This is a genomic window from Actinoplanes sp. NPDC000266, assembly GCF_042899005.1.
GTDB lineage: Bacteria > Actinomycetota > Actinomycetes > Mycobacteriales > Micromonosporaceae > Actinoplanes.
On the sequence record NZ_JBIAZI010000016.1, the window covers coordinates 139,546 to 195,730 of the forward strand.

Below are 56,185 nucleotides of genomic sequence, written 5' to 3' on the forward strand. Positions count from 1 at the left end.
CCTGAGCCGGCGGCGCCGGCCCTGAATGGGCCTGAGCCGAGGAGCTGGGCCGGGGTCCGGCTAACGTTGCCCTGCTCTAGGAAACGCGGGAGGACAGGGATGGCGAGGCTGGGACCCGGCACGGCGGACGCCGCGGGGCTGATCGCGGGCTATCTGCTCGATGCCGCGTTCGGGGATCCGCGCCGGTTTCATCCGGTGGCCGGCTTCGGGACGGTGGCCGGAGCCCTCGAGCGCCGTCTCTACGCTCCCACCCGGCGGTCCGGGGCCGCCTTCACCGCGATCGCCGTCGGTGTCCCGGCTGTGGCCGGCGTCGCCGCCTCGGTGGCCACCCGTCGCCTGCCTATCGCTCGAGCCGGGCTTGTCGCCGCCGCGACCTGGACCGTTCTCGGTGGGCGGACCCTCCGCCGCGAGTCGCGGATCATGGCGAAGCACCTGGACCGCGACGACATCGACGCCGCCCGTGGGCGGCTCAACCATCTCTGCGGCCGCGACCCCTCGCGGCTCGACGCCCCCGAGCTGGCCCGCGCCACCGTCGAGTCGGTGGCCGAGAACACGTCCGACGCCGTCGTCGCCCCGCTCTTCTGGGGTGGCGTCCTCGGCCTGCCCGGCCTGCTGGCCTACCGCGCCGCCAACACCCTCGACGCCATGGTCGGGCACCGCTCCGAGCGGTATGCCCGGTTCGGCACCCCCTCGGCCCGGCTCGACGACGCCCTCAACCTGGTTCCTTCGCGCCTGACCGGCCTGCTCACGATCGCCTCCGCGCCCATCGCCGGTGGTTCGCCCCGGGAGACCCTGCGGGTCTGGCGCCGTGATCGGAACGACCATCCCTCACCCAACGCCGGTCAGTGCGAATCGGCGATGGCCGGTGCTCTGGGCGTACGGCTGGGGGGTCGAAATGTCTATTTCGGTCGAAGCGAGACCAGGCCCTTCCTCGGCGACGGCCCGAAGCCCAAGGCCGTGCACCTGCGCCGCGCCGCCCGCGTCTCCGCCTTGGTAGGGGTGGGGGCCGCCATGATCGCCGCCGGAATAGCCGCGGCCAGGAGCCGGCCGGCGGCCGTGACCGGGAGCCGGCTGGCCGCCTCGGTCGGGGGACGGCGATGAGCGGGCTTCTGGTCGCCGGCACGACCTCCGACGCCGGCAAGAGCATTCTCACCGCCGGCATCTGCCGCTGGCTGCATCGCCGTGGGGTCAAGGTCGCCCCGTTCAAGGCGCAGAACATGTCCAACAACTCCGTGGTCGTCGTCGGGCCGGACGGTCGCGGCGGCGAGATCGGGCGGGCCCAGGCCATGCAGGCCGCCGCCTGTGGCGTCGCGCCCGATCTGCGCTTCAACCCTGTCCTGCTCAAGCCCGGCAGTGACGTCTCGAGCCAGGTCGTCCTGCTCGGCGAGGCGGTCGACACCGTCACCGCCGGCAACTACCGGGCCCTCAAGCCGCGGCTGGCCGAGGTCGCCCACGCCGCCCTGGCCGAGCTGCGCGCCGAGTACGACGCGGTCATCTGCGAGGGCGCCGGCAGCCCCTCCGAGATCAACCTGCGCGACGGCGACTTCGTCAACATGGGCCTGGCCCGGCGGGCCGGCCTGCCCGCCATCGTCGTCGGTGACATCGATCGGGGCGGGGTCTTCGCCGCGCTTTTCGGCACGGTCGCGCTGCTCGATCCGGCCGACCAGGCGCTCGTGGCCGGTTTTGTGATCAACAAGTTCCGGGGTGACCGGGGGATCCTCGCGCCGGGGCTCAACATGATCACCTCGGCCACCGGGCGGCCCGTGCTCGGCGTGCTGCCGTTCCACCTCGACGTCTGGCTCGACGGGGAGGATTCGCTGGCCTACGGGCGGGTGCTCGGACGTCCGGCCGCGCCGCATGGCTCCGAGTGGCTCCGGGTCGCTGTCGTACGCCTGCCTCGCGTCTCCAACGCCACGGACGCCGAGGCCCTCGCGGCGGAGCCGGGTGTCCGCGTACGGCTGACGGTCGAACCGGCCGAGATCGCCGACGCCGACCTCGTGGTTCTTCCCGGATCCAAGTCCACGGTCAGCGATCTCGCCTGGCTCCGCGAGACGGGTCTGGCCGACGCGGTGCTCGCACACGCGTACGCGGGAAAGCCTTTGCTCGGCATTTGCGGCGGTTTCCAGATGCTTTCCCGGACGATTCACGATGAGGTCGAGAGCGGCCGGGGAACCGTACAAGGCCTGGAGCTTCTGCCTTTGGAAATCACCTTCGGCCCCCGCAAGATTCTCGCGCAGTCCCGCGGTCAGGGGTTCGGTGTGCCGGTCGCCGGATACGAGATCCATCACGGCTTCGTCTCGCGACAGGACCAGGTCAAACCCTTGCTTGTGTACGCCGATGAGCGCGCCGAAGGAGCCATGGCCGGCAATGTTTTCGGCACGCATTGGCACGGCGCCTTCGAGTCCGACGAGTTCCGCCGGCGCTTTCTCACCGAAGCCGCGCGCCTGGCCGGCCGGCGTGGTTTCACCGTCGCGCCCGACACCCGTTTCGCCGATCTGCGCGAACGCTCGCTCGACGTTCTCGGCGATCTCGTCGAGGAGCACCTGGACACCGATGCCCTGTGGCGGCTCGTCGAGCAGGGCCCGCCGGGTGGACTTCCGTTCATTCCGCCGGGAGCACCTGGATAAATGTTGCGCCCCGGAAGTACCTTGAGCCTGGCGTGTTCAGGCCCGGAGCTCAGGACGGGGTGTGGGATCGATGACGACCGACGAGGAGAACCGCCCGGTACGCCGGCGGGTCACACTGACCGGCATCAGCTCGCGGGCCTGGGAACATCCGGCCGACCGGGGCGCGCTGACCGCCCTGCGTGAGCTGCGCGGCTTCGACGACGTGGTCAAGGCGTTCTTCGGCATGTGGAACGAGCGCGGGTTCCGCCTGCAGTTCCTGGCCGGCGCCATCCGGGTCGACCACCGGCAGTACCCGCGTGTCTACCAGCGCTTCACCGAGGCCGCGCAGACCCTCGACGTGGTCGAGCTGCCGGAGCTGTACGTGTCGCAGGACCCGATCATCAACGGCTCCGCCATCGGGCTCGACAAGCCGTTCATCGTGATCACCACGGCCGCCGTGGAGCGGCTCGACGACGACGAGCTGCGGGCCATGCTGGGTCACGAGATCGGTCACGTGCGCAGCGGCCACGCCGTCTACAAGACGATCATGATGATCCTCACGCGCTGGGCGGCCAACCTGAGCTGGCTGCCGGTCGGCGCGATCGCGCTGCGGGCGATCATCGCCGCGATGTTCGAGTGGTGGCGTAAGGCCGAGCTGTCGGCCGACCGGGCCGGCCTGCTCGCCGGCCAGGACCCGGCGGCCTCGCTGCGCCTGCTGATGAAACTGGCCGGCGGCGGCGACCTCTCCCAGATCGACACGGCCGCCTTCCTCGAGCAGGCCGCCGAGTACGAGAGCGGCGGCGACCTGCGCGACAGCATCCACAAGATCGGCATGACCGCGTGGAGCACCCACCCGGTGCCCGTGGCCCGTGCCGCCGAGCTTCGCAAATGGGTCGACTCGGGTGCGTACGCGCAGATCCTGGGCGGCGACTACCCGCGCCGCGACTCCGACGGCGACGCCTCGGTCTCCGAGGACGTCAAGGCCGCCGCGCAGTCGTACCGCGACACTTTCAACAACTCGCAGGACCCGCTGGTCGGCCTGCTCCGCAAGCTCGGCGACGGCGCCGGCGACCTGGCCGGCTCCGCCGTCCGCGGCGCCCGCAACTGGGCGAGCGACGCTTCGCGCCGAGGTCGAGACGACACCTGACCTTTAGGGCCTTTCCGCAGCCGACGCCAGCCACCACCTGGACCTCGCCTCGCACCCACGTGGTCCATCGGATAGGCCCTAGGATCGGTTCATGAGTTTGAGTGAAACCGATCTGCGCGCCGCGGTCGCGCGGGAGCTGCCCGGGGTCCGTGCCGACCTCGAGCGGCTGATCCGCATCCCCGGCATCGCCTTCGAGGGCTTCGACCACTCCCACGTGGAGCGGTCGGCCGAGGCCGTCGCGGAGCTGCTGCGCGGCGTGGGTCTCGACGTGCAGATCGTGCGGCACGGCGGCCAGCCCGCCGTGATCGGCCGTAAGGCGGCCCCGGCGGGCGCGCCGACCGTCCTGCTCTACGCCCACCACGACGTGCAGCCGGTCGGCGACCTCGACAAGTGGACGAGCGACCCGTTCGAGCCGCAGGAGCGCGACGGCCGTCTCTACGGCCGCGGCGCCGCCGACGACAAGGCCGGCGTGATGGCCCACATCGCCGCGCTGCGCGCCTTCGGCGACCAGCTCCCGGTCGGTGTCGTGGTCTTCGTCGAGGGCGAGGAGGAGTACGGCTCGGACTCGCTCGACGCGATCATCCAGGCTCACCTCGAGGAGCTGCGCTCCGACGTGATCGTGATCGCCGACTCCGGCAACTGGGACATCGGCGAGCCGGCCCTGACCACGTCGCTGCGCGGCCTGGTCAACCTGTTCGCCGAGGTCAAGGTGCTGCGCAGCGCCGTGCACAGCGGCATGTACGGCGGCCCCGTCCCCGACGCCCTGATCACGCTGTCCCGCCTGATCACGAGCCTGCACGACGAGCACGGCGAGGTGGCCGTCGACGGCCTGGTGGGCCGCGAGGGCGCGCCGGTCGACTATCCGGAGGACCGTTTCCGCCACGAGGCGGGCACGCTCGACGGCGTCGAGCTGATCGGCAAGGGCACGATCACCGACCGGCTCTGGACCAAGCCGGCCATCTCGGTGCTCGGCATCGACGCGCCCCGCACGCTGGAGGCGGCCAACGCCCTCCAGCCCACGGCCAAGGCCAAGATCGGCGTGCGCCTGGCCCCGGGCGACGACCCGCAGGCGGCGTACGAGGCGGTCAAGGCCCACCTGGAGAAGAACGTGCCGTGGGGCGCGCAGGTCGAGGTCACCCTGGAGAGCCTGGGCTCGCCCTGCGTGATCGACGCGACCGGCCCGGCCTACGACGCGGCCCGCGCCGCCTTCACCTCGGCCTGGGACGGCACGTCGCCGGTCGACATCGGCGTGGGCGGGTCGATCCCGTTCATCGCCACCTTCCAGGAGCTCTTCCCGCAGGCCGCGGTGCTGGTCACCGGCGTCGAAGACCCGTACGCGGGCGCGCACGGCCCGAACGAGAGCCTGCACCTCGGCGAGTTCGAGCGGGTCTGCGTGGCCGAGGCTCTCCTGCTCAAGAACGTGGCGGACACATTGTCTCAGTAAGGGAGCGGCCGATGGCCGAGCTGACGTGTGACGTGCTGGTGGCGGGCGCCGGTCCGACCGGGCTGATGCTCGCCAACTGGCTGGTCAAACTCGGGGTCGACGTGATCGTCGCCGACGGCAAGGAGGGGCCCACCCGCGAGTCGCGGGCCCTCGTCGTGCAGGCGCGCAGTCTCGAGATCTACGACCAGCTCGGCCTCGGCGACCTCGTGCTCCACGCCGCGCACCGTGCGGACGCCCTCGCGCCCGGTTTCAACGACCGCGCGTTCGGGCGGATCCCGATCGGGCCTCTCGGTGGCGACCTCACCCCGTACCCCTTCATCGAGGTCCTCGAGCAGAGCCGTAACGAGGAGATCCTGCACGAGAATCTCCAGAAGATCGGCGGCCGGGTCCATTGGGAGACCCCGGTGACGGCGGTGACTCAGACCGACGAGGGCGTGGTGGCCAAGGTCGGCAACGACACCGTGCGGGCCCGGTTCTGCGTGGGCTGCGACGGGGCCAATTCGGTCGTACGGAAATCCCGCCGCATCCCGTTCGAGGGCGTGACCAACCCGTACAGGTTCTTCGTCCTCGACGCGGCCGCGACCGGCGGCCTGGTGGAGAACGCGATAAACGTGCGCCCCGGCGGCTCCGACTTCCTGCTCGGCTTCCCGATGCGGGGCCGCGGCAATTGGCGGATCATCGGCCTGGTCGGCGACGAGGAGCTGGCCGAGGAGGATGTGCGCCCCCGCATCCGCAAGTTCGCGGTGACGTACGGCGAGGCCCGCTGGTTCGCGACGTACAAGGTGCACCACCGGGTCGCGGCGGCGTTCCGGGACGGGCCGTTCTTCCTGGCCGGGGACGCGGCCCACGTCCATTCGCCGGTCGGCGGCCAGGGCATGAACACGGGCCTGCAGGACGCCCACAACCTCGCGTTCAAGCTGGCCGACGTGGTGCACGGCCGCCGCAAGGACGCCTGGCTCGACCGGTACGAGGCCGAGCGCCGCCCGGTGGCGCAGACGCTGATCGCCACCACCGACCGGATCTTCGGCGCGGTCACCTCCCAGCGCCTGGCCTTCCGCGCCCTGCGGGCGCTGGTGGTGCCGTTGCTGGCGCCGTTGGGGGTACGGATTCTGCCGCGCGCCTCGGGCGGTTCGCGCCTGTTCCAATACGTGGCCCAGATCCGCGTCCACTACTGGATGACGGCCATCGCCGAGGCGGCCTCGGGCGGGCGGCGCGACCCGGTCGTCGGCCGCCGGCTGCCCTGGACGGGCGGCAACTTCGACGTTCTGCGCGAGCTCACCTGGCAGATCCACGCCTACGGGGAGGTGGCCGACATCCCCGATCTGGGCGTGCCGGTGCACGTCTTCGCCGCGGCGCCACCTCGGACCGGCCTCGTCGCGGGACGGCTCTACCTCGTACGTCCCGACGGCTTCGTGGCCGCCGCGGCCGCTCCGGGTGACGCCGCCGACACGTTTTCGCCCCTGCTCACGGGCTGACAGAGGGACTTCGTCACAACGAGTGAACCGGTGCGCAAGTGCGATGCGTCCTGTTAGGATATCGAACATGCGTTCGAACGAAGTGTCTGCAACCCTTGTTCCGGTGGTGCGGTCGTTGCCGGTCGGACCGCGCCATGCCATCGACCGGCTTCGCTCCCGGGAGCGTCTCGAGTCCATCGCCCGGCTCCGCGCCGCGGTCCACGCGATGAGCTCGGTCGACGTCGCCGACTGGGACGACTCCGCCCTCACCGACCATCTGGAAGACCTGTCGGCCACCCTGGTCGCCCTCGACGCCCAGGTGACCCGCGTGGCCGATCAGGTCCGGGCCCGCGGCTTCCGCATCTCCGAGCCGCGCGCGGCCTGAGTTCCAGCCCGGTTCCAGCCCGGTTCCAGCCGGAAAATGTCAGGGGGTGCTGCCAGGATGGCTGAGTGCGATTCCTCGACCTGGCGGCGACCTCAGCGGCCGTCGCGGCGACCTCCGGGCGCAAGGCCAAGATCGAGCTCCTGGCCGACGCGCTGCGCCGGCTCGACCCCGATGAGATCGCGGCCGGCTCCGCGTTCCTCGCCGGCGAGCTGCGGCAGCGGCAGACCGGGGTGGGCTATGCGAGCCTGCGCGACCAGCCGCCGCCCGCGGCCGAGCCGAGCCTCACCGTCGGCGGCGTCGACGCCGCCATCGCCGAGATCTCGGTCGTCGCCGGCGCCGGCTCACAGGCCCGGCGGCGCGAGCTGCTCGGCGCCCTCTTCGCCGCCGCCACCGCCGACGAGCAGCGCCTGCTGGTCGGCCTGTTCGGCGGCGAGCTGCGCCAGGGCGCCCAGGCCGGCCTGCTGGCCGACGCGATCGCCAAGGCCTCCGAGACCCCGCTGACGGCGGTCCGCCGGGCGCTGCTGCTCTCCGGCGACCTCAAACAGGTGGCCGTCGCCGCGCTGACCGGCGGCGCGCCCGCCCTGGCCGACATCCACCTGAGGGTCGGCACCCCGCTCACCCCGATGCTGGCCCAGGCCGCCCCCGACGTCGGCGCCGCCCTGCTGGCCACCGGCGCCCCGGCCACGGTCGACGTGAAACTCGACGGCATCCGCATCCAGGTCCACCGCTCCGGCGACGACGTGGCCGTCTTCACCCGAAGCCTCGACGACATCACCGCCCGCATGCCCGAGGTGGTCGACGCGGTCCGCAAACTCCCCTTCCGCGAGGCAGTCCTCGACGGCGAGGCCATGGCCTTGGACGAGACAGGCCGCCCCCGCCCGTTCCAGGAAACCTCAAGCCGAGCCGCCACCCGCGGCGCCCGGTCATCCACCCGCTCAGCTTCCGCGCCGGCGGCCTCTGTGCCTGCCTCTGGGCGGGGGTCCTCTCGGGCGGGATCTGCTGCGGCGCCGATCGCTCTCACTCCCTATTTCTTTGATCTGCTGCATCTCGACGGTGTGGATCTGCTGGATGAGCCGGGGCGGGTGCGGTGGGCGGCGCTGGCCGGCGCGCTCCCGTCGGAGCTGATCGTCGGGCGGACGACGGTCGAGACCGAGGAGGAGGCGGCGGCCGCGTTCGCGGCGGCGATCGCGGCCGGGCAGGAGGGTGTGGTCATCAAGGCGACCGAGGCACCGTACGACGTGGGGCGCCGGGGCAATGCCTGGGTCAAGGTCAAACCCCGTCATACGCTCGACCTGGTGGTTCTCGCGGTCGAGTGGGGGCACGGGCGGCGCCGGGGCTGGCTGTCGAATCTGCACCTGGGAGCGCTCGATCCGCGGACCGGGGAGTTCGTGATGCTCGGCAAGACGTTCAAGGGGCTCACCGATGAACTGCTGCGCTGGCAGACCGAGCGTTTCCAGGAGCTGAAGGTCGACGACAACGGCTGGGTCGTCCGGGTGCGGCCGGTGCAGGTGGTCGAGATCGCCTTCGACGGCGTGCAGACGTCCCCGCGCTACCCGGGCGGGGTGGCGCTGCGCTTCGCCCGGGTCCTGCGCTACCGCGACGACAAGCCGGCGGCCGAGGCCGACACCATCGACACGGTCCGCGCCATCGGCGGCCACCCACCGCCGTAGATCGCACGGTGAGCAGCGGTGCCGGGTAACTCCGGGTAGTGGCCGCGGTGGTGCGGTAGCGGATTGCTAACGCTTGCCGTCGTCCGTGGCGGCCCGCTTGCGGTCGGCTTCCTCGACCCGATCGCCGGTGGCGGCCAGCGCGGCGGCCTTCTTGCGGTCGTACTCCTCGACCCGGTCGCCAGAAGCGGCAGCCGTGCGGCGGTCATAGTCGTCCACGCGGTCGCCGGCAGCGGCCTTGCGGCGGTCGTACTCCTCTACGCGGTCGCCGGAAGCGGACCGGCGGCGGTCGTGATCTTCGACTCGGTCGCGGGAGTGGTCGGTGGTGGCGGTCCGGGCTGTGGCCGGGACCGGCTCGCGGGCGGCGCCGGGGGAGCGGGGTTTCGACTCGCCCTTGGCCTCCTTGCGGGCGTAGTAGCCGTACGCGAAGAGGGCCATCACCGCGAACAGCCACCACTGGACCGCGTAGCCGCCGTTCTGCCAGGCGTCCTCGTGATCGATCGGGATCCGGGTGAACGCGGCGTCGTTCACCGGCGTCTGCTCGGTGAGGAGCACGTACGCTCCGTACACGGGATAGGGCATTTCGTGTGCGAGCTTGGGCACCGCGACGCGCCTGGTGTCCAGACGGCCGTTGCGCTGCTCGATCGGCGCCGGTCGACTTTCCGACAGGTGGAGCTGGCCCACGACGGTCACCGTGCCTGTCGGGGCGGCCGGCACCGTGGGCGCCGCCAGCGCCCCGCCGGCCGGGGCCGGGATCCAGCCGCGGTCGACCAGCACGGCCGTGCCGTCCTCCAGGATCAGCGGCGTGACGATCTCGTACCCGACGTCGCCGTCGACCGTGCGGCCCCGCGCCTGGATCTCGTGAGCCGGGTCATAGCGGCCGCTCACTGTGACCTTTGTCCAGGCCAGGTCCTTGCCGGGGGCCTCGCCGGAGGCGCTCGCGGCTGTCGGCCGGGTCAGCACGGAGGTCATCGGGACGGCCTGCACGGAGTCGGCGGCGTTGATGCGATTGTTGATCGCGCTGCGCTCCTCGTACCGTCGCAGCTGCCAGTTGCCGAGCATCACCATGACCGACGCGGCCGCCAGAGCGAACGCGGCGGCGGCCAGCCAGCGCGGCCTCAGCAGGAAGCGGTACACGTCCCGAGGCTACCCGTCGGCAGGTTGACACCTGCTGGGGCCAGGTACTGTCCCACTTCGGTAGTCGACAACAGGCGATATTCCGTTCGGGAGAGTCATAGATGAGCGCCCAGCCCCGTCTGGTCGTGAGCGCGCCCGCGTCCGGGCACGGCAAGACCGCGATCGCGGTCGGCCTGCTCGCGGCGACCGCGGCGCGTGGCATCCCGGCGGCCGGGTTCAAGGTCGGCCCGGATCACACCGACGCCGCGTACCTCGGTCTCGCGGCCGGCCGGCCCGGCCGCAACCTCGATCCCCGCCTGGTCGGCGCGCAGCGCATCGCGCCTTTGTTCCTGCACGGCGCCGGCAGCGCGCAACTCTCGGTGATCGAGGGGGCCATGGGCCTGTTCGACTCGCTCACCGGCCAGCCCGAGATCGACGGCACCGCCGCGGTCGCGGCCGCCCTGCACGCGCCGGTCGTGCTGGTCGTCGACGTCGCCGCGATGGGGCATTCGCTGGCCGCGCTCGTGCACGGCTTCCGCATGTTCGACGAGATGGTCCACCTGGGCGGGGTGATCCTCAACCGGGTCGCGTCGCCGCGCCACGAGCAGATGCTGCGCACCGCCCTCGACGACATCGGCATGCCGGTGCTGGGCGCGCTGCGCCGCGGTGACCTGCCGAACGTCCTTCCGGCCCGCGCGCACGGCCCGGTGCCGGTCGCCCACCGTACGGTCGAGGCCAGCCGTGCCGTCCGCCGTCTCGGCGAGGCCGTGGCGGGCGCGCTCGACATGGATCGCCTGATGGCCCTCGCGGCCTCGGCCCCCGCCCTGCCCGGGCCCATCTGGACGCCCGCCGACGTCGTCGGCGGCGAGGTCTTCGACCAGCGACCGGTGGTCGCGCTTGCGGGTGGTCCGGGTGCTCCTTTCACGTACGTCGAGACGGCCGAACTCCTGACGGCGGCGGGAGCGGACGTGGCCGTGGTCGATCCTCTGCGCGACGAGTCGCTGCCGGCCGGCACGCGCGCTCTGATCGTCGGCGCCGGCCTTCCCGAGGGGTACGCCGAGGAGCTGTCGGCCAACCGCAGGCTCTGCAACGACGTGGCGCAGTTCGCCCGCGACGGCTGGCCGGTCGTAGCCGAGGGCGTGGCCCTGCCGTGGCTCGGCCGTGAGTTCGACGGCCGCCCGATGTGCGGCGTCTTCGACGCGTCGGCCACCACCGCCGACCAGACCATCGCCGGATATCGCGAGGCCACCGCGCCCACCACCTCGACGCTGGCCCCGGCCGGAGCCCGCATCACCGGCTACAAGCAGCACCGCGCGATCGTGACCCCGCGCGCCGGCACGGTCCCGGCCTGGACGTGGTCGGGCGGCAACCCCGAGGGCTTCGTCTGGCGCCAGGTACACGCCTCCCAGCTCGGCCTGCACTGGGCGGCCGCCCCCGAGATCGCCAAACGCATCGTCTCGGCCGCCCTGGCCGGCCCGGCGCCGATGGCCCCACCGTCCCGCCCCGCGATGCCCCCGCAGCCCCAGCCGATGCCCCCGGCCCAGCCCCAGCCGATGCCCCAGTCCCAGCCTCAGCCGATGCCGTCGGCCCAGCCCCAGCCGTCCCAGCCCCAACCGCAACCGGCTCAGTCCCACGCGGCCCAGTTTCAGCCGGCGGAGTCCCACGGGGCCCAATCCCACCCGGGCCAGTTTCAGCCGGCGGAGCCCCACCCGGCCCAATCCCACCCAGGACAGTTTCAGCAGGCGGAGTCCTACCCGGCCCAGATTCAATCGGCGCAGCTACAACCAGCCCAATCCCACCCGGTCCAGTCTCAGCCGGCCCAGCCCCAGGCTCCGACCTCGCCGGCCGAGCCTCTGACACCGCAGCCGGTCCCGGGCGAGTCGCAGCCGACCCAGGCCTTCGCGGTCCAGGCGTCGCCGGCTCAGCAGCAAGCACCGTCCGCTCATCAGCCCGCCCCGGCACAGCAGTCGCCCGGCTATCCGCAGTCTGGCCCCGCGCAGCAGTCGCCCGGCTATCCGCAGTCTGGCCCCGCGCAGCAGTCGCCCGGCTATCCGCAGTCTGGCCCCGCGCAGCAGTCGCCCGGTTATCCGCACCCCGGCCGTCCCGAGCACCTGGGGTCGCCCGGGCAGCAGCCGGCCCGGCAACCCGGCGCCTCGCCCGTTGACGCTGATCAACAGGCGCCGTCACGGCCGGCCGCGTCCTCGTCCAATCTGAACGACACCGTGGACATCACCATCTCCTGAGCGAGTGGGAGCCCGCGCGGGGCCGGTCACCGATCCGGGTCGCCCGGATGACGCCGCGCAACAGCCGAACGCCGCGAGTTCGGCCGCCGAAACGCGCCCGTTCCACATAGATCAGGCCGAAAGCACGGACCACCGCGAAAACGCCCTCCGCGAGGCACAAAACTGTCGTACCCCGGCCGTAACGTGAACTTAACGAGGACGACCCGAAGGAGGACTGCCGTGGCCGATCGTGTGCCGCTGGACTTCGACCCGCCGGTTCGGGTGATGCGAGCGCTTCTGCTGGGCATCGACAATCACGAGCTCCTTGGCCCCACCCCGTGTCCCGACTGGAGCGTCGCCGCTCTTCTCGATCATCTGATGGGCCTGTCCTTCGCCTTCACGCAGACCGCCCGCAAACGCGCCGACGCCCCCGGCACCTCCGAGCCGCCGCCCGAGCCCTCCGCGCAACATCTGTCCCGGCATTGGCGCAGCCGCCTGCCCGTCCTCCTGGAAGACCTCGCCACCGCCTGGAAAGAGCAGACCGCCTGGACCGGCACGTCCGCCGCCGGCGGCGTCACCATGCCCGCCGCCGCCCTCGGCCACGTCGCCATGACCGAGCTGATCGTCCACGGCTGGGACCTGGCCCGGTCCACCGGCCAGGAATACGCGGCCGACCCCCGCACCCTCGAGATCCTCATCGAGTTCAACGCGCAATATCCGCCCGAGGGCACTCCCGGCCTGTTCGGCCCGGTCCTCCCGATCACCGACGACGAGGCCACCCTGCTCGACCAGCTCCTGGCCCTCGCCGGCCGCGACGCCAGGTGGCGCGCTCCCCGCCGCCGCCCGGCCGCCCCCGCCGCCTGAGCACCTGGGGAAACTGGGGGCCTGAGGATCTGGAGGGGAGGGCGCTAGTCGCGGTTGGTGTCCTCGCGGTTCGGGTTCCGGCGGCCGGAGTCGTTGCCGGCATCCGACAGGCGGTCGGCGTCATCCGCCGAGTCGCGATCACGGCCGGCGTCGGCGCCGCGATCACGGTCGGCGCCGCGATCACGGTCGGCGCCCGAGTCGCGGTCGGCATCGCGATCACGGTCCGCGCCGGCGTCGCGGTCGCGGTCACGGTCGGAGTCGCGATCACTGTCGCTGTTGCCGGCGGAGTCGCGGTCCGAGTCGCTGTCCCGGTCGCGGTCCGAGTCCTGGTCGCGGTCCGAGTCCCGGTCGCGGTCCGAGTCCCGGTCGGCGTCGCTGTCGCGGTCGGAGTCGGAGTCGGCGTCGCTGTCACGGTCGGAGTCGGAGTCACGATCGCGGTCGGAGTCGCGGTCACGGTCGCGCTCGCGGTCGGAGTCGCGGTCGCGGTTCCACTTCGAGGTGATCGCGTCCGAGGGCGGGGTGAACTTCAGCTTCGGCTGGCCCTTCAGGGCGTCCTTCAGCGTCTCGGCCACCGTGTACTTCGAGACCGTCCCGCGGCTCGTGCCCACGTTCATCTCGGGGTTGTCCGGGTCCGCCACGAACGCCGCGGCCGCCAACTGCGGCGTGAAGCCGCAGAACCAGGCCGTCTTGTTGCTGTCGGTGGTGCCGCTCTTGCCGGCCACCGGCCGCTTCAGCACGCCGTGGACCATCTCCGACGTACCCCAGCCTCCGCAACTGCCCCGGGCCGCGCCGTAGCCGGTCACGCAGCGGGCCGCGTCCGTCGCCGCCCGGGCCACGTCCACCGAGACCGCCCGGTGGCAGCGGGGCGCCGCGATCTGCTTGCCCTGATATGTCGCCGCCTTGCCGTTGCGGTCGAGGATCGACTTCACCGGCAGCGGCTCGCAGTAGTTGCCCTCCGCGGCCAGCGTCGCGAAGACGTTCGCCATCTCGATCGGCGTCGCGTCGCTCACCCCCAGCGTGAACGCGCCCCAGCCCGACGCGTGCTCCGGTGACGCCAGCCGGCGGTCCACGTCCGTACGCCAGCGCAGACCGAGCCGCTCGGCCATCTTCACCGCCTTCTCCGCGCCGACCTTCTGTTCGAGCTGCACGAAGTAGGTGTTCACCGACTTGCCGAAGCCGCTCCACATCGTCTGGTCGCCGGTCATCGACGACGTCGAGTTCTTCGGGCACCAGTGCGTGCCGCACGTGGCCGGACCGGGCGCCGTGATGTATTTCGAGTAGAACCTCTGCGGGCTGTAGAAGGACGTCGACAGCGGCATCCCCTCGTCCAGGGCGGCCAGCATCGTGAAGATCTTGAAGGTGGAGCCCGCCTGATAGCCGGCCATCGAGCCGCCGCCGAGCAGCGGGTTCACCGTGTTCGGGAAGTTGCCCTTCACGTTGCGGTAGCGGCTGTGCTTCTCGTTGCCGGACTGGTCGAGCGAGTACCGCCGGTTCACCGCCATGCTGAGCACCCGGCCGGTGCCCGGCTCGATGATGACCTGGCCATGTGCGATGCGGCTGCGGCGCTTCTCCTTGTCGAGGACGTGCTCCATGGCGTACCCCTGGATCCTGGGGTCGATGGAGGTGACCACGCGGTAGCCGCCGCGTCGCAGGTTCTCCTCGCGCTCGGAGGTGGTCCGGCCGAAGGCCGGCTGTTCCTTCCACCACGACTTGAAGTAGTCGCAGAAGAAACCCCAGTCGTTGTGCGGGTCGGCGATCGAGATGCAGTCGTTCGGCGCCGAGCTGAGCTTCAACGTGATCTTCGCCCGTTTGGCGCCGGCCGCCTCAGCCGCCGTGATCGTGCGCATCTTGACCATCTGGTCGATCACGTAGTTGCGGCGGTTCGTGGCCGCCTCCCGGTCCTGGGTCGCCGGGTCGTAGGCCGACGGCGCCTTGACCAGGCCGGCGAGCAGGGCGGCCTCCGTGAGGGTCAGATTCTTCGGCGACTTCGAGAAGAAGACCTGAGAGGCGGCGAAGATGCCGTACGCCCGGTGGCCGTAGTACGCCGAGTTGAGGTACCGCTCGAGGATCTCCTGCTTGGTGAGCCGCTTCTCCAGCTCGATGGCGAGCCGCATCTCCCGCAGCTTGCGCGAGGTGGTCTGCTCGGTCGCCTCGAGCGCCTCCTTGGGGGTCTGCGCGCCGTCCCGGAGCGCCATGCGGACGTACTGCATGGTCAGGGTCGACGCTCCCTGCGAGACCCCGCCGGCCTTCTGGTTGGCGACGAAGGCCCGGGCCACGCCCTTGGCGTCGACCCCGTTGTGCTCGTAGAAGCGGGTGTCCTCGGAGGCCACGATCGCCTGGGTGATGTAGGGCGACATGTCCGTGATCTTCACGGGCTTGCGGTGCTCCTCGTAGAACGTCGTGAGCAGCGTCTTCCCGTCGCTGGCGTAGACGTAGGTCGTCTGCGCGGTGGGCACCTCGATGAGTTCCTCGGGCAGGCCCTCGAGGGCTTCGGTGCCGGCCTTGACGCCGAGTCCGGCGAGGGCGGCCAGTGGATAGGCGAGGCCGGCGACCACGAGTCCCGCGATCAGGCCGGCACGGACGAGGGGAGCGACTTTTCCGGCTGCCACCCCTAGAAGGTATGACAAAACCTCTTATTTGCTCACGGAACAGCCGAAGTAACGTGCGTATCACGGTCGGGCATTCTGATCGCATGTCCCTCGACCTAGGCCACCACGGCGACACGGAGGTCGCCCCGGGTCTGATCGACCTGGCGGTGAACGTCCGGCACGAGCCGATGCCGCCGTGGCTCGCGCAGCCGCTGATGAGCTCCCTGAGCGACCTGAAGGCGTACCCCGACGGGAAAGAGGCCACCGCGGCCGTGGCCGCCAGGCACGGCCGTGACCCGGAAGAGGTCCTGCTGACCGCCGGCGCCGCGCAGGGTTTCGTCCTGCTGGCCCAGGCGCTGCGCGGCGCGAATCACCCGGTCGTGGTCCATCCCCAGTTCACCGAGCCCGAGGCCGCCCTGCTGAACGCCGGCCACGTGGTCGACCGGGTACTGCTGCGCGAGGAGGACGGGTTCCGCCTCGACGCGAGGCTGGTGCCGGACGACGCCGATCTCGTCTTCGTCGGCAACCCCACCAACCCCACCTCGGTGCTGCACCCCTCCGAGGAGATCGCCCCGCTGGCCCGTCCGGGCCGTGTGCTGGTGGTCGACGAGGCCTTCGCCGACACCACGTTCCGTGAGGGCGTGGCCGGGGAGCCGGAGTCGCTCGCCTCTCGCCGCGATCTGCCCGGCCTGGTCGTGCTGCGCAGCCTCACCAAGACGTGGGGCCTGGCCGGCCTGCGGATCGGCTATCTGCTCGGCCCGGCCGAGCTGCTGACCCGGCTGGCCGCGGCCCAGCCGCTGTGGGCCGTCTCGACGCCCGCGCTGGCCGCCGCGCTCGCCTGCGCGTCACCCACCGCGGTCGAGGCCGAACGCCAGATCGCCCGGCGGCTGGCCGCGGACCGCGCTCACCTGCTGCGCCGGCTCGGCGACGTGCCGAAGGTCACGGTCGCTGGGGCTCCGGCCAGTGCCTTCGTTAGCGTACGCCTGCAAGGGGCCGACAAAATCAGGCTGGAGCTGCGGGAACGCGGCTACGCCGTACGCCGGGGCGACACTTTCCCCGGCCTGGGCCCTGACTGGCTGCGGCTGGCGGTGCGCGACACTGCCACCACCGACGCATTCGTCGAGACCCTGACCGTCGTGATCGAGGAGCAAGCGTGAGCGCATCGCTGGAGGACACCCTCGCCGCCGTCCGCCCCGCCGACGAGCAGGCGATGGCCGCCGCCCGCGAGCACCAGGCCCGGCTGACCAAGCCGGCCGGCTCGCTGGGCGCCCTCGAGGAGCTCTCGGTGCGGCTGGCCGGGCTGGCCGGCGTCAACCCGCCGCCGCTGCCCACCCCGGCCACAGTCGCGGTCTTCGCCGGCGACCACGGCGTGCACGCCCAGGGCGTCACCCCCTGGCCGCAGGAGGTCACCGCCCAGATGGTGGCCAACTTCGTGGCCGGCGGCGCGGTCGTCAACGCGTTCGCCCGGCAGGCCGGGGCCGACGTCATGGTGGTCGACGTGGGTGTGGGCATCCCGCTGCACGGCGGCGCCACCCTGCTCGACGCGAACGTCCGCCGCGGCACCCGGGACATGACCGTCGAGCCCGCGCTGACCCGCGAGGAGGCCCTGGCCGCGGTCGAGGTGGGCATCGGAGTCGCCGCCGCGCTCGTCGACAACGGCGCGAAATGCCTGCTCACCGGCGACATGGGCATCGCCAACACGACTCCCGCGGCCGCACTCATCGCCGTCTTCACCGGCCTCGCCCCGGCCGAGGTGACCGGCCGCGGCACCGGCATCGACGACGCCACCCTCGACCGCAAGATCGAGGTGGTGGGCCGGGCCCTCGCCGCGCACCGGCCCGAGAAGAGCGACCCGCTGGGCGTGCTGGCCGCGGTCGGCGGCCTCGAGCACGCCGCGCTGGCCGGCTTCATCCTCGGCGCCGCCGCCCACCGCGTGCCGGTGATCATCGACGGGGTCATCGCCGCCTCGGCCGCGCTGGCCGCCGCCGCCTTCGCCCCCGACGCGGTCGCGGCCATGGTCGCCGGGCACCGCTCGGCCGAGCCGGGCGCCACCGTGGCCCTGGCCCACCTGGGCCTCGAGCCGCTGCTCGACCTCGGCATGCGCCTGGGCGAGGGCAGCGGCGCCGTCCTCGCGCTGCCGGTCGTCTCGGCCGCCGTGCGGGTGCTGCACGAGGTCGCCACGTTCGATTCCGCGGGAGTGTCCGAGAAATGAGCGTCTACCCTCTCGGCCTCAAGCTGACCGGCCGCCGGGTGCTGGTGGTCGGCGGCGGCGCCGTGGCGACCCGCCGCGTGCCCGCCCTGATCGCCGCCGGCGCGCTGATCGAGATCGTCTCGCCCGAGCTGAGCCCGGCCCTGCACGGCCACGTCGACGCCGGCCGGGCCACCTGGACGGCCCGCCGCTTCGAGCCCGGCGACGTCGAGGGCGCCTGGCTCGTGCACGTGGCCATCGACGACCCGGCCGCGGCCGAGCAGGTCAGCGTGGCCGCCGAGGCGCACCGCGTGTTCTGCGTCCGCGCCGACGACCGCGAGGCCGCCACCGCCTGGACGCCCGCGGTCACCCGCCACGGCCAGGTCACGGTCGCGGTCACCGACGGCGGCGACCGCCGGCGCGCGATGGCCGTCCGGGACCTCGTGGCGCACGCCCTCGAAAGCGCCCCGCCCGCGAGAGACGAGTACAAGGGCGTGGCTCTGGTCGGGGCCGGACCGGGCGACCCCGAGCTGATCACGGTGAAGGGCCGCCGGCTGCTCGCCGCGGCCGACGTGGTGGTGGCCGACCGGCTGGTGCCGGGCATGCTCCTGGGCGATCTGCGGCCGGAGGTCGAGTTCGTCGACGCGGCCAAGATCCCGTACGGGCCGCAGAAGGCCCAGGAGGAGATCAACCGGATCCTGGTCGAGCGCGCCGGAGAGGGCAAGTTCGTGGTGCGGCTCAAGGGCGGCGACCCGTTCGTCTTCGGCCGCGGCGGCGAGGAGGCCATCGCCTGTGCCGAGGCCGGGGTGCCGGTGCTCGTCGTTCCTGGTGTGACCAGCTCGATCGCCGCGCCCGCGCTGGCCGGCATCCCGGTCACCCACCGGGGCGTGGCCCATGAGTTCACCGTGGTCTCCGGGCACGTCGCGCCCGACAGCGACGCCTCACTCGTCGACTGGGCGGCTCTGGCCCGGATGCGCGGCACCATCGTCGTACTCATGGGTCTCAAGAACCTGCCCAAGATCGCCGCGCGCCTGATCGCCGAGGGCCGCGCGGCCGGGACACCGGCCGCGGTGGTGCAGGAGGGCTCGACGGCCCACCAGCGCTCGCTGCGCGGCACGCTCGGCTCGATCGCGGCCGACGCGGCCGAGGCCGGCATCCACCCGCCCGCCATCGTTGTCATCGGGGACGTCGTTCACGTAGGGGTATAGAACCGCTACACACCGGGTACGACCGTGAATATGGACGGACGGCCGCGAATGACGTTGACGAGCACGGTGCTGGACGCTCCGGACGCCCGGGAGCTGGCGGACTTCTACCACCGGCTGCTGGGCTGGAGCATCACCACGGAAGAGACGGACTGGGTGATCCTCGGCGCGCCGGGTGGCGGCGCCGGGCTCTCGTTCCAGACCGAGAAACAGTACGTGCGGCCGGTGTGGCCGGCCGGGCCGGGCGATCCGCAGATGAGCGCCCATCTCGACATCAAGGTCGACGATCTGGAAGCGGCGTGCGCGCACGCCACCCAGGCGGGTGCGACGCTCGCCGGCTTCCAGCCGCAGGAGACCGTCCGGGTGTTCCTAGACCCGGTCGGTCACCCTTTCTGCCTCTACATCGACTAGGTCACGGCCTCCGGCCGCCTCCGAGAGGGCGTCGAGGAAGGTCCGGGCCCACTGCGCCACATCGTGGGTGCGCAGGTGACGCTGCATCACGCGCATGCGCCTTTTCAGCTCGGCCTGCTCGGCGCCGACCGCCCGCATCAGCGCGTCCTTGACGCCGTCGGGGTCGTGCGGGTTGCACAGGAACGCCTGCCGCATCTCGGTGGCCGCCCCCGCGAACTCGCTGAGCACCAGCGCGCCACCGGAGTCGGCGCGGCATGCCACGTATTCCTTGGCGACCAGGTTCATGCCGTCGCGCAGCGGCGTCACCATCATGACGTCGGCCGCCACGTACATCGCGGCCAGTTCCTGCTTGCTGTACGACTGGTGGAGGTAGTGCACGGCCGGCACACCGACCCGGCCGAACTCGCCGTTGATGCGGCCGACCTCGCGCTCGACCTTGACCCGCAGCGTCTGGTAATGCTCGACGCGCTCGCGGCTCGGGGTCGCCACCTGCACCATCACCGCGTCGCCGACCTTGAGCTTGCCGTCGGCCAGCAGCTCGCGGAACGCCTTGAGCCGCAGCTCGATGCCCTTGGTGTAGTCGAGCCGGTCGACGCCCAGGATGATCGTCTTGGGGTCGCCGAGCTCGGCCCGGATCTCCTTGGCCCGGGCCTGGACCTTGGGATCGGCCGCCATCCGCTCCATCTCGCGGGTGTCGATGCTGATCGGGAAGGCGCCCGCCTTGACCTTGCGGCCGTCCACCTGGATCGACTGGCCCTCGTAGCGCAGTCCCAGAAGGTGCCGGGCCAGGCGTACGAAGTTCTGTGCCGCCAGCCGCTGCTGGAAACCGACCAGGTCGGCGCCGAGCAGGCCGCGCAGCACCTCGGCCCGGAAGGGCATCTGCATGAACAGCTCGATCGGCGGGAACGGGATGTGCAGGAAGAACCCGATCTTGAGGTCGGGCCGCAGCTCCCGCAGCATCGCCGGCACCAGCTGGAGCTGATAGTCCTGGACCCAGACGGTCGCGCCCTCGTCGGCCACCTCGGCCGCGGCCTGCGCGAAGCGCTGGTTGACCAGGCGGTAGGTCTCGCGCCAGCGCCGCTTGTAGACCGGCGTCTCGACGGCGTCGTGGTAGAGAGGCCAGATGGTCGCGTTGGACTGGCCCTCGTAGTAGCGCTCCAACTCGTCGGCGCTCAACGGCACCGGGTGGATGTGAATGCCCTCCAGTTCGAAGGGCTCCGGCGCTTCGCCGGTGCCACCGGCCCACCCGATCCACGTGCCTCCGTGCTCGGTCAGCACCGGGTGGAGCGCGGTGACCAGACCGCCCGGACTCGTGCGCCATTGGCGCTCCCCGTCCGGGGTGGTGACTTCATCGACGGGCAGACGGTTGGCGACTACGACGAAGGAACTTCGTTCGGCCACGCTGAGTGCACCTCCGGGTCGTTTCTGTTCCCACTTGTGAGCCTACTGTGCGTAGCAGCACGGGGCGTGCCCAGTCTTCGATGGCCGCCGTGGACCATGGTGGCGGCCGGGTGTCATTCTGGGCCCGTGACACCTCCGGATGATCTTTCCCCGCCACGGCGGCCGATCTTCTTTCCTGTGGTCATTGCCACCGTTTTCCTCACGATCATCGGAATGACCACCGGATTCGTGCTGGGCGAGAAGCAGCGCCGGCAGGAGGCGCGCGAGCGGGAGCAGCAACAACAACAGCAGAACCAGCAGCCGCAGGAGACCACGTCGCCGGCGGCGCCGACGATCGCGCCCGGCGACCTGTGCCCGTCGGAGACCCTGGCCAAGGCGCGCAGCCTGGGCTTCTCGGACGAGTTGCGCCGGCTCAACCGGTACGTCACCGACCGGGGCACCGTGGTCTGGATCTGCCAGGACCCGGCCGGCCGGCTGTTCTACCAGAGCAAGACCGGCGGGGAGAAGAAGGCGCTGGTCCAGGGCGTGAACGGCCTTCTCCTGACCGATGTCGTGGAGACCGGCCAGAACGCCTACGAGGCGACCGCGGCCAGCGACGGCACCCAGTTCTTCATCTCCCGCAAGCAACTCAGGATCGACTTCACCGACGACCGCAAGACCCAGGTCGACGACGTCGTCGATTTCGAGTGATCTGGGGAATCCTTGACGCCGTGACGGGGTTGAGTTAGGGGTCCGGTGGACGACCTGGAAAGATTGCCCCGGCATTCTGCGCTCGTTCGGTAGCGCAACTCAACGATCACGGAGGTAGGGCGCACCGTGGCCCAGTTCATTTACGTCCTGGAAAAGGCGCGCAAGGCGCACGGCGACAAGGTCGTGCTCGACAACGTGACGCTGAACTTCCTGCCCGGCGCCAAGATCGGCGTGGTGGGCCCGAACGGCGCCGGTAAGTCCACGCTGCTCAAGGTCATGGCGGGGATCGAGACCCTGAGCAACGGCGACGCCCGGCTGATGCCCGGCTACACCGTCGGCATGCTCGCGCAGGAGCCGCCGCTCAACGACTCCAAGACCGTCCTCGGCAACATCGAGGAGGCCGTGGCCGAGACCAAGGCCAAGCTCGACCGGTTCAACAAGATCGCCGAAGAGATGGCGACCGACTACACCGACGAGCTCATGGAGGAGATGGGCAAGCTCCAGGAGCAGCTCGACAACGTCAACGCCTGGGACCTCGACTCTCAGCTCGAGCTGGCCATGGACGCCCTGCGCTGCCCGCCGCCGGACGCCGACGTCACCCAGCTCTCCGGTGGTGAGCGCCGCCGCGTCGCGCTGTGCAAGCTGCTGCTCGAGGCGCCCGACCTGCTGCTGCTCGACGAGCCCACCAACCACCTCGACGCCGAGAGCGTGAGCTGGCTGGAGCAGCACCTCGCCAAGTACGCCGGCACGGTCATCGCCATCACCCACGACCGGTACTTCCTCGACAACGTGGCCAACTGGATCCTCGAGCTCGACCGCGGCCGCACCTACCCGTACGAGGGCAACTACTCGACGTACCTCGACAAGAAGGCCCAGCGCCTGGCGGTCGAAGGCCGCAAGGACGCGAAGCTCAAGCGGCGCCTCACCGAGGAGCTCGAGTGGGTCCGCTCGAACGCCAAGGCCCGCCAGACCAAGAGCAAGGCCCGCCTCGACCGGTACGACGAGATGGCCAGCGAGGCGGAGAAGACCCGCAAGCTGGACTTCGAGGAGATTCAGATCCCGCCGGGCCCGCGTCTGGGCAACACGGTCATCGAGAGCAAAGACCTGGTCAAGGGCTTCGACGGCCGTACGCTCATCGACCACCTGTCGTTCTCGCTGCCGCGCAACGGCATCGTCGGCATCATCGGCCCGAACGGCGTCGGCAAGACCACGCTGTTCAAGACCATCGTCGGGCTCGAGAAGCCGGACGAGGGCAGTGTCCGCGTGGGTGAGACGGTGAAGCTGTCGTACGTGGACCAGAACCGTGAGGGACTGGGCGGCGACGAGACGGTGTGGGAGGTCGTCTCCGACGGTCTCGACCACCTGATGGTCGGCAAGGTCGAGATGCCCTCGCGGGCGTACGTGGCGGCCTTCGGTTTCAAGGGCCCCGACCAGCAGAAGCCGGTCAAGGTGCTCTCCGGTGGTGAGCGCAACCGCCTCAACCTGGCGCTGACGCTGAAGATCGGCGGCAACGTGATCCTGCTCGACGAGCCGACCAACGACCTCGACGTCGAGACGCTGTCGAGCCTGGAGAACGCGCTGCTCGAGTTCCCGGGCTGCGCCGTGGTCATCTCCCACGACCGCATGTTCCTCGACCGGGTGGCCACTCACATGCTCGCGTGGGAGGGCACGGACGAGGACCCGGACAAGTGGTTCTGGTTCGAGGGCAACTTCGAGGCGTACGAGAAGAACAAGGTCGACCGTCTCGGCGCCGACGCCGCCCGCCCGCACCGGGTGACGTACCGCAAGCTCACCCGTGACTGAGAAGTTCATCTATGACGTGCCCGTACGCTGGTCCGACATGGACGCGTACGGGCACGTGAACAACGCGCGCTTCCTCACGCTGTACGAGGAGGCGCGCGTTGCCATGTTCTTCGTCGGCGCGCGCAAGCACGGGCTCGGCTCTTTCGAGGAGGGCATCGTCATCGCCCGCCACGAGGTCGACTATCTGCGCCCGGTCGACTACGGCGACCCGGTCCGCGTCGAGATGTGGATCTCGGAGGTGCGCGCCGCGTCGTTCACGGTCTCGTACGAGCTGTTCGACGGCGACGTGCTGGCCAGCCGGGCCAAATCGGTCTGCGTGCCGTACCACCTGGCTCAGGGCCATCCCCGGCGCCTGACCGAGGCCGAGCGGGAGTTCCTGCGACCCTACGTCGCGTCATGAGCGGGCACGGGCTCGTCGGCGTCCCCGACGCCGGAGCCTTCCTGGCCCGGCTGGTCCGGCTCGACCCCGGCTCCCCGGTACGGCTGAAGACCTCCGGCGGCCGGGTCGCTCTGTGGGCGCGGCTGCCCTGGGACGTGCTGGTGACCCGTGAGGTGGCCGGCCACGGGCCGCAGGACGCCACCGTCGCCGCCCGTGAGCTGCTGGACGTGCTGGCCCGCGGGGGAGACGAGCTCCCGCCGCTGCGGGACGCGCAGTGGCGCTGGCCGCTGCCGCCCCCCGGCGGGGAGACGGTCGAGTCGGTCTCCGGGGCCGAGCTGAGCCGCTTGGCCGCCGCGGCCGCCGGGACGCTGCGCGAGGTGACGGCCGGCGGTCTCGGTGGACGGGCGGTCGGCCAGCGCGCGGTCCGCGACGCGCTTCTCGACCACGTCGCCCTCGTCGTGACGCCGCCCGGCGGTCGCCCGGTCGAGGTGTCCCAGCGACTCGTTCAGGCGATCTCCCGGATGGGTTTCCTCGGCGCGGGAGACACTGAGGACTCTCTGACGCGAGTGCGGGTATCAGGACGCTGGGTGGGTCTTTCCGCACCATATGGAGTGGCGTGGCTACAGGCCGTCAAGAAATTGACCGTTATGCCTATAGTCGATCACCCGAAAGGGTGATGCCGTATCGGACGACCGGTTGTGCCCTCCGGTTGGGGGGATGACCTCCGCGAAACCTACGGGTACCGTCGGCCCTCGGATCCACTCGCTACGTCCGGCGGTGGGGTCTGCTGGGGAGTGAGGTGCACAAAGATGCCGTGGTGGTCATGGCGTCCGGGTTCAGCCGCGGGTAACCCGGTGGAGGCCGACGACGATTCGGCGGTTCGCAGTGCCGTACGGGTCGGCGTACCGGCCCAACGAGAGCCCGGCCGGCTTCCGGTTCCGGTCGACGCGGCCGCCTCCGAAGAGCCCGAGACTGTCGCGCCGGTGACGCTGGCTCGCATCGGCAAGGCGCTCGACCTGCTCGACATCCGGTTCCTGGCCGACGGCGGCGGCAGCCTGCTGGCGATGTGGGAGCGGCACGCGGTGCTGTTCACCCTGGAGGGACCGGACGACGAGATCCTCGTGATGCGGGCCCGGCCGCATTCGACGGTCCCACCCGACTGGGCCGACCGCGCGTACCGCGTGGTCAACGAGTGGAACCACACCCGCCGCTTCTGCAAGGCCTACGTAGGCGACCCCACCGAGCGAGGCCAGCTCCCCATCTACGCGGAGCTCCAGGTCCCGTTGGCCGCCGGCACCCACGACGCCCTCCTGACAGAGCTCCTGGATTGCGGAGCCGCAGTAGCCACCAGCTTCGTAGATTGGCTACACGACGAGGGCGCCCTGCTCTAACCCAAACGGTCCCAAACTTCCTTGGCGCTGCCACCATTGTGAGCGGCCCGCGATTTGCCCCGTTGATGAGAAGTGGGTGGTTTCGTGACGCCGTGGTTTTTGCGGCGTTGCGAAACCACCCACTTCTCATCAACTCCCCAGGGGCAAATCGCCCGCTGAGCGAAGCGAAGCCAGCCAGCTCAGCAGCCGTATGCACCCACCTCAGCCAAGTGGAAACATCCCCACCCGCCCGTGATACTCCCGCCCCAGCTGATCGGTGTCCGACCCGACAAGCAGCCCGCGCGAGTGCACCACGAACACTCGAACTCCCACACCGCGAGAACGGGTCGGGTTCCAGCTGAGCGAGCGGCCCGTGGTCGGGCTGACCGCGCCGATGCCGGGCCGGGAAACCGCCCCCGGCCCAGGCCCCTTGGCGTCCGAGCCATACGGGTTGTCAAAGTAACGCTGGTGCCCCCCGAGATACACCGCAGATCCCGTCACCGCGACCGCGTAGAGCGAGTCACCGCCCGTGCGCTGAACCCACGTCGGGTTGTGCCGCCCCGTACCCGTCGCCTCGAAACGAGCCGCCGAGTCACACAGACGATCCGGCGAGCTGGCCCGTCCGGTCGCCGCCACCACGAAGTACGAGCCGTCCGGCGAGAACTTGACCTGCCTCAGGTAGGTGTCGAAGCCCTTCATGCACTGCGGCTTGTACGCGTCGGTGTACCAGCTCGACAGCTGCGCCGACGGCCCCGACACGTCGAACATCGCGATCTGCGTACGGTCGTACCCGCTCGCCCGCAGCAACGCGCCCACCGCGACCAGCTTCCGCCCGTCCGGGGAGATGTCGAAGTGCTCGACCCGGGTGCGGCTCAGGCCGGGCGCGGTCAGCTTGGCGTCGAATCCCGTGTCCACGGCGCCCGTGGCGGCGCTGAGACGGGCCAGACCCGAACGGTTGACGCCGTTGATCGCGGAGAACGTGCCGGCGGCGTACAACCGGGAACCTCGCGCGTTCAGCGACCGGATGTCGCCCCAGTTGATTTTGGCGTTGAACGCGCTGACCCGCTGGCCGCCCATGGTGAGACGGGTGAGGCCGCGCTGCGCGGTCCCGTTGACGGTCTTGAAGGCGCCGCCGGCGTAGACCGAGCCGTCCTCGCCGGCCGTCAGGGCGTAGACCGCGCCGTCGACCTGCGGGGCGAAGCCGCGGACGGCGCCGTCGTTCAGCCCGAACGCGAAGATGTTCTTGCGGGCGAAGGTGGTCCGGCGGGTGCTGTCGGTGACCTTCGTGAAGGCGCCGCCGACCACCACGGTGTCGCCGACGATGGTCATCGACCACACCGTGCCGTCGAGGACGTGCGGGGTGAAGTCCACCGGGTTCGGCGACACCACGGTGCGCTGGGCAAGGTCGGCCGCGGCCGGGTGCGCGCACGCCACGGCGGCGGCGGCGATGGTGGCGGCGGCAAGCAAGCGGCGACGCATGCGAAAGGCTCCAGGTCGATTGAGCAGCGGATTTACCTACCGCTCAACGACCATGGAGCCGCCCGGGACACTGTCAGGCGTTGACCATGAAGTGCGCGGCGCGCTCCAAATAGTCCCAAAGCTGGTCGTGCAGGGGCTTCGGGAGCTCCAGCGAGTCGACCGCGTCGCGCATGTGTTTGAGCCAGGCGTCGCGGGCCGCGAAGTCGACTACGAAGGGCGCGTGGCGCATGCGCAGGCGCGGGTGGCCGCGGGAGGCCGAGTACGTGTTCGGGCCGCCCCAGTACTGCATCAGGAACAGGGTCAGCCGGTCGGCCGCCGGGCCCAGGTCTTCCTCGGGGTACATCGGGCGCAGCAGGGGATCGTCGGCGACACCCTCGTAGAACCGGTCGACGAGACGCCGGAACGTCGGCTCGCCACCGATGGCTTCGAAAAAGTTGGCGGGGTCGGTCACTGTTCCATCCTGCCAGCCCCGCGCCGGGGCGGTCAGGCCACGGCCCTGTGACGGCCGTGATGCTCGTGCTCCGGCGACGCCTGCTCGGTGGCCGCCTTGAACACCTCGCGGCTCGGCCAGCTGGCGGCCAGCACACCCATCGCGACCGTGCCGCCGACGCTCCACAGCCCGACCACCAGCGGCAGCCAGAAGTGGTCGGCGAGCAGACCCGTGATCATGACGGCGGCGAACTGGCTGAGCTGCATGCCGGTCTGCATCACGCCGTACGCCCGGGCGCGGTACCCGTGCGGGAGGATGAGCACGAATCGGGCGTTGAGCGTGGGCGTCACACCGCCCTGGGCCATGCCGGAGAACGCCACCAGCAGCGCCACCACCGGCGGCGGCGGGCCGAGGAGGGCCGGCACCAGCACGAGCGCGGAGAGCACCGCGAGCGGCCGGACCAGCCGGTCGCGCAATTCGGGCCCGGCGAGCCGGCTGACCAGCAGGCCGCCGACGACGAAGCCGATCGGGCCGGCCGCCATGATCAGGCCCTGGTCGATGCCGCGGGTGGCCGAGTCGGGGTCGGCCTCGGCCGCCCACGCGGCGGCCAGGCCCTCGGGGACGACCGCGAACATCGTCAGGACGAAGACCATGATCGCGATCGAGCGCAGCGTGGCCGTGCCGAAGACCAGCTGGAAGCCCTCGCCCGACTCGCGCAGCAGGTGGCGGCGCTCGGAGCGGTCGTGCGCGGCCGGACGCGGCTGCACACCCCACGTGATCAGGGCGGCCGAGACCGCGAAGGTGGCCACGTCGATGGCCAGGGCCGCCTGCGGGTTGATCGCGGTGGCCAGGGCGGCGCCGGCCAGATATCCGAACACCTGGGCCGCCTGCCCGGTCGTGGCGTTCGTGGCGACGGCCATCGGCAGCTTGTCGCGCCCGACCACCAGCGGCTGGAGGGCCGACCGGGCGGCCTGTGTCGGTGGCGTTCCCAGGCTGGCCAGGAAGACCAGCAGGAGCATGACCGGGATCGGCACGCCGGGAATGAGCAGCAACCCGATGACGACCATGCGGAACAGGTCGGCCGTGATCAGGACCCGGCGGTACGGGTAGCGCTCGGCCAGCGTGGACAGCAGCGGCCCGCCGAGGACCCAGGGGAGGAAGCTGACCGCGAACGCCGCCGCGGACATGAGGACGGACTTGCTCTCCTCGTAGACCAGGACGGTGATGGCGGCGCGGGCCAGATAGTCGCCGACCCAGTTGACGATCAGGGAGAGATAGAGCGCACGGTATTCGCGCACGCCGAACAGGTCGCGGAAGGTGACCTTCCTATCGCTCTCTGTCACCGCCTCGGACACCAGGTCCTCTCTCGATCTTGGCTGTCACCGGGTCGCGGCGAGCGCCGTGCGCGCCCGCGCGGGGGTCGACGCCCGCCGGGAACGTGATGCCGCATGTGCAAATGCTCAAGGCGGATTCTGCCCGATCGTCCGAGTCGATGCTAGGGCGTACGGTTGGAATGTCGGCCATTCGGTCTAGTCCGGGCATCCCCCGTACGCCCTAATCCCAGCTCAGGTGGCTCCGCCCGGCTGCTGCTCCGCATCGGAATTGCCGAGGTACGCCGGCGGCACCGCACTGCGCGGGAGCAATCGAGAGGCGGCGATGCGTTCGGAGAGCCCGCTCGTCTCCAGCGACTCGGTCAGCGCCTTTCGGAGATCACGTTGTACGGCGATCTGACCGTCCGAAGTCGTCTTGGCGATCGTGCGGATGACCGCGCCGTCGACCGTCAGCTGCTCGACGCCGACCACGTCCGGCGGCTCGAGAAACTCGGTCTGGTGCTCGGGCGCGTCGGCCACCCGCTGCGCGGCCTCCTTGAGCACCCCGATGGCGTGCTCGGAGTTGACGAAGCCGATCGGGATGTCGATGACCACCATGGCCCAGCCCTGGCTCTTGTTGCCGACCCGGACGATCTCGCCGTTGCGGATGTACCAGAGCACCCCGCGCGCGTCGCGGACCGTCGTGATGCGCAGGCCGACCGTCTCGACCACGCCGGTGGCCTCGCCCAGGTCGACCGTGTCGCCGACGCCGTACTGATCCTCCAGAAGCATGAACAGACCGGCGATCAGATCCTTGACCAGGCTCTGCGCGCCGAAACCGAGCGCCACGCCGACGATGCCGGCGCTGGCCAGCAGGGGCGCCAGGTTGAAGCCGAACTCGCCCAGGACGAGCAGGGCCGCCATGGTGAAGACGACAGCGCTGACGAAGCTGCGCAGCACCGAGCCGATCGCTTCGGCCCGCTGGCGGCGGCGTTCCGGTATGTACTGCCCCTCCTCGGCGGTCTGCGCCGCTCTCTCCTTCAGCGGCTTCAGCAAGGCCGGCATCGAAGCGCGGGACGTGGTGTGCGTCAGGCGGTCGATGGCCCGGTGCAGCAACCAGCGGATCAGCAGCGCGATCAGGATGATGCCGATGATCCGCAGCGGCTTCACGATGATCACGTAACTGCTGCTGGCCAGCCACTGGTTGCCGGTCCACTCCAGGACCCGGCTGCAGAGCGCGTCGGTCTTGCAGACCTCTTCAACGTTGATCGTCGTGTAGACGTCGGGCGACGGTGAGGGGGAAGGGGCTAGAAGCAACACGGGGCACAACCGTACCGGGAGCCGGCGAGCCCCCTCTCAGGTGCCGCACAGCGTGCTGACCTCAGACGTTTACCCCCCGGCTACGGATTTCGCTCGCAATTTGGTCATCCATCAGGGACTATTGGCCCACGAGGTCTCGACTAAACACGCAGGAGCGCCAGTAACACCTGTACCCGAAGGGTGAACTTTGATGCCTGACATACGACCCATAGTGGGCTCATCCGCGTTGGTTCTGAACGCCACCTACGAGCCGCTGTGCGTCGTATCGGTGCGTCGAGCGACCATCCTCGTCCTGACCGCCAAGGCAGAGTGCGTCTCCGACGGCGACGGCATCCTGCACAGCGTGCACACCAATCTTCCGGTCCCCTCGGTGGTGCGCCTCACCCGGTACGTGAAGGTTCCGTACCGCACCCATGTCGGCCTCTCCCGACGAGCGATCTTCGCCCGGGACGGCGGCCGCTGCGCCTACTGCCGAGGTTCGGCCGAGACCATCGACCACGTCTTCCCGCGCAGCCGCGGAGGCCTGCACGCCTGGGAGAACGTGGTGGCGGCCTGCGCCAAGTGCAACCACAGCAAGGGTGACAAGACACCCGCCGAGCTCGGCTGGAGGCTCCACCAGATACCGGCCGCACCACGCGGGGTGGCGTGGCGGGTCCTCGGACACCGCACGCCAGACCCCCGTTGGGCCGACTGGCTCGACCTACCTGCCGCCCCGGCCCTGGAAGCCGAGGCGGCTTAGTTGTTTTTAGTGTCCACGAGTGAGGCGAAGACGACGATGTTGTCCTGGTAGCCCGTGCTGCCGCCGATCCAGCGGCCGCCGCAGGTCAGCAGGCGTAAGGACGGGCGGCTGTAGTCGCTGTAGACGCGCTGTACCGGTAGTTGGCCCTTGTTGAAGTGCTCTACGGAGTTGACCTCGAAGACCGCCACGGAACGGTCGGCCCGCTGCACCTCGATCCGCTGGCCCGGCTTCAGCTTGGGCAGGGCATGGAAGACCGAGGGTCCCGTACGCGTGTCCGCGTGACCCACGATCAACGATGGCCCGAACTGGCCCGGCGTGGGGCCGCCGTCGAACCAGCCGGCCTCGTTGTGCCGTTCCAGCGGCGGAACGCCCACCGTGCCGTCGTCGGCCAGGCCCACCTCGAGGATCGGCGCCCGCACGTTGATGGCCGGAATGGTCAGGCGCATCGGCCGGCTCGGGTCGAGCACCGGGAACGAGCGGGGTGGCGGCTCGTTCTTCTCCTGGCCCGCGAACAGCGAGCCCAGGTCGAGGTTGGTCGCCGCGCCCAGCCCCATCGCGACCACGAACAGGCCGAGGAAGAGCAGCGCGAGCGCGATCATCCCGATCGGCCACGGCTTGCGGCCGCGGGTGGGCCGGGGCGGCGACTTCGGCAGTGGCCGGGGGCTGGGCTGGCGAAAGGGATGCCGCCCCGGCATGGGCGACGGCGCCGGCAGCGGCCCGGTGATCATCCCGGGCGGTGGCGCCGCGATCTGCGCCGGCTTCTTGCGCAGCACCGACTCGGGCATCCGCGGCCCGGTCACCGCCTCCCGCCGGGGCCGCGAGCCCTCCGGCCCGGCACGCGCCGCACCTTGACGCGGCGCCCCCGAATGCGCGGCGCCATGCGGACCGGCCCCGGAGTGCGCGGCGCCATGCGGACCGGCCCCGGAGTGCGCGGCGCCATGCGGACCGGCCCCGGAATGCGCGGCGCCCTGTCGCGGGACCCCATCGTGTGCGCTATCCGGGCGTGCGGTGTCGTGGCGGGGGCCCGGGCGCGGTGACGGGCGGGACGGTGACGGGCGCGGCGGGGGCTGGCCGGTCATCGCCGGGCCCTCAGCCGAGCCGCCGGCGGCGCAGGGACAGCACGCCGAGGACCAGGCCGGCCGCGATGACCGCGAGGCCGCCGCCGATCAGGACGGGCGCGTTGCGGCCCGGTGCCGTGCCGCCGCCTCCGGTGGCCGGGCCCCGGGCCGGTTCCACCTTGGCCACCACGTGCACCGTGGCCACGGTCGTGTGGCCGTCGGGGCAGCGGAGCTCGGCCCGGTAGTCGCCGGGCCGGGAGCCGGACGGGACTCGTACGGTCGCCGTCAGAAAGCCGTATTGCGGCGCCACCGTGACCGTTCCGAACAGCCCGGACGTGACCGTGGCCGCCTTGAGATTGTCGTCACAGGACGCTCGGAGGCCCAGCTCGTCACCGGCCGGCACGGTGCTGGGGTTGACCTCCAGGAAGATGGCGGCGGCACGGGCCGGCGCCGCGTCGATCAGCACGACTGGGACAAACAGCCCCAGAAGGAGCGCCGCCAGGGCGGCGGGGACGGAAATGCGCATCGATTCCCCCTCCTGCCGTCCGGTGACGCGTGGACACGAACGGCGCGTGTGGGTGATTTTCGCATCCCGAGGCCCTTTCCGCCGAGATCCCCATCGGTGGAGCTCGCGGGTTATAGACCCGACGCGACGGCATGACCTGCGCTCCGCTACCGTGACAGTTGTTCGGATCAGTTTGAGTGAATTCAGGCGCCTGGGGGCGTTGACGTTGTCGATTTCAAGCACCGTTCTGGTCTTCGTGGTCATTCCGGCGGTGATCATCGGGCTGATCGCCGCGCTCGTCATGGCCGGCGCCGACCGCACGAAGCGCACACACCGCTACCGGCCCGGCCGGCCGTACGACTTTCAGCCGATCTGGTTCCTGGCCAGGCCGGAGAAGCTCGTCGGCGGTCATGGCCCGGCCCAGCCGGCTCTGACGGGCGGCCAAGTGCTGGAGGACGTCTCCGGCGCTCCGGTCCGGCCCGGTTCTACAGGAGGCGCAAGTGACAGCTGGTGACCTTGGCAAGCAGCCGCGGAAAGGCCAGGCGCTGACCGCCCTGGACGAGCCCGGCGGCGACACGCTGGTCCACGCGTCCTCCGGCAACGAGGTCGAGGACGGCCCGTTCACCACCCGGCAGCTGCTGCGTCTCGACGAGGCGCTGCGGGTGGCCGACGAGTCCACCGGCCTGACCTTCAGCGTCTACATCGGCGAGCTCGAGACGCCGACCCGCGAGTTCGCCGAGAAGCTGGCCGCGCAGGTCAAGGGCGCCGACAACGCCGTGCTGCTGGCGGTGTCGCCCAACCAGCGCAAGCTGGAGATCGTGACCGGTTCCGAGGCCCGCAAGCGGATCTCCGACCGGGACGCGAAGCTGGCCGGCCTGTCGATGTCGGCCGCCTTCGCCGGTGGCGATCTGGCCGGTGGCGTCATGGCCGGTCTCGACCAGCTGGCCTCTCACGCCGGTCGTCGCTGACATTTGGTGCGAGGAATGCCCCCGGGAGACCGGGGGCTTTTTCGTGCGCGAAACCGGGCGGTAACAACGCTCTGTCGCTAGGCTTGTGGCCCACGGTGATGGGGGTGGTCCGGTGTGGGACTGATGAGCCCGGCTTCGTACACCCTCGCTCGATGGAGCGCCCCCGAGGGCGAGTGGACCGAGCCCGACCTCCATCTGTTCCCGCAGGACGGTCACCGCTACGAGATCATCGACGGCAGCCTGCACGCGTCGCCGCCGCCTCCGGAGTCGCATGAGGCGACCGTCCGCGGCGTCGTGACGTCTCTGCGGTCGTCGGCGCCGCCCGGCTGGTGGGTCTGCGACCGGGTCGGCGTCCAGATGGGCGAGAGCAACCTGGTGCCCGACGTGCTGGTGCTGCGCCCGCGCTCGTCCGGCTCGGTCTGGTGCGATCCGGCCGACGTCGCCCTGGTGGTCGAGATCGAGACGCCGGCCACGCGCCGCTTCGACCGCCTTCTCAAGCCTTCGCTGTACGCCGAGGCGGGCATCCCGAGCTTCTGGCGGGTCGAGCCGGGACGGGCGACACCCTTGCTTCACACGTACGAGTTGACGGGCGACCGCTATCAGGCGGTGCACAGCGTCGAGGGCGCCGAGCCGGTCAAGCTCGACGCCCCCTATCCGATGCGGATCGCTCCCGCGGCCTGGCTCTAGCTCGCGGCCGAAAGATCCTTCGCGCGGGCCTTCAGGGCCCGCAGGACGCCGTCGCGGCCCTCGGCCACCAGGCGGCGCAGCGACGCCGGCTGACCGTCGCGGGCGAGCCACGCGTCGGTGAGCGCCACCGTCTCCTCGCTGATCTGGTAGACCGGGTAGCCCATCATCGCGAACTCCTGAGCCGGCTCACTGTCCGAGCGGGCCCAGACGTCACCGACCACGTCGAAGAACTTCGTGGCGTACGGCGCCGTCAGCTCGACCTGCTTGGCGCTCTGGAAACCGGTCAGCAGCGAGCGGTTGAGCCAGTTGGGCACGGTGCCCTCGGTCAGCTTCGACCACACCCGGGCCTTGTTCTCGGCCGTCGGGATCAGGGCGTGGGCCACCGCGGCCTCGCGCTCGCCGCTGGCCGTCCGGTCCGAGGCGAGCTCGTCCTCGATCTGCTGCTCGGTGGCCCCGCCCAGCGACGCCAGCGCCTGCAGCAGCGACCAGCGCAGCTCGGTGTCGACGACCAGGCCCTCGGGCACACCCTCGCCGGACAGCCAGCCGTGCAGCACGGTCAGCTCGTCCCCGGTGCGGGCGGCGCCGACGAAGGCCCGGGCCCAGGTGAGCTGCCAGCCGCTGCCGGGCGCGGCGGCGGCCAGCTGGGTGCGGGCGAGCTCGGCCAGCTGGGCGAAGCCGGTCGCCTGCCACGCCGGGTCGGCGTACTGGGCGATCGCGGTCGAGGCCTGGCGGAACGTGTACGTCGACAGGTTGATGTCGGTCTCGGCCGGCAGGCCCGAGCAGACCAGCGTCACGTAGTCGCGGGCCGCGAGCTCGGCGTCGCGCAGCATGTCCCAGGCCGCGTTCCAGCACAGCGCCCGGGACAGCGACGAGTCGAGGCCGGCGATGTGGCGGACCACGGTCGCCATCGAGCGCTCGTCGAGCCGAAGCTTGGCGTACGTCAGGTCGTCGTCGTTGAGCAGCAGCACGTCGGCCGCCTTGACCCCGGCCAGGGCCGCGATCTCGGTCCGCTCGCCGGTCACGTCGATCTCGAGCCGGTCGCGGCGGACCAGCCGCTCGCCCTCGAGGTCGTAGAGGCCGACCCCGATGCGGTGGGTGCGCAGCGTCGGGTAGTCGGCCGGGGCCTCCTGCTGGACCACGACACTGGCGTACGTGCCGTCGGCGTTGATCTCGACGAGCGGGCGCAGCGTGTTGACCTGCGAGGTCTCGAGCCACTGGGCGGCGAACTTGCGCAGCTCGCGGCCGGAGGCGGCCTCGAGCTCGGTGAGCAGGTCGTCGAAGGTGGCGTTGCTCCACGCGTGCTTGCCGAAGTAGGCGCGCAGGCCGCTCAGGAAGGGCTCGAGGCCGACGTACGCCACGAGCTGCTTGATCACGCTGGCGCCCTTGGCGTACGTGATCCCGTCGAAGTTGACCTCGACGGCCTCGAGGTCGGGCATCTCGGTGTAGACCGGGTGGGTCGAGGAGAGCTGGTCCTGACGGTAGCCCCAGCTCTTGCGCACCGACAGGAACGTCGTCCAGGCGTCGGTGAAGCGGGTGGCCCGGGTGTTGCACCAGTGGCTGGCCCACTCGGCGAACGACTCGTTGAGCCACAGGTCGTTCCACCAGCGCATGGTCACGAGGTCGCCGAACCACATGTGCGCGAGCTCGTGCAGGATCGTGTTGGCGCGCTGCTCGTACTCGAAGTCGGTGACCTGCGAGCGGAAGATGTAGTGCGCCTCGGCGTGTGTCACGCAGCCGAAGTTCTCCATCGCGCCGGCGTTGAAGTCGGGCACCCACAGCTGGTCGTACTTGGGCAGCGGGTAGCGCACGCCGAACTGCTCGTGGAAGAAGTCGAAGCCCTGCTTGGTGACCTCGAACAGGTTGTCGGCGTCGAGGTACTGCGCCATCGACGCGCGGCTGAAGACGCCCAGCGAGATGCCGTCGTGCTCGTCGCGCACCTCGTGGTACGGGCCGGCGCAGAGCGCGGTGATGTACGTGCTCATCCGCGCCGACTTCTCGAAGTGCACCGTCTTGGCGCCCGGCCCGGCCTTCTCCTCGCGCTCGACCGGGCTGTTGGCAATGACCTTCCAGTGCGCCGGCACCGTGGCGTGCCAGGTGTAGACGCTCTTGAGGTCGGGCTGGTCGAACGCGGCGTACACCCGCTGGGCGTCCGCCGTCTCGAACTGGCTGTAGAGGTAGATCTCCTTGTCCACCGGGTCGAGGCTGCGCTGCAGCCCCTGCCCGCTCGCCGAATAGGCGAAGTCGGCGTCGACCACCAGCTCGTTCTCGGCGGCCAGGCCGGTCAGGGTCAGGCCCTTCTCGGCCGAGAACCCGGCGAGGTCCAGCGGCTGCCCGTTCAGGGTCGCCGACCGCACCGAGGCCGCCGCGGCCTCGATGAAGGTCTCGGCCCCCGGCTCCCGGCAGGTGAACGTCACGACCGTGGTGGAGCGGAAGGTGCCGTCGCCGGGGTTGCCGTGGCCGTCGGTGAGGTCCAACGTGATGTCGTACCCGGTGACCTCGAGCAGGCGAGCGCGCTCGGCGGCCTCCACCTGGGTCAAATTACGAACTCCGGCCACAGTCACTCTCCTCTGAGCGCACAAGCTTTCCCATTCAGCCTATGCGGACGGCTACGGGTGGCACACCTCACCCGGCGTCCTGGACAGGACAGTCGAGCAATAGATAGTTGCTTGGAGGAGTATCGACCCATGACAGAACGCTCGACGGTCGACATGTGGTTCGACCCCATCTGCCCGTGGGCCTGGATGACCTCGCGCTGGCTCCTCGAGGTGGAGAAGGTCCGTCCGCTCGATGTCCGCTTCAACGTGATGAGCCTGTCCGTTCTCAACCAGGGCCGGGACCTGCCCGAGGAATACCAGGAGCTCATGACCAAGGGCTGGGGTCCGGTACGGGTCTGCATCGCGGCCGAGGAGGCCGCGGGCCCCCAGGTGCTGCGCGACCTCTACACGGCCCTCGGCACCCGGATCCACCTCAAGAAGTACGAGCTCGACGAGAAGCTCTACACCGAGGCGCTGGCCGAGGTCGGCCTCGACACCGCGCTGGCCGACGCGGCCACCAGCGACGCCTGGGACGACGCGCTGCGCGGCAGCCACGACGCCGGCATGAAGCCGGTCGGCACCGACGTCGGCACCCCGGTCATCCACGCGCCCGGACCGAACGGCGACGGCGACAAGGTCGCCTTCTTCGGCCCCGTGGTCACCCCCGCCCCCAAGGGCGAGGCCGCCGGCAAGCTGTGGGACGGCGTTCTGCTCGTGGCCGGCACCCCCGGCTTCTTCGAGCTGAAGCGTTCGAGGGACATCGGTCCAATTTTCGACTGACCGGCTTCTCCTTCCTCCGTACGAGTCGTTGGATGAGGTGAGATACACCTCATCCAAGACGGAGAACTGACATGGCCGACACCGAAGCGGTGGCGCTGTCCACGATCGCAGTCCAGCGCGGTGACTGGACCGATCTCGCACCGGACCTGGCAAGCCTGGTGGCGCCGCCGGTCACGGTCTCGGCGCTGCCCCTGCAGCGGCCCGTGGGTGACTGGCGAAAAGGTCAGTTGGCCAGGTCACGGGGCAACATGCCCGTCGGCAGGCACCACCGGCCCGCCCGGTAACTTGGCAGACATGACGGTCGTGCACCCGATCAGCAAGGCCTGGGTCACCACTGGTGGCACCGGCGCCCAGAACTACGACGAATTCGCCGACGACGCCGAAATCACGTCCATCATCGCCGACAATCCGCATAGTTCTCTCGCTGTCGAGATGCCCCACCTCGCTCCCGACTCGCTCGGCAAGTCGTTCACCGGCGCGCTTCCGGACGCGGTGGCCCGGCTCGCGCTGGAGCGCGCCGACGGCAGCTACGAGCCGGCCGAGCAGGTCGTCGTGCTCTACCGGATCACCGGCGAGGGCGAGCCACCGGCGTACGGCCTCTGGAGCATGGTCGACACCGACCAGATCTCCACCCGCGCCGACGAGCCCGGCCTGGTCATCCGCAACGAGGAAGTCTTCATCGAGAAGGTCCGCGAGCGGGTGGCCCTGGCCGAGGCTCTGGGCACGCTGCTCTCGCCCGTGCTGCTGCTGCAGACCACCAAGGGTGACGAGCTGCACGCGGCCCTCGCCGCCGCGATCGAGCGGGCGGGCGAGCCGGCCGCGACCGACACCGACCAGACCGGCCGCACCCACGCGATCTGGGCCGTGGGGCCGGGCGCGCTCCAGGACGAGCTGACCGCGCTGGCCGGCGGCGGCGAGCTGGTCGTGGCCGACGGCAACCATCGCAGCCTGGCCGCGCAGACGGCCGGCTTCCCGCGCTTCCTGGCCGTCGTCACCACGCCCGCCTCGGTCGCCATCCAGCCCTACAACCGCCTGGTCAGCGAGCTGCCGGTGCCGCTGGACGACCTGCTGGCCCGGCTCCGCGCGGCCGGCGCGACGGTCACCGAGGTGCCGCGCCCCGCGCAGGTGCCGTCCAAAGGCACGATCGAGGTGTACGCCTCGGGACGCTCCTTCACGCTGGGCCTCCCGGTGAACACGAACCTGTCGGCCGTCGACAATCTCGACCACGCTTTGGTCGAGCGGGTGCTGCTGCGTGACGTGCTCGGCCTCGACGCCGGCGACAAACGGATCTCGTACATCGGCGGCGACTATCCGGCCGAGTGGCTGCGGGGCGAGGTCGACGCGGGCCGCTCCGAGCTGGCCGTGCTGATCGCGCCGGTCACCGTCGACGACTTCGTCACGGTGAACCTGGAGCGGCAGAAGCTGCCCCGCAAGAGCACGTGGTTCACCCCGAAGGCCCGGGGTGGTCTCGTTCTCGCCCAGCTCGACTGACGACGATGCTGAACCCGCAGGTCACGGCGGCGGCCGGGCTCCGTTCCCGTCCGCCCGCCCTCTCCTCCGCCGACCCTTACGAGCAGCTCCAGGCCATCCGCCAGGCGATGATCGACGCGATCGAGGTGGAGACCGGCCCGGCGCTGCCCCTGCCGGTCGTGGTGGACGTGGACGCCGACGGGGTGCCCTGCCGGCTCTACGCCACCCGCACGGACGCGCCCGTCTTCGTCTACCTGCACGGCGGTGGCTGGTGCTACGGCACCGTGGAGACCGTCGACCGGCTGTGCCGCCGCATCGCCGACCGTTCGGGCTGCGCGGTGCTGTCGGTGGAGTACCGGCTGGCCCCGGAGCACGTCTTCCCGGCCGCACAGGACGACGTCGACACGGTGCTGTCCTTCGTCCGCAAGTCGGGGACCGACCTCGGGGTCGACCCGTCGAGGCTGGCCATCGGCGGCGACAGCGCCGGCGGCCAGCTGGCCACGGTGGCCGCCCGCCGGCAGCGCGACCAGGCCACGCCGCTGGACCACCAGGTGCTGATCTATCCGGCGATCGACCCGATGACCGCCTCGGAGTCGTACGACGAGGTCGGCTCGTACGGCCTGGACCGCGCCTCGATGAAGCTGGCCTGGGAGACGTACGTCCCGGATCCCCGGCTGCGGTTCACACCGGACGTGGCGCCGCTCGCGGCCGACCTGGCCGGGATGCCGCCCACCCTGATCATCACCGCCGAGTACGACGCGCTGCGCGACGAGGGCGCCGACTACGCGGACGCGCTGCTCGCGGCCGGAGTCCCGGTGGTGCACACGCGCTACATGGGTGTCAACCACGGCTTCGCCCGCAAGCTCGCGGTGATCGACGACGCGCGCGTGGCGGCGGATCAGATTGCTTCTGTTCTGCGAGCATCCTTGTGCTTCTGATCGTTCTGAGAGAGTGAGACCATGCGCGTCTACCTGGGTTCCGACCACGCCGGCTACGAGCTGAAGATGCATCTCGTCAACCACCTGATCAAGCAGGGCCACGACGTCGTCGACGTGGGCCCGCACGTCTACGACCCGGAGGACGACTACCCGGCGTTCTGCCTGCAGACCGGGGCCAAGGTGGTGGCCGACGAGGGCTCGCTGGGCATCGTCATCGGCGGCTCCGGCAACGGCGAGCAGATCGCCGCCAACAAGATCGAAGGCGTCCGCGCGGCCCTGGTCTGGCGCACCGAGATCGCCCAGCTGGCCCGCCAGCACAACGACGCCAACGTGATCAGCATCGGCGCCCGCGAGCACACCCTCGACGAGGCCACCGCCTTCGTCGAGACGTTCCTGGCCACCCCGTTCTCCGGCAACCCGCGCCACGCCCGCCGCATCGCCCAGCTGGCCGACTACGAGCGCACCCGCGAGCTCCCGGCGATCCCGGAGAATTAGCGGTTGCGCGGGAGGTCTTCCCGCGGTACCCAGTTCCTTCGCACGATCGTGAGGTTGGCGTCGGCGTCGGCGAGGTGCTCGTCGGTGGGGCGGGCGGCGTCGCGGGCCCGCAGGGCGGCGCCCACGCTGACCTGCGACGATCCGGATCCGACGAGGCCACGTAGGCCGCGCTCGACCTCGCGGTCGTCGCCGCCGGGGCCGTTGCCGAGCGTGCGGCGGCCCGGCGAGCCGTTCCGCTGAGGGCGGGCATCCGACGGTTTCGCCCGCGGCGGGCCCGGAACCGGCTCGGCGCCCGGCTCCATGACGGCCGGGTCAGCGTTCCGCTCCACCGCGGCCGGCCTGGCGCTCGGACCGACGGCGGCTGATCCGGCGCTCGGACCCGCGGCGGTCGGCCCGGCGCTCGAACCCGCGGCGGTCGGCCCGGCTTTCGGATCCGCGGTGGCCGGCCCGGCGGTCGGGCCCACGGTGGCCGGGTCGGGGGCCTGTTCCGCGGTGAGCTCGGCCGTTGCGTCGGGGACGGGGTCGGCGACCGCAGCGGTCATGGCCGTCCCCGGGGGCGGGTCGGTGGTCTCGTCGTCGTGCCCGGGCGGCGCGGGGGCCGGGGACGAGTGGGAGGGACGCACGCGGCGACGTCGGCGTTCGGGCTCACCCATGACGCCGACGTTACCGCTGGTGGCCTCACTCAGAACACCTCGAGGGCGCCCGGCTGCCGGTGCCACCCGAACGCGGCCGACGGGAAGTTCGCCGTCAACCGTTCCACGCGGCCCGCGGCGGCCAGCGTGGCCAGGGACGTTCCGCCCAGATAGGCCGCGCCCAGCTCGGTGACCGTGCACCTGAGGTCGGGTGCGTCGTCCGTGCGTACACAGGAAGCCTTGTCCTTGTCCGCCGTCAGGCGCCACCGGCCGTTGTTGGCCTCGATGATCGGGTCGGTGACCTCGATGACGACGTCGACCGGGAACAGGTAGCGCCGGGCCTCCAGCGCCGCCGGCACGTCGACCAGGCGCACCCACAGCGCGTCCGCGTACTGCCGGCCCAGCCGGCGCGGCTCGTCCACCAGATATTGCAGGGGCTCGTCGACCGTGGCGTAGCTGTATGACGCCTTGCGGGCCAGGTCGATGGTGAGCAGGAAGCGCCACAGCTCGGTGTACGTCACCGGGTCGGCCGCCACGACCTCCTCGATGCGCACGGAGGCGTCGGGGCCGTAGCTGTTCCAGCCGTTCTTGACCCGCCACAGCGCGTATCCGGCCGGGCCCTCGCCGCCGTCCACGATCACGCCGTAGAGGCCGGTGGCGCCGTCGCGCTGATCGCTCTCGTCGCGCAGCAGATAGCGCCACCAGTGGTCGGCCCGGCTCGACCAGCCGGGGCGGTCGGCGCGGAGCCGGTCGTGCAGCGCGGCCAGCTCGGCCCGCGCCTCGAGCGGCTTGACCATGCGCAGCCGGACCCTCTGGACCGGGGCGGTGACGCGCAGCTCACGGGTGGCGATCTCGAGCCGGAGGCGGTCGGCGGCCGGTCCGTAGCCGAAACGCGGGTAGATCGCCGTCTCGCTGGCCCAGAGCACCGCGACGGCCTCGCGGCCGGCCTCGGCGATCTCGGTGAGCTGGCGGCGCATCATGCCGCTGAGCAGGCCCCGCCGCCGATGGGTGGGAGCGACGCCGACGCCGGTCACATGGGCGGCCGGGATCACGGCCCCGGGCACGCTCAGATCCCGGGTCTGCGCGGTGGCATGACCGACCACCAGGCCGCCGTCGTCGGACACCAGCGAGCGCTCGGCCTCGGTGATCCGGACCTCCCACTCGCGGAAGTCGTCGCTGACATGCTCGTGGAAGACCTGGCCCATGAGGTCGGCGATCGCGGGGAGATCGGCGGCGGTGGCCGCGCGCAGGCGTACGGAATCGTCCATGCGCACTTGTGTAACGGACTGCGGCCACCAAGGCGAATGATTTGCGGGCTCGCTACTCTCGGAGTGGCGGGGGCTTTGATACCGAGGCCGTTCCCGCCGATCGGAAGGGGAAAGCGATGCCTGAGCAACCGCAGTGGTCTGAGCGGACGCTCGACATGCCGCCGCAGGATCCGTGGGCCGACGCGCCCACCACACCCGTGGACGGCCCGCCGCCGCATTCCGGACCGCGGGCATCCGGACGATCCGGTCCGCCGTCATCCGGTCATATGCCGCCCACCGCGCCTTTCGCCACGCCGGAGGAGGCGTCGCCGTTCAGCCGCGGCCGGGCCCAGGTCAACCCGCAGCCGCGTCACCCGCAGCCCGAGCACACCAGCCCGGGCTGGCACGGCGCCGAGGCGGCGCCGGACCGGCCCGTGCTGAGCTGGCGCTGGAGCGAGATGCGCCGGGGCGGCGAGTGGACCAGCGCCGCCGTGCTGTTCGCCTTCGTCTGCTGGGGCGTCTGGACGCTGTCCGGCGACGGCGACTTCGGCGGCCCGCTGATCACCTTCCTGGTCATCCTGGCCGTCGCGGCCGGCCTGTTCTGCCTGGCCCGCCTGGTCGGCCACCTGGTGCTGGAGCGCCAGTTCGGCCGGGTCCGGCGCTCCTCACGCGGCTCCCACCTGGTCACCGCCCTCTTCCTGGCCGGTGTCGGTGTGACCTTCCTCCAGCAGACCCCGTGGGTCATGACCGCCTACCACTGGGTGGCCGACCACATCAGCTGACCGGCTTGCCGCCGGTGACGCCGAGCACCTCCCCGGTCGTGTAGCTGGACTCCTGACTCGCGAAATAGACGTAGGCGGGAGCCAGCTCGGCCGGCTGGCCGGCGCGGCCCAGGGGAGTGTCGGAGCCGAACGACTTGACCTTCTTCTCCGGCATCGTGGCCGGGATCAGTGGCGTCCAGATCGGCCCGGGCGCCACCGCGTTGACCCGGATGCCCTTCTCGGCCAGGTCTTCGGCCAGCGCCTTGGTGAAGGCGACGATGCCGCCCTTGGTCGTGGCGTAGTCGAGCAGCGCGCTGGACGACTGGTAGGCCTGGATCGACGCCGTGTTGATGATCGTGGCGCCGGGCGGCATGTGCGGCACCGCGGCCCGGCACAGCCAGAACATGGCGTACAGGTTCGTCTTCATCACCCGGTCGAACTGCTCGTCGGTGATGTCGGTGATCCCGCCCGGCTGGGCCATCTGATAGGCCGCGTTGTTGACCAGGATGTCGATGCCGCCGAGGTCGGCCCGGGCGCGGTCGATGATCGCCCGGCAGTGCGCCTCCTCGCGGATGTCGCCGGGCACGAGCACCGCGACGCGCCCGGCCTTCTCGATCAGCTGGGCCGTCTCGCGGGCGTCTTCCTCCTCCTCCGGAAGGTAGGAGATGAGGACATCAGAGCCTTCCCGGGCGTACGCGATGGCGACCGCCCGGCCGATGCCGGAGTCCCCGCCGGTGATGACGGCCTTACGGCCGGCCAGGCGCCCGGAGCCCTGGTACGTCTGTTCGCCGTGATCAGGGCGCTGCGGCATCTGCCCGGTGAGACCGGGCGGCTCCAGGTCGCCGCCGTCGTACTCCGGTCCTGGGTATTTGCTGCGCGGGTCCAAGACGATCTCCTTCGGCTCGTGAGCGGACGAGCACGGTATGCCCGGAGAAAGCCTCGATAATCGCGGTCAGGCGCCGTCGTGCCGGTCGTGGCGCGAGCCGCGCCCGCCGCGGACACTGGGCCACACGGCGGTGGCGATCATGGCGATGCCGATCACGATGAGGGCGATCCAGAGAAGGGTCACTGCGGGAGATTAGCCCCGGCCGGGCCCCGGGAAACGCCCCGGAGCCCGGCCGGATCGTGCACCATCTGCCAGCTAGCGACCGGCGAGGCTGGTTCCCGTCTCCACCAGCGTCTTGAGGTCGCTGAGGATCCACGCCCAGCCGCCGCCCGCGCCGTCGTCCTCGGTGCCGGCGACCATCGCGGCCGTCTGCGGGGCGCCGGTGAGCTCGTGGGTGAGCGTCAGCTTGTAGACGCCCGGCTGCATCTTGGCCTCCTCGATCTCGTACGTGATCGTGGTGAACGGCTCGGCCGCGGTGCCCGGGTCCATCAACATGCGCCAGGTCTGCACGAGGCGGCGCGGCGGGTCGGCCTCGATCACCTCGCCGTCGACGATGACGTCGGGGACCTCGAAGCCGTTCGCCTTGGCGTAGTCCTTCATCTCCTGGGTGGCGTGGGACCGGTAGGCGCCGCCCGGCTTGAGCTCGTAGTCCACGGGCGCCGCGTAGGCGTAGCGCGAGGTCCACTCGGGATCGGTGATGGCGGCCCAGATCCGCTCCGGGCTCGCCTTGATCCAGACGCGGTAAACCTGGGTGGTCTCGGTGGTCATGGCTCTTCCTCCAGCGCGTTCTTGAGATCGAGAAGTGCGGTGACGTGACGCTCCGTGTATTTGTCGATCCACCGGTCGTGGATCTGCCGGATCGGGACCGGATTGAGGAAGTGCAGCTTTTCCCGGCCCGAGCGGCGAGTGACGACGAGACCCGCCTCTTCCAGGACTTTCAGGTGTTTCGCGACCCCGAAGCGGGTCATCGCCAGCTCGGACTCCAGCTCGGTGAGCGTGCGGCCGTCACGCGCGAAGAGCAGGTCGAGCAGGAAGCGCCGGCTCGGATCGGCCAGCGCCTTGAACACCAGGTCGTCGTCGGCCATGACGTAAAGTTATGAGACCAATAGGTCACATGTCAAGGCTTAAAGTTCTCTTCATAGACCTGCGTCGAAGTAGTCCGTTACGTTGACGCCCGCACGTCGGAACGGGTGCAGACGCGCAGCGCTGGGTGGCGGCCCGGCGCTGCGCCCCGGCGCTCTAGCTGACCGGCGCTGCGACCCCGGCGCTCTAGCTGACCGGCGCTGCGCCCCGGCGCTCTAGCTGACCGGCGCTGCGACCCCGGCGCTCTAGCTGACCGGCGCTGCGACCCCGGCCCTCTCGCTGACCGGCGCCGCGACCCCGGCGCCCTCGATGAACTGCGCGGCCAGCTCGGGCGTGGCCCCGCTGATGAAGGCGAGCGCCTGGTCGACGCCCGCGTCCGGCGCCTGATAGTGGCGCTCACCGGCGGCCGTGGCGATGCCGACGGTCATCCGGCCGCCCCAACGCTGGAGGATCGACTGCCGCAGCGTCCAGCCGATCACCGCGCCGTGCTGGAGGGCGACCGTGTTGCGGCTGAGCGCGCCACGCCGTACGACCAGATAAGGCCCCTCCAGGGCGTGCCCCAGTGACCGATAGGCCACCACGGCCAGCGCCAGGGTGATCGGCAGCAGGGCCAGTGGCCACAGCCGGCCGGGAAGGCCGAAGAGCAGCAACGCGCCGCAGATCAGCGCCGGGCCGGAGAACGCCCAGCCCAGCCGCCTCCGCAGCGCGCCCCGGGGATGCGGCAGCAGCTCCGCCTCCAGGGGCCGGCGCCCGTCCGGCAGCACCCGGGCGGCGATCTCGCGGGCCTCGGCCCGGCGCAGCCGGGGCAGGATCGTCCCGGACGGTGCCTCCACGGTCTGCCGCAGCCCGGTGGTGACGACGCTGGTCTCGGTCACGTGCAGCCAGCGCCAGACGAGGGGTTCCTTGAACGCCAGACCGCGCATCCGCCGGTCGTCCCGCTGGAGCGTGCGGGTCGTGAACAGCCCGCGGCGGGTCACCAGGGCGTCGCCCTCCCGGGCCAGCTCGAATCCCCAGTTCTCGGTGATGAAGGTGGCGGCCGAACCGGCCACTCCGAGCGGGTAGAGGATCACCGCGCACAGCACCAGGTTCCACACCAGGCTCCGCGAGTCCCACCCGGACACGTCCCGGCCGGCGCCGAGCAGATCGACCCCGAACGGCCGCAGGAACCAATAGAGGGCGAAGAGCGGGCCCAGCACCACGACCGGCCCCCACGCGCTGAGCATGTTGAGCACCACCCACCGCCACCGGAGCCGCGCGATCACCTCGCGCCCGGGTTGCGGCGGCGCTTGCACTCCCTCAGTCCGCTCGGTCCGCTCGGCGCACGCGTCGGGCATCAGCTCGCGGCGCAGGCGGGCCGCGTGCCCGCTGTCCAGAGCGTTGAGCGTGAACGACGACGCCTGCTCACCGGAGCCGATGTGCACCACCCGCAGCCGGAACAGGCGCGGCACCAGCTTGGCCGAGCTGTCCACCGTACGGATGCGGTCGCGCGCGACCGTCCGGTGCCGCTTCGACAGCCATCCGCTGCGCATCTCGACCGCGGCCGCCGTGACCCGGTAGCGCGTCGTCATCCACCGGACCAGGTCGAGCAGGGCGCTGAGGAAGCCGGCCAGCGATCCGGCGACGAGCGCCCACACCGGCCCGTCGTCGTTGAAGACGACCGCGCCCAGATAGCCCACCGTGCAGGAGATCGCCGCCCGGACCAGATCCATGTAGACGACCCGGACGCTGAGCCGCCGCCACTCCGCGTCGCTCATGTCGCGTCCCCCGGCGTGGCCGCGGTGACCTCCCGGAGCCGGTCCACCGTCTCCCGCGCGACCTCGGCGTCCAGCCCTTCGATCGAGATCCGGCCTTCACTGGAGGCCGTGGTGACCTTGATCGTCGCGATCCCGAACATCCGCTGCAACGGCCCGATCTCGGTGTCGATGCTCTGAATCCGTGACAGCGGCACGATCTGCCACTTCTTGGTGAGCCATCCTTCGAGCGCGTAGACCGCGTCGTCCGTCGTCTCCCACCGGTGCACCCGGTAGCGCCAGGACGGCATGACGACGATGTTCACCGCGTAGATCGCCCCGCCGATCACCAGGACCGGCCCGAGCCAGGGCCGTGTCACCTCGGCCAGGCCGTGGACGACCCCCAGCGTGCCGAGCACGAACACACCCCAGATCAGCGCCTGCAACGTCCGCCACGGCACGAACCGTCGATCCACTCGGCGGCTCGGCGGCCTCAGTCGGAGCTCGGTCTCCATCGAATGCTCAAAAGGGACTTGGTGCGCGAGGGGTTCTCATGGCTTCACGGTAGACAGGCCGGGCGACCGCCGGGATCTACTTTGGTATGGGTTCCGTAGCCGAAGGACAACAAAAGGCCCAGGCCATGGGGATCATCCCATGGCCTGGGCCTCGCCGGTGCGGCCGTGGCCGCGCGGCCGGTCAGTCGCGGACGCCGGGACGGCGGCGCGCCGACCGGTTGATCAGAGCGGTGGCCAGACCGGTGAGAGCCGCGGCGAAATTCAGCGCGGCGCCGGCCACGGGCAGGAACTCGAGTAGCTGCTGCATGGGAACTCCTGGTCTCTTGCCTGGTAAAGAAGGCCGGCGCCGGCTTTCGTGGTGGACGGGTTCCAGTGCAGCGTGCGAGGCTTCGGGCTGGCCATGATCTCGGAGGAACCCGGAGGCGCGTCGGAGAGCGGGACGCGGGTGAGCTGCGCGTCCGGCCGTGATCCACGACCCTTCCGACGCGTCCGGCCGGACAAGTGGAAACAGGACAGGAGATGCCGATGCCCGGTGTCGACCCGTCGGCGGTGGAGACCCCGGAACAGCTCGCCGCGTGCCTGGACGGTCTGCGCCGTCGCCGCGGCCTGTCGTACCAGCAGATGGAGAAGGCAGCCGGCGCTCTTCCGCCGCGTGCCGACGGGCGGCATTGGGAACCGCTGGGCAAGAGCACGGTCGGTGAGATCGTCAAGGGCGAGCGCCTGCCGTCCCGGGCCAAGCTGAACACGTTCCTCGCCGTCTGCGGGGTGCCGGCTTCCGGCATGCCACAGTGGCTGGCGGCCTGGGAACGGGCGTCGGCGGCCGAGCCCGAACCCGGCAAGCCCGTCGATCTCGACGATGGGGAACAGGCCGATCTGGACGCCTACCTGCAGCGCGTGCGGGACTACTTCCAGCAGCTGAACCTCGAGATGCTGCTGACCATGGCGAACGTCGAGGAACGGTTGCGGGTGCCGCTGCAACGCGTGTTCACGCCACCGACGGCGCGCGCCGATCCGCCGGTGATGGAGCTTCCCCGGGAGTTCCGCCGGCGACTGCTCCTCGGCGAGGAGGCCGATCCCCGGGCCATGCCCCGCGATCTGGCCCTCGAGATGGTCAGCCCCGCCCGTGACGCGCTGCTCCAGCCGCCGGCCCGGCCGGTGCTCGGTCTTCTCGCCGCCCCCGATCATCCCGAGGTGGTGCTCCTCGGCGATCCCGGCGCGGGGAAGTCGACCATCGCCCGATACGTGGTGCTGCGCCTGGCTCAGCTCGCCGGCGCCGCCCCCGGCCCGGCGCCGACGCCGCTCGACGGCCTCGCCGGGACGCTGCCCCTGCTGGTCGAGCTGCGCCACTACACGGCGGGCGCGCACACCTCGTTCACCGACTTCCTCGACCACCTCCACCACACCCAGGGGCTGGGCCTGCGGGAGGCGGTGCTGACCAAGCTCCTCGACAGCGGCCGGCCGGTCCTTGTCATCTTCGACGGACTCGACGAGGTCTTCGACCGGGACCGGCGTACCGCGGTGACGCGGGAGATCCGGGAGTTCGCCCGCCGATATCCGCACGTCCGGCTGGTGGTGACCTCACGGCCGGTCGGATATCACCGGCAGACCCTCGACGACGCCGGCTTCAAGCTCTACCAGCTACAGGATCTCGAGCCCGGCCCGATCGCCTCGTTCATCGCGGCGTGGTACCAGATCGCGTGCGCCGACGATCACGCCGAGGCCGACCGGCTCACCATCCGGATGACCTCGGCCGTGTACAGCTTCCCGGCGGTCAACGAGCTGGCCGGGAACCCGCTGCTGCTGACCCTGCTCTGCATCATGGGCCGCCGGCGGGAGATGCCCCGCGACCGCGCCCACGTGTACGAGTTCGCGGTGTCGCTGCTGGTGGAGCACTGGGACGTGGAGGCACACAGCTTCCCCGACCACGAGGGTCTCCTCTACGAGGACAAGCTCGACCTGCTGCGGGTTCTGGCCCGGACCATGCTGGTCGGTGAGGGCAGCATCGGCGGCAACCGCATCACCGAGCAGGAGCTCCAGGGCGCGTTCGAGGCGTACCTCGAGGCCGAGCGTGGTTACGACCCGCCCGTGGCCCGCGCGGCGGCGCACTCGATGATCACCCAACTGCGGACCCGGAACTACATCCTCTCCCGCTTCGGCGCCGGCATGTACGGCTTCGTGCACCGGACGTTCCTCGAATACCTCGCCGCCCTCGACATCGTGCGCCGGTTCGACGACCGGCTGATGGACGAGGCCGCCCTGCTCGCGATCTTCGACCAGCACGGTGCCGATCCGGCCTGGTCGGAGGTGTTGCTGCTGGTGATCCGCATGAAGGAGCGGTTCGCGGCGGCGATCATGGAGCGGCTGCTCGACGCCGACCAGGCCTGGCGCTTCGACAAGGCGCAGCTCCCGGCGCGCAGCCTGCTGTGCATGCGGGCGCTGCACGAGGTACGCCCGAGCATGCGCCTCGTGCCGCAGGTGAGGGCGGTCCTGACCCGCCTGTTCGAGCTGTTGGTGGAGCTGGAGGCCAACCCGAACGGCGCCCTGCAGGCCGCGCTGAGCGACGCGACACTCACGGCGTTCGCGTCCCTGGGCCACCGCTGGCTCGGCGCGCCGCCGTTCCTCACCTGGTACTCGAACGTCGGCCGTCATCTGTCCGGGCCGGTGGCCGTGCTGGCGGCCGAGCTCGGCATGCGACTGGCGAGCCAGGGCGATCTGTTCCGCGCGGCGCGGATCGATCATGACCCGGTGGTTCGCGGCGCCGCGATCGCCGTCCTCGCGCGCCATCCGGAGAACGACGCGGCGGTCCACGAGGAGCTGCTGCGGAGGGCCGTGACCGATCCCGCGGGCGACGTGCGCCGCGCGATCATCGGCGCGCTGGTCTCCCGGCGCGATGCCGGCGACGACGTCCGGGCGCTGGTGGAGCAGCGCGCCGCCGACGACGACGATCCCACCGTCCGGCGAGCCTGCGTGGAGCTGCTCGACGCCCGGTGGCCGGCCGGCCCGGAGCTTCCCGCGATCATGCGACGGCGGGCGGCGGAGGACTCCGACCCGCGCGTCCGCGCGGCCGCGACGCGCGTGCTGGCCCAGCGGTCCGGCGCCGGTGACCAGGAGATCGACGCGGATGTCCGTGCCTGTCTGCGCGACGGTCGCGACGCGACCGTGCGGCAGGCGGCGATCGAGGGGATGACGACGGCCGGGGTGGGCCTGGGTCCCTCGTACGACCTGATCGTCGAACGGGCCGTCGGCGATCCCCATCGGTCGGTCCGGCAGGCCGCGGTCCGCGCCCTGGCGGCCACCGCGGTGAACAGGGAAGACACCCTGACCCTCCTGGCCGAGCGCGCCGTCGCCGACCCGGACGCGTCCGTCCGGCAGATCGCCCTGGAGACCGTCGTCAAGGGGCGGCCGCAATCTGGCGATACGCGGAAGTTGCTGGCCCGGTGCGCCGTCGAGGATGACCACTGGCTCGTCCGGCGCGCGGCGGTGCGGACGCTCGCCACCATGTGGCCCCATCACCCCGGCACGGTGCCGCTCCTGGTCGAGCGGGCCGGCGCCGACGAGGACCAGGACGTCCGGATAGTCGCCTTGCTCGGCCTCAGCTCACCGCACCACGACGTGGACGCTTTCGACGACCTGGCCGCGGCCTACGAGAGCGACACGAGCGACGCGGTACGCCGGGCCGTGGTGAGCATGCTGGCCGACGCCGACCACGACGAGGGCACGGCGCGTGAGAACATCCTGCGGTGGGCGGCCGGCGACGCCGACTGGTCGGTGCGCGAGCACGCTGTGGTCACCTCGCACGCTCAATGGCCGGGCGATCCGGGCGTACAGAAGATCATTCGTGACCTCGCCGTCGGCGACCCCGATGAGGACGTCCGCCGGTCCGCGTTGTTCTGTGTCGCCGGCGCCCGGCCTTCGTCGCCCGGCCTTCTGTCGTTCATGGCCGAGCGGGCGTCGTCGGACAGCAGCGACACGGTCCGTATGACGGCCCTGGGCTGCCTGGCCGATCAATGGCGCGACGACCCGGAGACCCGCCGCGCGCTGTGCGCGCACGCCGCCGACGACCCGGACGCCACGATCCGGCTGTCCGCGCTCCGGGCCGCGGGCGCGACATGGCCGGCCGACGCGACGGTGCGCGAGCTGGTCATGACCGTCGCCCGGAATGATCCGGACTGGGCGGTGCGCGCGGCGGCGGTCGTCCTCATCGGTGAGAAATGGCCGGAGCGCCCGGAAACGGCGCCGATGCTCACCGAGCGGGCGACCGTCGACCAGAGCGCCGACGTCCGCCAGACGGCGGTGCGGGCGCTCGTCACCGCCCTGCCCTCCGAAACGGCAACGGTGGCCGCCGCGGCCTTGTCGGATCGGAGCGCGACAGTGCGCCGGGCCGCGCTGTGGGGCCTCGCCGCCGCCGGCGCCGACGGGGCGCGTGAGCTGGCCTTGAGGCTGACCGAGCACGACTCTCACTCCGCCGTGCGCGTGGCGGGGGTGGAAGCGCTCGGGTACTACTGGGCCGACGACGACGAGGCTCGGGCGGCGGTGACGCGAAGGGCGAGCGACGACCCCGATCCGGCGGTGCGGGAGGCGGCCGTCGCGATCATGGAGCTGGCGTCGTCATAGCGTCGCCGGCCGTCCGGAACGGGGCGAGTCCGGGCATCCGGGCGCCGCACAGGACGGAGCTTCCGGTCTGTGCCCCGGTGGTGCGGCCACGCAGCGACGAGGACACGCCGAGGTCGTCGGCGATCTCCAGGATGTGGTCGCCCGCCATGTACGCGGCGGCCGGCGAGGTGAGGTTGGTGCGGATGACCTCTTCGGTGTACGACACGTACGGCCGGGCGCGCGCCCCCATCATGCCGAAGTGGAAGACCAGGCTGGCCCGGGCCGTCTCCGCCGCGAACTTCTTCAGGGTCGCGGGACCGATCGACATGACGCGGTCGTCGTCGGCCAGGTCTTCGAGCCCTTCGGGCGTGACACGCCGCGACTTGCCGTCGCCGGTGCGGTTCGCCACCAGGTAGTCGGTCGGCAGCACCAGGTCGCCGAGATGACGGTTGACCAGGCCCGGGATGTCGCTCCCGGCGGCCACGTCGATCGGCCGGTGCGTCTGCAGAAGCGACTCGAGGTCCGCGGTCGGCCCGGCCCCCAGCGAGAAGCCGAGCTCGCGGTAGACCATGAGCGAAGGCATGGGCCCCAGCACGGCCCGGTCGAAAAGCCCGTTGCCGAGGAGGACACAGGCGGTCGCGACATCCTGCGGGCGGGAACTGCCGACATAGCAGACACGGCCCGCGTCGCCGGCCTCCCGCAGGCTGCGACTGTGCTCGACGAGCCGCGCCAGGCTCTCGACGTCGTCCTGAAGGCCGAGCCCCACGGCGCACACCTTGCCCGCGGCGAGCCCGACGTTGGAGGGCAACGCCCAGACCGTTGAGCGGAAATCGTCGAGAACGAACACGTCGTACTGGTCGCGGAGCAGGGTCGGCAGCAGCGCGCGTTCGCACGCCTCCCGCATGGCCTGCTCGGCCGCCGCGTCGCCGGGCGGCGCGTAGCCGGCCGCGAAGGCGGTGTCCTCCCGGCTCACCTCGGCCAGGTTGGGCAGCAGGGAGACCGTGCCCGGTTCGAGCTCGGCCGACAGCACGTCGTCCATCACGTCGAAGCGGACGACGCGCGTGCCGGGCAGGGCCCGCTGCATCGCCTGCCGGTGCCATTCGAGACCCTGGGTGTTTCCGGGCTCCAGCACGCGGACCGAGTTGCTGCCCTGCGTACCCAGGATGAGCACCGTCGCACCATGGTCCACGAGGTGCCGTACCGTCCGGGCCAATCTTTCGATCTTGAAGTGTGTCTCGCTGCTGGTCTGCCGCCTGGCCACGTCGATGTCGGCGGCGACCAGCACCCGGCGGCCCCGGAGTTCGAGGCCGGCGAGAGTCCGCAGTGAGCCGAGCGGCGGCACGGAGGTCATCGTCGTCGTTTACAGCCGGTCGAAGACCGCGAGCTGGTACAGGGGATCGTTGCGCTGGCCGTGGCCGACGAAGCTGGACCGGGGGCCCTCGGCGAGACCGGCCTCCCGGCACAGGCGGGCAATGAGCTCGGGGGCGTCGGTGCGCGCCCGGTCGTGGTCCGGGTTGTTGCTGTTCAGCTTGTCCACAGTGGTGATGAAGCGGCCGCCCGGTTTGAGCACCCGCGCGACCTCGGTGATGAACGGCGCCGGGTCGTCGATGATGTGCAGCAGCCAGATCATGATCGCGTTGTCGACGGAGCCGGTCTCGAACGGCAGCGTCGTCGCGTCGCTGAGGACGGTGGGCACCGTGCCGCGCGACTCACACATCCGGATCATCTCGGGCGACGAGTCGACGACCGTCGTCGGATGGCCGAGCTTGATGAGGAAGCCGGCCACGATGCCGGTGCCGCCGCCGATGTCGAGGACCGGCGCACCGGCCGGGAGCAGCGCGTGCAGCGCGTCCGCGGCGGCGATCGCCCGCGCGTCGCCACCACGGGTCGAGTCGTAGGTGCGGGCCTCTTCGTTGTAGTCGTGGTCGCGACGCTGGTTCACTACGGCTCCTCCATGCGACGACTCGGCATCTCCGCGATAATGGGGCTCTCACCGTACAGCGATGAGGAGTGGCATGGTCGACGACGCGGCGCTCCTCCGTCCGAAAGCCGATCTGTCGGACTTGACGTCCTACCCGACCTTCCCGTTCCGGCTGCCGGTGGCCGCCCGGGCACTGGAACCGGAGCGGCCGGAACTCGTCCGGCCCGGCGACGACGGGCCGGAAGCGTGCGAGTTCTGTACGGCGGACGACGACGAATTCCTCTGGACCGACGTCCACTGGCGACTCCGCCTCCATCAGCCGAGCGCACTGCCCGGGACGGTCATCCTGCATTCCCGCGACCATTGGGAGTCGCTCAGCGAGATGCCCGTCGAGATGGTCGCCGGGTTCGGGCCCCTGTGCGCCCGGATCGAACGCGCGATCCTCGGCCTGGGAACGGTCGCCCGGGTGCATCTCTACCGCTCGGGCGACGGTCATGCCCATTTCCACACGTGGTTCTACGCCCGGCCGCTGGGCCGCCAGCAGCTGCGCGGCAGTTTCCTCAGCACGTGGGCCCAGATCCTGCAGCCTCAGCCGGACGACCGGGTGCGGGCGGCCGGCGAGGCGGTGGCCCGCGCGCTGGCCGGCTAGAGCCGGAAGCTCCTGGCCGCCTGCCGGTGGAGTGCGAAGTCCAGTGCCCACAGTGTCTCGATGACCTTGCGTGCGCCCAGCGTGAGCCAGTCGTCCCACGCGGGATGGCGGGTGCGGTTGAGTCGTTCCGGTCGCGGGACGGCCGACCCGATCAAGCGGGTCAGCTCGGCCCAGGTGTGATCGAGGTCGTCGAGTGTCGTGAGGTGCCCGACCAGCGGCTGCCGCGAGTCCGAGCAGAGGAACGCCCACTGGCTGGCGCTGGCGCTGGCGGGCCGTCCGCGCCGGTCGGTGAGCAGCGAGTGCACGCGCCACACGTCGCGGTCGGTGATCCGCCGGTCGCGGGGGACCGGGCGGCCCAGGCGGCGGTAGTTGTACGTCAGCTGGGAGACGAACCAGTCATGAGGGTGCCGGACCACGCCGAAGGTGAACAGATCGTCCCAGGCGTTCTCGCCGAGCTCCTCCCGGATCTCCGTGGCCGGCATGTGACGCGCGGTGTAGAAACCGGGCCGGTGCCTCGCGTTCAGATCGGGCCTCTCCTGGAACTTCTCCAGGGCGGACTCGATGCTGGTCGACGCGGCTTTGGGGTTGGACACGAACACGAAGCCGTGCGAATGGGAGACGATCACGACGCGGCCGGGCCGAAGTGACGTACCCGCAAGCCGCCACGATAGACGGACCGTACGGCGAGTACCGCGCCGATGTCGCGCGCCGGATCACCGTCCACGATCAGCAGATCCGCGTCGGCGCCGGGAACGACGCGGCCCTTGCGCGGCAGACCGCAGGCGGTCGCCGCAGTTGCGGTCGCCGCCCGTAGCGCCTCGACCGGTGAGAAGCCGGCTTCGACCATGCGGATGAGCCCGAAGGGCAGCAGCCGGTGCGGTTTCTGGTCCGAGATGCCGGCGTCGCTGGCCAGCACTATCCGTACGCCCGCGCGTCTCATCTGGTCGGCGGCGTCCAGGGTGGCCGCGATGCGAGTTCGTGCGGCCTCGTCGAGCGGCGGCCCCTCCGGCGAGAACCCGGTCGTGACGGTCACCGGCGTCCCGCTCGCGGCGAGCCGGTCGATGAGCCGGGGATCGGGGCGGATGCCATCAGCCGTACGGAACGTCGCGTGCTCGATCGTGTCGACGCCCGCGTCCAGCGCGCGTTCGATGGCGCTCACGGCGTGCGCGTGCGCCGCGACGGGCAGGCCGAGCCGGTGCGCCTCGGCGACGACCGATCGCAGGTCGTCCGCCGTGTACTGCGGCTGCCAGGACCGGGTGCCCGGGGTGATCTCCCCGCCGCTCGCCATGATCTTGATGACGTCCACCCCGCAAGCGGCCCGGCTCCGGACCGCCTCGACCAGATCCGACCGGCCGGTCACCGCCCCACCGAGGAACCAGCAGTGGCCGCCCTCAGTGGTGATCGGCGGACCGGAGACCATCAGGTGCGGGCCCGCCATCGGGTCGCGAGCGGACTCCGCCCGTACGCCCACCGTCGCGTAGTCCCGGTCGCCGAGGTCGCGGACGGCGGTGATGCCTCCGTCGAGGCAGGCGGCCGCCGAGCGGCGCGCGTTGGCGGCCAGCTCGCCGGCGGAGACGCCGGCCGCGCCGACCGGATCCGGGTCACCGGGAAGGACCAGGTGGACGTGGGCGTCGACCAGCCCGGGGAGGACTGTGGCGTGGCCGACGTCGGTGACGGGCACGCCCTCCGGCGCGGCGCCCCGCTCGCGGACGTCAGTGATCACGCCACCCGACACCATGACGAGGGGGCGCTCGATGAGGCGTTCACCGTCGAAGAGGCGCGCGGCGCGCAGCGCCCACATCAGCTGCCCACCGCGGACAGGACGCTTCCCAGCCGCGCGATCAGGCCGGGCCAGTCGCTCTCGGGCACGTTCGAGAAGGCGAGCCGTACGAACGGCTGCGCGGGGCCGGCCGCACCGCGTGGATAGAAGTCGTCAGCCGCCAGGCCGCCGATGCCCGCGGCGGCCAGCCGCCGCCGCAACCCCTCGGCGTCGCCGGTGAGCACAGCGAGGTGCGCACCGCCCGTCGGCGGGACGAACGAGAAGCCGAGCTCGCCCAGAACTCCGGTCAGCTCCGCGCGGCGCCGTGCCAGCAGCGCGTGCCGGCGGGCGCGGATGTCCGCGTCGCGGCCCGAACGCAGCAAGGACGCCAGGCCGGCCGGGCTCGGCCACGGTGGCGTGAAAGGCCGGAGCGCGCGCGGCCAGCCGGCGAACCCGAGCTTGACCGGCCATCCCAGGGTCTTGGTCCAGCTTCCGAGATGGACGGTCCCCTCGGGATGCAAGGAGAGCAGCGTCGGCCGGAGCCTGTCGGCGGCGTCGAGTCCACGGAAGGGATCGTCCTCGACGAGCAGCGCCCCGGTCGTGGCCGCGTATGCGGCGATGCCGGCCAGGAACGTGGCCGAGAGGGACGCGGCCAGGGGATTGGCGTGCAGGGGATTGACCACGAACACCCGGGCGTCCCGGCGCGGCGCCCGGAATGTGGCGCCGGGCCAGTCCAGCGGTTCGATGCTCATCGAG

At 71.2% G+C, this 56,185-nt stretch carries 51 protein-coding genes and 2 pseudogenes (1 of these 53 cut by a window edge); 30 read left to right on the top strand and 23 right to left on the bottom strand.

Annotation, left to right across the window (positions count from 1 at the left end; all coding sequences use genetic code 11):
- Positions 1-99 precede the first annotated feature (99 nt).
- The 7 genes from ACFY36_RS45690 to ACFY36_RS45720 all read left to right on the top strand — a co-directional run bounded on the left by ACFY36_RS45690 (position 100) and on the right by ACFY36_RS45720 (position 8,706).
- Positions 100-1,101 carry a cobalamin biosynthesis protein gene (locus ACFY36_RS45690; protein ID WP_499752193.1) on the top strand — a complete coding sequence of 334 codons (1,002 nt, stop codon included), beginning with the start codon at positions 100-102 and terminating at the stop codon, positions 1,099-1,101.
- Positions 1,098-2,627 carry a cobyric acid synthase gene (locus ACFY36_RS45695; protein ID WP_499752194.1) on the top strand — a complete coding sequence of 510 codons (1,530 nt, stop codon included), beginning with the start codon at positions 1,098-1,100 and terminating at the stop codon, positions 2,625-2,627. The genes ACFY36_RS45690 and ACFY36_RS45695 overlap by 4 nt, the downstream gene beginning before the upstream one ends.
- Positions 2,628-2,697: 70 nt before the next feature.
- Positions 2,698-3,753 carry a M48 family metallopeptidase gene (locus ACFY36_RS45700; RefSeq protein WP_499752195.1) on the top strand — a complete coding sequence of 352 codons (1,056 nt, stop codon included), beginning with the start codon at positions 2,698-2,700 and terminating at the stop codon, positions 3,751-3,753.
- A 97-nt stretch (positions 3,754-3,850) separates the two neighbouring features.
- A complete protein-coding gene (locus ACFY36_RS45705) occupies positions 3,851-5,197 on the top strand; it encodes a dipeptidase (RefSeq protein ID WP_499752250.1) in 1,347 nt (448 codons plus the stop codon).
- 11 nt (positions 5,198-5,208) lie between these two features.
- Entirely contained in the window at positions 5,209-6,672 is a 1,464-nt protein-coding gene (locus tag ACFY36_RS45710; RefSeq protein ID WP_499752196.1) for an FAD-dependent monooxygenase, read from the top strand.
- A gap of 67 nt (positions 6,673-6,739) precedes the next feature.
- Positions 6,740-7,036: a hypothetical protein gene (locus ACFY36_RS45715; RefSeq protein WP_499752197.1), complete on the top strand. Its 297-nt coding sequence runs from the start codon at positions 6,740-6,742 to the stop codon at positions 7,034-7,036.
- A gap of 65 nt (positions 7,037-7,101) precedes the next feature.
- Entirely contained in the window at positions 7,102-8,706 is a 1,605-nt protein-coding gene (locus ACFY36_RS45720) for an ATP-dependent DNA ligase (protein ID WP_499752198.1), read from the top strand.
- 339 nt (positions 8,707-9,045) lie between these two features.
- Here the strand turns inward: ACFY36_RS45720 and ACFY36_RS45725 are convergent.
- Positions 9,046-9,840 (bottom strand): annotated as a pseudogene (locus ACFY36_RS45725) (SURF1 family cytochrome oxidase biogenesis protein); the annotation flags it as partial.
- A 101-nt stretch (positions 9,841-9,941) separates the two neighbouring features.
- On the opposite strand from ACFY36_RS45725, the gene ACFY36_RS45730 reads away from it, so the two are divergent.
- Together ACFY36_RS45730 and ACFY36_RS45735 are read left to right on the top strand one after the other, a co-directional pair.
- Positions 9,942-12,062, top strand: a complete 2,121-nt coding sequence (locus ACFY36_RS45730) for a cobyrinic acid a,c-diamide synthase CobB (RefSeq protein ID WP_499752199.1) — start codon at positions 9,942-9,944, stop codon at positions 12,060-12,062.
- A 219-nt stretch (positions 12,063-12,281) separates the two neighbouring features.
- A complete protein-coding gene (locus tag ACFY36_RS45735) occupies positions 12,282-12,905 on the top strand; it encodes a TIGR03086 family metal-binding protein (RefSeq protein WP_499752200.1) in 624 nt (207 codons plus the stop codon).
- A gap of 494 nt (positions 12,906-13,399) precedes the next feature.
- Here ACFY36_RS45735 and ACFY36_RS45740 read toward each other — a convergent pair.
- Positions 13,400-15,532: pseudogene (locus ACFY36_RS45740) on the bottom strand (transglycosylase domain-containing protein); the annotation flags it as partial.
- A 65-nt stretch (positions 15,533-15,597) separates the two neighbouring features.
- Here ACFY36_RS45740 and cobC point away from each other — a divergent pair.
- From cobC to ACFY36_RS45760, 4 genes are read left to right on the top strand one after another with little or no spacing between them, the layout of a single operon-like run.
- Positions 15,598-16,650 carry an Rv2231c family histidinol phosphate aminotransferase CobC gene (gene cobC, locus ACFY36_RS45745; RefSeq protein ID WP_499752201.1) on the top strand — a complete coding sequence of 351 codons (1,053 nt, stop codon included), beginning with the start codon at positions 15,598-15,600 and terminating at the stop codon, positions 16,648-16,650.
- Complete coding sequence (gene cobT, locus ACFY36_RS45750) at positions 16,647-17,705, top strand: nicotinate-nucleotide--dimethylbenzimidazole phosphoribosyltransferase (protein WP_499752202.1); 1,059 nt, start codon at positions 16,647-16,649, stop codon at positions 17,703-17,705. Before cobC ends, cobT begins: the two co-directional genes overlap by 4 nt.
- A complete protein-coding gene (cobA, locus tag ACFY36_RS45755; protein ID WP_499752203.1) occupies positions 17,702-18,889 on the top strand; it encodes a uroporphyrinogen-III C-methyltransferase in 1,188 nt (395 codons plus the stop codon). Before cobT ends, cobA begins: the two co-directional genes overlap by 4 nt.
- A 48-nt stretch (positions 18,890-18,937) precedes the next feature.
- Positions 18,938-19,297 (top strand): VOC family protein, encoded by a 360-nt coding sequence (locus ACFY36_RS45760; protein ID WP_499752204.1) that lies wholly within the window; start codon positions 18,938-18,940, stop codon positions 19,295-19,297.
- Here the strand turns inward: ACFY36_RS45760 and ACFY36_RS45765 are convergent.
- Positions 19,256-20,698, bottom strand: coding sequence for an alpha,alpha-trehalose-phosphate synthase (UDP-forming) (locus ACFY36_RS45765; protein ID WP_499752205.1), 1,443 nt, complete (start codon positions 20,696-20,698; stop codon positions 19,256-19,258). The genes ACFY36_RS45760 and ACFY36_RS45765 overlap by 42 nt on opposite strands.
- A 213-nt stretch (positions 20,699-20,911) precedes the next feature.
- Here ACFY36_RS45765 and ACFY36_RS45770 point away from each other — a divergent pair, with 213 nt between their 5' ends.
- The 5 genes from ACFY36_RS45770 (at position 20,912) to ACFY36_RS45790 (ending at position 24,961) form a co-directional block, all read left to right on the top strand.
- Complete coding sequence (locus ACFY36_RS45770) at positions 20,912-21,388, top strand: hypothetical protein (RefSeq protein ID WP_499752206.1); 477 nt, start codon at positions 20,912-20,914, stop codon at positions 21,386-21,388.
- Between the two features lie 126 nt (positions 21,389-21,514).
- Positions 21,515-23,191 carry an energy-dependent translational throttle protein EttA gene (gene ettA / locus ACFY36_RS45775; protein ID WP_499752207.1) on the top strand — a complete coding sequence of 559 codons (1,677 nt, stop codon included), beginning with the start codon at positions 21,515-21,517 and terminating at the stop codon, positions 23,189-23,191.
- Positions 23,184-23,591 (top strand): acyl-CoA thioesterase, encoded by a 408-nt coding sequence (locus tag ACFY36_RS45780; RefSeq protein WP_499752208.1) that lies wholly within the window; start codon positions 23,184-23,186, stop codon positions 23,589-23,591. The genes ettA and ACFY36_RS45780 overlap by 8 nt, the downstream gene beginning before the upstream one ends.
- Positions 23,588-24,247, top strand: a complete 660-nt coding sequence (locus ACFY36_RS45785; RefSeq protein ID WP_499752209.1) for a DUF8185 domain-containing protein — start codon at positions 23,588-23,590, stop codon at positions 24,245-24,247. Before ACFY36_RS45780 ends, ACFY36_RS45785 begins: the two co-directional genes overlap by 4 nt.
- A 132-nt stretch (positions 24,248-24,379) precedes the next feature.
- Positions 24,380-24,961, top strand: coding sequence for a type III secretion system chaperone family protein (locus ACFY36_RS45790; protein ID WP_498695182.1), 582 nt, complete (start codon positions 24,380-24,382; stop codon positions 24,959-24,961).
- Between the two features lie 201 nt (positions 24,962-25,162).
- Here the strand turns inward: ACFY36_RS45790 and ACFY36_RS45795 are convergent, their stop codons facing one another.
- The 4 genes from ACFY36_RS45795 to ACFY36_RS45810 form a co-directional block, all read right to left on the bottom strand.
- Positions 25,163-26,419, bottom strand: a complete 1,257-nt coding sequence (locus tag ACFY36_RS45795) for a delta-60 repeat domain-containing protein (protein ID WP_499752210.1) — start codon at positions 26,417-26,419, stop codon at positions 25,163-25,165.
- A gap of 73 nt (positions 26,420-26,492) precedes the next feature.
- On the bottom strand, positions 26,493-26,906 hold the full coding sequence (locus ACFY36_RS45800) for a globin (protein WP_499752251.1): 414 nt from the start codon (positions 26,904-26,906) through the stop codon (positions 26,493-26,495).
- A complete protein-coding gene (locus tag ACFY36_RS45805) occupies positions 26,903-28,204 on the bottom strand; it encodes an MFS transporter (RefSeq protein WP_499752211.1) in 1,302 nt (433 codons plus the stop codon). Before ACFY36_RS45805 ends, ACFY36_RS45800 begins: the two co-directional genes overlap by 4 nt.
- A gap of 210 nt (positions 28,205-28,414) precedes the next feature.
- A complete protein-coding gene (locus tag ACFY36_RS45810; RefSeq protein ID WP_499752212.1) occupies positions 28,415-29,479 on the bottom strand; it encodes a mechanosensitive ion channel family protein in 1,065 nt (354 codons plus the stop codon).
- Between the two features lie 190 nt (positions 29,480-29,669).
- Between ACFY36_RS45810 and ACFY36_RS45815 the strand changes: the two genes are divergently transcribed.
- The gene (locus ACFY36_RS45815; protein ID WP_097319820.1) at positions 29,670-30,218 is read left to right on the top strand and encodes an HNH endonuclease; all 549 of its coding nucleotides are present in this window, start codon (positions 29,670-29,672) and stop codon (positions 30,216-30,218) included.
- On the opposite strand, the gene ACFY36_RS45820 is transcribed toward ACFY36_RS45815, so the two are convergent.
- A complete protein-coding gene (locus ACFY36_RS45820) occupies positions 30,215-31,018 on the bottom strand; it encodes a class F sortase (protein WP_499752213.1) in 804 nt (267 codons plus the stop codon). The two genes, ACFY36_RS45815 and ACFY36_RS45820, sit on opposite strands and share 4 nt — an antisense overlap.
- A 289-nt stretch (positions 31,019-31,307) precedes the next feature.
- The gene (locus tag ACFY36_RS45825) at positions 31,308-31,802 is read right to left on the bottom strand and encodes a hypothetical protein (RefSeq protein WP_499752214.1); all 495 of its coding nucleotides are present in this window, start codon (positions 31,800-31,802) and stop codon (positions 31,308-31,310) included.
- A 205-nt stretch (positions 31,803-32,007) separates the two neighbouring features.
- On the opposite strand from ACFY36_RS45825, the gene ctaJ reads away from it, so the two are divergent.
- From ctaJ to ACFY36_RS45840, 3 genes are all read left to right on the top strand, one after another.
- A complete protein-coding gene (ctaJ, locus tag ACFY36_RS45830; RefSeq protein WP_499752215.1) occupies positions 32,008-32,295 on the top strand; it encodes an aa3-type cytochrome oxidase subunit CtaJ in 288 nt (95 codons plus the stop codon).
- Positions 32,296-32,359: 64 nt separating this feature from the next.
- Complete coding sequence (locus ACFY36_RS45835; RefSeq protein ID WP_499752252.1) at positions 32,360-32,749, top strand: DUF5130 family protein; 390 nt, start codon at positions 32,360-32,362, stop codon at positions 32,747-32,749.
- A gap of 123 nt (positions 32,750-32,872) precedes the next feature.
- On the top strand, positions 32,873-33,436 hold the full coding sequence (locus tag ACFY36_RS45840; protein ID WP_499752216.1) for a Uma2 family endonuclease: 564 nt from the start codon (positions 32,873-32,875) through the stop codon (positions 33,434-33,436).
- Here ACFY36_RS45840 and pepN read toward each other — a convergent pair.
- Positions 33,433-35,991 carry an aminopeptidase N gene (gene pepN, locus ACFY36_RS45845; protein ID WP_499752217.1) on the bottom strand — a complete coding sequence of 853 codons (2,559 nt, stop codon included), beginning with the start codon at positions 35,989-35,991 and terminating at the stop codon, positions 33,433-33,435. The two genes, ACFY36_RS45840 and pepN, sit on opposite strands and share 4 nt — an antisense overlap.
- 129 nt (positions 35,992-36,120) lie before the next feature.
- Between pepN and ACFY36_RS45850 the strand changes: the two genes are divergently transcribed.
- From ACFY36_RS45850 to ACFY36_RS45870, 5 genes are all read left to right on the top strand, one after another.
- Positions 36,121-36,750: a mycothiol-dependent nitroreductase Rv2466c family protein gene (locus tag ACFY36_RS45850; RefSeq protein WP_499752218.1), complete on the top strand. Its 630-nt coding sequence runs from the start codon at positions 36,121-36,123 to the stop codon at positions 36,748-36,750.
- A gap of 71 nt (positions 36,751-36,821) precedes the next feature.
- On the top strand, positions 36,822-37,034 hold the full coding sequence (locus tag ACFY36_RS45855; RefSeq protein ID WP_499752219.1) for a hypothetical protein: 213 nt from the start codon (positions 36,822-36,824) through the stop codon (positions 37,032-37,034).
- A gap of 10 nt (positions 37,035-37,044) precedes the next feature.
- Complete coding sequence (locus ACFY36_RS45860; RefSeq protein ID WP_499752220.1) at positions 37,045-38,241, top strand: DUF1015 family protein; 1,197 nt, start codon at positions 37,045-37,047, stop codon at positions 38,239-38,241.
- Positions 38,242-38,246: 5 nt separating this feature from the next.
- Positions 38,247-39,158: an alpha/beta hydrolase gene (locus tag ACFY36_RS45865; protein WP_499752221.1), complete on the top strand. Its 912-nt coding sequence runs from the start codon at positions 38,247-38,249 to the stop codon at positions 39,156-39,158.
- A gap of 21 nt (positions 39,159-39,179) precedes the next feature.
- Positions 39,180-39,653, top strand: coding sequence for a ribose-5-phosphate isomerase (locus tag ACFY36_RS45870; RefSeq protein ID WP_499752222.1), 474 nt, complete (start codon positions 39,180-39,182; stop codon positions 39,651-39,653).
- Here the strand turns inward: ACFY36_RS45870 and ACFY36_RS45875 are convergent.
- Together ACFY36_RS45875 and ACFY36_RS45880 are read right to left on the bottom strand one after the other, a co-directional pair.
- The gene (locus ACFY36_RS45875) at positions 39,650-40,306 is read right to left on the bottom strand and encodes a hypothetical protein (protein WP_499752223.1); all 657 of its coding nucleotides are present in this window, start codon (positions 40,304-40,306) and stop codon (positions 39,650-39,652) included. The genes ACFY36_RS45870 and ACFY36_RS45875 overlap by 4 nt on opposite strands.
- A gap of 29 nt (positions 40,307-40,335) precedes the next feature.
- Positions 40,336-41,553 (bottom strand): GNAT family N-acetyltransferase, encoded by a 1,218-nt coding sequence (locus tag ACFY36_RS45880; RefSeq protein ID WP_499752224.1) that lies wholly within the window; start codon positions 41,551-41,553, stop codon positions 40,336-40,338.
- A 116-nt stretch (positions 41,554-41,669) separates the two neighbouring features.
- Between ACFY36_RS45880 and ACFY36_RS45885 the strand changes: the two genes are divergently transcribed.
- Positions 41,670-42,314, top strand: coding sequence for a DNA-directed RNA polymerase II (locus tag ACFY36_RS45885; RefSeq protein ID WP_499752225.1), 645 nt, complete (start codon positions 41,670-41,672; stop codon positions 42,312-42,314).
- Here the strand turns inward: ACFY36_RS45885 and ACFY36_RS45890 are convergent.
- The 6 genes from ACFY36_RS45890 to ACFY36_RS45915 form a co-directional block, all read right to left on the bottom strand.
- Entirely contained in the window at positions 42,307-43,104 is a 798-nt protein-coding gene (locus tag ACFY36_RS45890) for an SDR family oxidoreductase (RefSeq protein WP_499752253.1), read from the bottom strand. The two genes, ACFY36_RS45885 and ACFY36_RS45890, sit on opposite strands and share 8 nt — an antisense overlap.
- A gap of 330 nt (positions 43,105-43,434) precedes the next feature.
- On the bottom strand, positions 43,435-43,947 hold the full coding sequence (locus ACFY36_RS45895) for an SRPBCC domain-containing protein (RefSeq protein WP_499752226.1): 513 nt from the start codon (positions 43,945-43,947) through the stop codon (positions 43,435-43,437).
- Positions 43,944-44,264 (bottom strand): ArsR/SmtB family transcription factor, encoded by a 321-nt coding sequence (locus tag ACFY36_RS45900; RefSeq protein ID WP_097319838.1) that lies wholly within the window; start codon positions 44,262-44,264, stop codon positions 43,944-43,946. The genes ACFY36_RS45895 and ACFY36_RS45900 overlap by 4 nt, the downstream gene beginning before the upstream one ends.
- 243 nt (positions 44,265-44,507) lie before the next feature.
- Positions 44,508-46,016: a PH domain-containing protein gene (locus ACFY36_RS45905; RefSeq protein WP_499752227.1), complete on the bottom strand. Its 1,509-nt coding sequence runs from the start codon at positions 46,014-46,016 to the stop codon at positions 44,508-44,510.
- Positions 46,013-46,468: a PH domain-containing protein gene (locus ACFY36_RS45910; protein WP_499752228.1), complete on the bottom strand. Its 456-nt coding sequence runs from the start codon at positions 46,466-46,468 to the stop codon at positions 46,013-46,015. Before ACFY36_RS45910 ends, ACFY36_RS45905 begins: the two co-directional genes overlap by 4 nt.
- Before the next feature lie 220 nt (positions 46,469-46,688).
- Positions 46,689-46,814 (bottom strand): hypothetical protein, encoded by a 126-nt coding sequence (locus ACFY36_RS45915; RefSeq protein WP_499752229.1) that lies wholly within the window; start codon positions 46,812-46,814, stop codon positions 46,689-46,691.
- Positions 46,815-47,032: 218 nt separating this feature from the next.
- Between ACFY36_RS45915 and ACFY36_RS45920 the strand changes: the two genes are divergently transcribed.
- Positions 47,033-51,121, top strand: coding sequence for a HEAT repeat domain-containing protein (locus tag ACFY36_RS45920; protein ID WP_499752230.1), 4,089 nt, complete (start codon positions 47,033-47,035; stop codon positions 51,119-51,121).
- On the opposite strand, the gene pgk is transcribed toward ACFY36_RS45920, so the two are convergent.
- The gene (gene pgk, locus ACFY36_RS45925) at positions 51,099-52,451 is read right to left on the bottom strand and encodes a phosphoglycerate kinase (RefSeq protein ID WP_499752231.1); all 1,353 of its coding nucleotides are present in this window, start codon (positions 52,449-52,451) and stop codon (positions 51,099-51,101) included. The two genes, ACFY36_RS45920 and pgk, sit on opposite strands and share 23 nt — an antisense overlap.
- 9 nt (positions 52,452-52,460) lie before the next feature.
- Positions 52,461-53,042: a class I SAM-dependent methyltransferase gene (locus tag ACFY36_RS45930; RefSeq protein WP_499752232.1), complete on the bottom strand. Its 582-nt coding sequence runs from the start codon at positions 53,040-53,042 to the stop codon at positions 52,461-52,463.
- A gap of 61 nt (positions 53,043-53,103) precedes the next feature.
- Here ACFY36_RS45930 and ACFY36_RS45935 point away from each other — a divergent pair, with 61 nt between their 5' ends.
- Positions 53,104-53,670 (top strand): hypothetical protein, encoded by a 567-nt coding sequence (locus ACFY36_RS45935; protein WP_499752233.1) that lies wholly within the window; start codon positions 53,104-53,106, stop codon positions 53,668-53,670.
- Here ACFY36_RS45935 and ACFY36_RS45940 read toward each other — a convergent pair.
- The 3 genes in view from ACFY36_RS45940 to ACFY36_RS45950 are tightly spaced (at most 29 nt apart) and all read right to left on the bottom strand, a layout consistent with a single transcriptional unit that may run on beyond the window.
- Positions 53,667-54,263, bottom strand: a complete 597-nt coding sequence (locus tag ACFY36_RS45940) for a hypothetical protein (protein ID WP_499752234.1) — start codon at positions 54,261-54,263, stop codon at positions 53,667-53,669. The genes ACFY36_RS45935 and ACFY36_RS45940 overlap by 4 nt on opposite strands.
- Positions 54,264-54,292: 29 nt before the next feature.
- Positions 54,293-55,471: an amidohydrolase family protein gene (locus ACFY36_RS45945; protein ID WP_499752235.1), complete on the bottom strand. Its 1,179-nt coding sequence runs from the start codon at positions 55,469-55,471 to the stop codon at positions 54,293-54,295.
- Positions 55,471-56,185, bottom strand: partial view of an aminotransferase-like domain-containing protein gene (locus ACFY36_RS45950; RefSeq protein WP_499752236.1) — the 3' portion only. The gene runs 260 nt beyond the window's last position; the window shows 715 of its 975 coding nt (coding positions 261-975); the start codon falls outside the window, past its right edge; the stop codon is at positions 55,471-55,473. Before ACFY36_RS45950 ends, ACFY36_RS45945 begins: the two co-directional genes overlap by 1 nt.

Excerpts from the sequence above, each read along its gene's own strand:
- ACFY36_RS45870 (WP_499752222.1), top strand. The coding sequence starts at position 39,180 with ATGCGCGTCTACCTGGGTTCCGACCACGCCGGCTACGAGCTGAAGATG.
- ACFY36_RS45900 (WP_097319838.1), bottom strand. The coding sequence starts at position 44,264 with ATGGCCGACGACGACCTGGTGTTCAAGGCGCTGGCCGATCCGAGCCGG.
- pgk (WP_499752231.1), bottom strand. The coding sequence starts at position 52,451 with ATGACCTCCGTGCCGCCGCTCGGCTCACTGCGGACTCTCGCCGGCCTC.
- ACFY36_RS45885 (WP_499752225.1), top strand. The coding sequence starts at position 41,670 with ATGCCTGAGCAACCGCAGTGGTCTGAGCGGACGCTCGACATGCCGCCG.
- ACFY36_RS45895 (WP_499752226.1), bottom strand. The coding sequence starts at position 43,947 with ATGACCACCGAGACCACCCAGGTTTACCGCGTCTGGATCAAGGCGAGC.
- ACFY36_RS45860 (WP_499752220.1), top strand. The coding sequence starts at position 37,045 with ATGACGGTCGTGCACCCGATCAGCAAGGCCTGGGTCACCACTGGTGGC.
- ACFY36_RS45905 (WP_499752227.1), bottom strand. The coding sequence starts at position 46,016 with ATGAGCGACGCGGAGTGGCGGCGGCTCAGCGTCCGGGTCGTCTACATG.
- ACFY36_RS45785 (WP_499752209.1), top strand. The coding sequence starts at position 23,588 with ATGAGCGGGCACGGGCTCGTCGGCGTCCCCGACGCCGGAGCCTTCCTG.
- ACFY36_RS45890 (WP_499752253.1), bottom strand. The coding sequence starts at position 43,104 with ATGCCGCAGCGCCCTGATCACGGCGAACAGACGTACCAGGGCTCCGGG.
- cobC (WP_499752201.1), top strand. The coding sequence starts at position 15,598 with ATGTCCCTCGACCTAGGCCACCACGGCGACACGGAGGTCGCCCCGGGT.
- ACFY36_RS45875 (WP_499752223.1), bottom strand. The coding sequence starts at position 40,306 with ATGGGTGAGCCCGAACGCCGACGTCGCCGCGTGCGTCCCTCCCACTCG.
- ACFY36_RS45715 (WP_499752197.1), top strand. The coding sequence starts at position 6,740 with ATGCGTTCGAACGAAGTGTCTGCAACCCTTGTTCCGGTGGTGCGGTCG.
- ACFY36_RS45825 (WP_499752214.1), bottom strand. The coding sequence starts at position 31,802 with ATGCGCATTTCCGTCCCCGCCGCCCTGGCGGCGCTCCTTCTGGGGCTG.
- ACFY36_RS45880 (WP_499752224.1), bottom strand. The coding sequence starts at position 41,553 with ATGGACGATTCCGTACGCCTGCGCGCGGCCACCGCCGCCGATCTCCCC.
- ACFY36_RS45935 (WP_499752233.1), top strand. The coding sequence starts at position 53,104 with ATGAGGAGTGGCATGGTCGACGACGCGGCGCTCCTCCGTCCGAAAGCC.
- ACFY36_RS45855 (WP_499752219.1), top strand. The coding sequence starts at position 36,822 with ATGGCCGACACCGAAGCGGTGGCGCTGTCCACGATCGCAGTCCAGCGC.
- ACFY36_RS45865 (WP_499752221.1), top strand. The coding sequence starts at position 38,247 with ATGCTGAACCCGCAGGTCACGGCGGCGGCCGGGCTCCGTTCCCGTCCG.
- ACFY36_RS45770 (WP_499752206.1), top strand. The coding sequence starts at position 20,912 with ATGACCACCGGATTCGTGCTGGGCGAGAAGCAGCGCCGGCAGGAGGCG.
- ACFY36_RS45730 (WP_499752199.1), top strand. The coding sequence starts at position 9,942 with ATGAGCGCCCAGCCCCGTCTGGTCGTGAGCGCGCCCGCGTCCGGGCAC.
- cobA (WP_499752203.1), top strand. The coding sequence starts at position 17,702 with ATGAGCGTCTACCCTCTCGGCCTCAAGCTGACCGGCCGCCGGGTGCTG.
- ACFY36_RS45815 (WP_097319820.1), top strand. The coding sequence starts at position 29,670 with ATGCCTGACATACGACCCATAGTGGGCTCATCCGCGTTGGTTCTGAAC.
- ACFY36_RS45840 (WP_499752216.1), top strand. The coding sequence starts at position 32,873 with ATGAGCCCGGCTTCGTACACCCTCGCTCGATGGAGCGCCCCCGAGGGC.
- ACFY36_RS45760 (WP_499752204.1), top strand. The coding sequence starts at position 18,938 with ATGACGTTGACGAGCACGGTGCTGGACGCTCCGGACGCCCGGGAGCTG.
- ACFY36_RS45695 (WP_499752194.1), top strand. The coding sequence starts at position 1,098 with ATGAGCGGGCTTCTGGTCGCCGGCACGACCTCCGACGCCGGCAAGAGC.
- ACFY36_RS45795 (WP_499752210.1), bottom strand. The coding sequence starts at position 26,419 with ATGCGTCGCCGCTTGCTTGCCGCCGCCACCATCGCCGCCGCCGCCGTG.
- ACFY36_RS45945 (WP_499752235.1), bottom strand. The coding sequence starts at position 55,471 with ATGTGGGCGCTGCGCGCCGCGCGCCTCTTCGACGGTGAACGCCTCATC.
- ACFY36_RS45915 (WP_499752229.1), bottom strand. The coding sequence starts at position 46,814 with ATGCAGCAGCTACTCGAGTTCCTGCCCGTGGCCGGCGCCGCGCTGAAT.
- ACFY36_RS45850 (WP_499752218.1), top strand. The coding sequence starts at position 36,121 with ATGACAGAACGCTCGACGGTCGACATGTGGTTCGACCCCATCTGCCCG.
- ACFY36_RS45920 (WP_499752230.1), top strand. The coding sequence starts at position 47,033 with ATGCCCGGTGTCGACCCGTCGGCGGTGGAGACCCCGGAACAGCTCGCC.
- ACFY36_RS45690 (WP_499752193.1), top strand. The coding sequence starts at position 100 with ATGGCGAGGCTGGGACCCGGCACGGCGGACGCCGCGGGGCTGATCGCG.
- ACFY36_RS45700 (WP_499752195.1), top strand. The coding sequence starts at position 2,698 with ATGACGACCGACGAGGAGAACCGCCCGGTACGCCGGCGGGTCACACTG.
- ACFY36_RS45710 (WP_499752196.1), top strand. The coding sequence starts at position 5,209 with ATGGCCGAGCTGACGTGTGACGTGCTGGTGGCGGGCGCCGGTCCGACC.
- ACFY36_RS45790 (WP_498695182.1), top strand. The coding sequence starts at position 24,380 with ATGCCGTGGTGGTCATGGCGTCCGGGTTCAGCCGCGGGTAACCCGGTG.